The 53,625-nt window shown below is 64.1% G+C and carries 57 protein-coding genes (1 of these 57 only partly in view); 25 read left to right on the top strand and 32 right to left on the bottom strand.

Annotation, left to right across the window (positions count from 1 at the left end; all coding sequences use genetic code 11):
* Together secG and RA25_RS00550 are read left to right on the top strand one after the other, a co-directional pair.
* A protein-coding gene (gene secG / locus RA25_RS00555; RefSeq protein WP_039169424.1) for a preprotein translocase subunit SecG crosses the window boundary here: on the top strand, positions 1-72 show its 3' portion. It extends 294 nt beyond the left edge of the window; only the last 72 of its 366 coding nucleotides appear in the window; its start codon lies beyond the left edge, outside the window; it ends in the stop codon at positions 70-72.
* A 172-nt stretch (positions 73-244) separates the two neighbouring features.
* Positions 245-1,888 (top strand): CTP synthase, encoded by a 1,644-nt coding sequence (locus RA25_RS00550; RefSeq protein WP_039151310.1) that lies wholly within the window; start codon positions 245-247, stop codon positions 1,886-1,888.
* Between the two features lie 156 nt (positions 1,889-2,044).
* Here RA25_RS00550 and RA25_RS00545 read toward each other — a convergent pair whose 3' ends face one another.
* The gene (locus RA25_RS00545; RefSeq protein WP_019296139.1) at positions 2,045-2,425 is read right to left on the bottom strand and encodes a DUF983 domain-containing protein; all 381 of its coding nucleotides are present in this window, start codon (positions 2,423-2,425) and stop codon (positions 2,045-2,047) included.
* A gap of 145 nt (positions 2,426-2,570) precedes the next feature.
* On the opposite strand from RA25_RS00545, the gene RA25_RS00540 reads away from it, so the two are divergent.
* The 3 genes from RA25_RS00540 to RA25_RS00530 all read left to right on the top strand — a co-directional run bounded on the left by RA25_RS00540 (position 2,571) and on the right by RA25_RS00530 (position 5,298).
* Positions 2,571-3,941 carry an aminotransferase-like domain-containing protein gene (locus tag RA25_RS00540; protein WP_039169421.1) on the top strand — a complete coding sequence of 457 codons (1,371 nt, stop codon included), beginning with the start codon at positions 2,571-2,573 and terminating at the stop codon, positions 3,939-3,941.
* 41 nt (positions 3,942-3,982) lie between these two features.
* Positions 3,983-4,315 (top strand): DnaJ family domain-containing protein, encoded by a 333-nt coding sequence (locus RA25_RS00535; RefSeq protein ID WP_039169419.1) that lies wholly within the window; start codon positions 3,983-3,985, stop codon positions 4,313-4,315.
* 80 nt (positions 4,316-4,395) lie between these two features.
* The gene (locus RA25_RS00530) at positions 4,396-5,298 is read left to right on the top strand and encodes a fructose bisphosphate aldolase (protein ID WP_039169417.1); all 903 of its coding nucleotides are present in this window, start codon (positions 4,396-4,398) and stop codon (positions 5,296-5,298) included.
* Positions 5,299-5,380: 82 nt separating this feature from the next.
* On the opposite strand, the gene RA25_RS00525 is transcribed toward RA25_RS00530, so the two are convergent.
* From RA25_RS00525 to RA25_RS00510, 4 genes are all read right to left on the bottom strand, one after another.
* Positions 5,381-5,599, bottom strand: coding sequence for a hypothetical protein (locus RA25_RS00525; RefSeq protein ID WP_019296135.1), 219 nt, complete (start codon positions 5,597-5,599; stop codon positions 5,381-5,383).
* A gap of 56 nt (positions 5,600-5,655) precedes the next feature.
* Entirely contained in the window at positions 5,656-5,853 is a 198-nt protein-coding gene (locus RA25_RS00520) for a hypothetical protein (RefSeq protein ID WP_019296134.1), read from the bottom strand.
* A gap of 424 nt (positions 5,854-6,277) precedes the next feature.
* Positions 6,278-7,063 (bottom strand): crotonase/enoyl-CoA hydratase family protein, encoded by a 786-nt coding sequence (locus RA25_RS00515; RefSeq protein ID WP_039151320.1) that lies wholly within the window; start codon positions 7,061-7,063, stop codon positions 6,278-6,280.
* Between the two features lie 74 nt (positions 7,064-7,137).
* The gene (locus RA25_RS00510) at positions 7,138-8,202 is read right to left on the bottom strand and encodes an SMP-30/gluconolactonase/LRE family protein (RefSeq protein WP_039169415.1); all 1,065 of its coding nucleotides are present in this window, start codon (positions 8,200-8,202) and stop codon (positions 7,138-7,140) included.
* Between the two features lie 94 nt (positions 8,203-8,296).
* Here RA25_RS00510 and RA25_RS00505 point away from each other — a divergent pair, with 94 nt between their 5' ends.
* Both RA25_RS00505 and RA25_RS00500 read left to right on the top strand, forming a co-directional pair.
* On the top strand, positions 8,297-9,406 hold the full coding sequence (locus RA25_RS00505; RefSeq protein WP_039169413.1) for a pyridoxal phosphate-dependent aminotransferase: 1,110 nt from the start codon (positions 8,297-8,299) through the stop codon (positions 9,404-9,406).
* A gap of 89 nt (positions 9,407-9,495) precedes the next feature.
* Positions 9,496-9,690 (top strand): hypothetical protein, encoded by a 195-nt coding sequence (locus RA25_RS00500; protein ID WP_039151328.1) that lies wholly within the window; start codon positions 9,496-9,498, stop codon positions 9,688-9,690.
* 32 nt (positions 9,691-9,722) lie between these two features.
* Here the strand turns inward: RA25_RS00500 and RA25_RS00495 are convergent, their stop codons facing one another.
* A complete protein-coding gene (locus RA25_RS00495) occupies positions 9,723-10,931 on the bottom strand; it encodes a pyridoxal-phosphate-dependent aminotransferase family protein (protein WP_082023011.1) in 1,209 nt (402 codons plus the stop codon).
* A 206-nt stretch (positions 10,932-11,137) separates the two neighbouring features.
* On the opposite strand from RA25_RS00495, the gene RA25_RS00490 reads away from it, so the two are divergent.
* Positions 11,138-13,000 carry an ABC transporter ATP-binding protein gene (locus tag RA25_RS00490; protein WP_039169409.1) on the top strand — a complete coding sequence of 621 codons (1,863 nt, stop codon included), beginning with the start codon at positions 11,138-11,140 and terminating at the stop codon, positions 12,998-13,000.
* A gap of 69 nt (positions 13,001-13,069) precedes the next feature.
* On the opposite strand, the gene RA25_RS00485 is transcribed toward RA25_RS00490, so the two are convergent.
* Positions 13,070-13,750: a TIGR04283 family arsenosugar biosynthesis glycosyltransferase gene (locus RA25_RS00485; protein ID WP_039169406.1), complete on the bottom strand. Its 681-nt coding sequence runs from the start codon at positions 13,748-13,750 to the stop codon at positions 13,070-13,072.
* Between the two features lie 99 nt (positions 13,751-13,849).
* On the opposite strand from RA25_RS00485, the gene ygfZ reads away from it, so the two are divergent.
* The 3 genes from ygfZ to RA25_RS00470 are packed head-to-tail and all read left to right on the top strand — an operon-like array spanning position 13,850 to position 15,990.
* Positions 13,850-14,584 (top strand): CAF17-like 4Fe-4S cluster assembly/insertion protein YgfZ, encoded by a 735-nt coding sequence (gene ygfZ / locus RA25_RS00480; protein ID WP_039169401.1) that lies wholly within the window; start codon positions 13,850-13,852, stop codon positions 14,582-14,584.
* Positions 14,581-15,384, top strand: coding sequence for a fructosamine kinase family protein (locus RA25_RS00475; RefSeq protein WP_039169396.1), 804 nt, complete (start codon positions 14,581-14,583; stop codon positions 15,382-15,384). Before ygfZ ends, RA25_RS00475 begins: the two co-directional genes overlap by 4 nt.
* A gap of 60 nt (positions 15,385-15,444) precedes the next feature.
* Complete coding sequence (locus RA25_RS00470; RefSeq protein ID WP_039169393.1) at positions 15,445-15,990, top strand: hypothetical protein; 546 nt, start codon at positions 15,445-15,447, stop codon at positions 15,988-15,990.
* A gap of 137 nt (positions 15,991-16,127) precedes the next feature.
* Here RA25_RS00470 and efp read toward each other — a convergent pair whose 3' ends face one another.
* A complete protein-coding gene (efp, locus tag RA25_RS00465; protein ID WP_019296123.1) occupies positions 16,128-16,691 on the bottom strand; it encodes an elongation factor P in 564 nt (187 codons plus the stop codon).
* Between the two features lie 219 nt (positions 16,692-16,910).
* Here efp and RA25_RS00460 point away from each other — a divergent pair, with 219 nt between their 5' ends.
* Together RA25_RS00460 and RA25_RS00455 are read left to right on the top strand one after the other, a co-directional pair.
* Positions 16,911-17,228 carry a DUF6280 family protein gene (locus RA25_RS00460; RefSeq protein ID WP_008556013.1) on the top strand — a complete coding sequence of 106 codons (318 nt, stop codon included), beginning with the start codon at positions 16,911-16,913 and terminating at the stop codon, positions 17,226-17,228.
* Between the two features lie 192 nt (positions 17,229-17,420).
* Positions 17,421-18,875, top strand: coding sequence for a cobyric acid synthase (locus tag RA25_RS00455; RefSeq protein WP_193747952.1), 1,455 nt, complete (start codon positions 17,421-17,423; stop codon positions 18,873-18,875).
* A gap of 252 nt (positions 18,876-19,127) precedes the next feature.
* Here RA25_RS00455 and RA25_RS22040 read toward each other — a convergent pair whose 3' ends face one another.
* The 5 genes from RA25_RS22040 to RA25_RS00430 all read right to left on the bottom strand — a co-directional run bounded on the left by RA25_RS22040 (position 19,128) and on the right by RA25_RS00430 (position 23,627).
* The gene (locus tag RA25_RS22040; protein WP_052254124.1) at positions 19,128-20,282 is read right to left on the bottom strand and encodes a hypothetical protein; all 1,155 of its coding nucleotides are present in this window, start codon (positions 20,280-20,282) and stop codon (positions 19,128-19,130) included.
* Between the two features lie 76 nt (positions 20,283-20,358).
* Complete coding sequence (locus RA25_RS00445; protein WP_039169390.1) at positions 20,359-21,783, bottom strand: TolC family outer membrane protein; 1,425 nt, start codon at positions 21,781-21,783, stop codon at positions 20,359-20,361.
* A 129-nt stretch (positions 21,784-21,912) separates the two neighbouring features.
* A complete protein-coding gene (locus RA25_RS00440) occupies positions 21,913-22,566 on the bottom strand; it encodes a protein-L-isoaspartate O-methyltransferase family protein (RefSeq protein ID WP_039151347.1) in 654 nt (217 codons plus the stop codon).
* 266 nt (positions 22,567-22,832) lie between these two features.
* The gene (locus RA25_RS00435; protein WP_019296118.1) at positions 22,833-23,147 is read right to left on the bottom strand and encodes a TraR/DksA family transcriptional regulator; all 315 of its coding nucleotides are present in this window, start codon (positions 23,145-23,147) and stop codon (positions 22,833-22,835) included.
* A gap of 153 nt (positions 23,148-23,300) precedes the next feature.
* On the bottom strand, positions 23,301-23,627 hold the full coding sequence (locus RA25_RS00430) for a TraR/DksA family transcriptional regulator (RefSeq protein ID WP_019296117.1): 327 nt from the start codon (positions 23,625-23,627) through the stop codon (positions 23,301-23,303).
* A gap of 155 nt (positions 23,628-23,782) precedes the next feature.
* Here RA25_RS00430 and RA25_RS22275 point away from each other — a divergent pair, with 155 nt between their 5' ends.
* Positions 23,783-23,920: an entericidin A/B family lipoprotein gene (locus RA25_RS22275; protein WP_019296116.1), complete on the top strand. Its 138-nt coding sequence runs from the start codon at positions 23,783-23,785 to the stop codon at positions 23,918-23,920.
* Positions 23,921-23,996: 76 nt separating this feature from the next.
* Here RA25_RS22275 and RA25_RS00425 read toward each other — a convergent pair whose 3' ends face one another.
* From RA25_RS00425 to lepA, 3 genes are all read right to left on the bottom strand, one after another.
* Positions 23,997-24,236: a hypothetical protein gene (locus tag RA25_RS00425; protein WP_019296115.1), complete on the bottom strand. Its 240-nt coding sequence runs from the start codon at positions 24,234-24,236 to the stop codon at positions 23,997-23,999.
* A gap of 385 nt (positions 24,237-24,621) precedes the next feature.
* The gene (locus RA25_RS22555) at positions 24,622-25,422 is read right to left on the bottom strand and encodes a DUF2971 domain-containing protein (RefSeq protein ID WP_152612141.1); all 801 of its coding nucleotides are present in this window, start codon (positions 25,420-25,422) and stop codon (positions 24,622-24,624) included.
* Between the two features lie 377 nt (positions 25,423-25,799).
* On the bottom strand, positions 25,800-27,614 hold the full coding sequence (gene lepA / locus RA25_RS00420) for a translation elongation factor 4 (protein ID WP_039169385.1): 1,815 nt from the start codon (positions 27,612-27,614) through the stop codon (positions 25,800-25,802).
* 254 nt (positions 27,615-27,868) lie between these two features.
* On the opposite strand from lepA, the gene RA25_RS00415 reads away from it, so the two are divergent.
* The 4 genes from RA25_RS00415 (at position 27,869) to RA25_RS00400 (ending at position 30,919) form a co-directional block, all read left to right on the top strand.
* The gene (locus RA25_RS00415; RefSeq protein ID WP_039169380.1) at positions 27,869-28,882 is read left to right on the top strand and encodes a hypothetical protein; all 1,014 of its coding nucleotides are present in this window, start codon (positions 27,869-27,871) and stop codon (positions 28,880-28,882) included.
* 261 nt (positions 28,883-29,143) lie between these two features.
* Positions 29,144-29,326 (top strand): hypothetical protein, encoded by a 183-nt coding sequence (locus RA25_RS00410; RefSeq protein ID WP_039169377.1) that lies wholly within the window; start codon positions 29,144-29,146, stop codon positions 29,324-29,326.
* Between the two features lie 149 nt (positions 29,327-29,475).
* Complete coding sequence (locus RA25_RS00405; RefSeq protein WP_019296110.1) at positions 29,476-29,787, top strand: hypothetical protein; 312 nt, start codon at positions 29,476-29,478, stop codon at positions 29,785-29,787.
* A gap of 166 nt (positions 29,788-29,953) precedes the next feature.
* Positions 29,954-30,919, top strand: coding sequence for a LysR family transcriptional regulator (locus tag RA25_RS00400; RefSeq protein WP_019296109.1), 966 nt, complete (start codon positions 29,954-29,956; stop codon positions 30,917-30,919).
* 1 nt (position 30,920) lies between these two features.
* Here RA25_RS00400 and RA25_RS00395 read toward each other — a convergent pair whose 3' ends face one another.
* On the bottom strand, positions 30,921-31,358 hold the full coding sequence (locus RA25_RS00395) for a low molecular weight protein-tyrosine-phosphatase (protein WP_019296108.1): 438 nt from the start codon (positions 31,356-31,358) through the stop codon (positions 30,921-30,923).
* 49 nt (positions 31,359-31,407) lie between these two features.
* On the opposite strand from RA25_RS00395, the gene RA25_RS00390 reads away from it, so the two are divergent.
* Positions 31,408-32,106 carry an NAD-dependent deacylase gene (locus tag RA25_RS00390; RefSeq protein ID WP_039169372.1) on the top strand — a complete coding sequence of 233 codons (699 nt, stop codon included), beginning with the start codon at positions 31,408-31,410 and terminating at the stop codon, positions 32,104-32,106.
* Between the two features lie 96 nt (positions 32,107-32,202).
* Here the strand turns inward: RA25_RS00390 and RA25_RS00385 are convergent, their stop codons facing one another.
* From RA25_RS00385 to meaB, 5 genes are all read right to left on the bottom strand, one after another.
* Entirely contained in the window at positions 32,203-32,676 is a 474-nt protein-coding gene (locus RA25_RS00385; RefSeq protein WP_039169368.1) for a copper chaperone PCu(A)C, read from the bottom strand.
* A 56-nt stretch (positions 32,677-32,732) separates the two neighbouring features.
* On the bottom strand, positions 32,733-33,083 hold the full coding sequence (locus RA25_RS00380; protein ID WP_039169365.1) for a hypothetical protein: 351 nt from the start codon (positions 33,081-33,083) through the stop codon (positions 32,733-32,735).
* Between the two features lie 138 nt (positions 33,084-33,221).
* A complete protein-coding gene (gene rpmB / locus RA25_RS00375; RefSeq protein WP_019296104.1) occupies positions 33,222-33,512 on the bottom strand; it encodes a 50S ribosomal protein L28 in 291 nt (96 codons plus the stop codon).
* 149 nt (positions 33,513-33,661) lie between these two features.
* Positions 33,662-34,465, bottom strand: coding sequence for a hypothetical protein (locus tag RA25_RS00370; RefSeq protein WP_039169361.1), 804 nt, complete (start codon positions 34,463-34,465; stop codon positions 33,662-33,664).
* A 9-nt stretch (positions 34,466-34,474) separates the two neighbouring features.
* Positions 34,475-35,452, bottom strand: a complete 978-nt coding sequence (meaB, locus tag RA25_RS00365) for a methylmalonyl Co-A mutase-associated GTPase MeaB (protein WP_052254123.1) — start codon at positions 35,450-35,452, stop codon at positions 34,475-34,477.
* Positions 35,453-35,649: 197 nt separating this feature from the next.
* On the opposite strand from meaB, the gene hrpB reads away from it, so the two are divergent.
* From hrpB to RA25_RS00350, 3 genes are all read left to right on the top strand, one after another.
* Positions 35,650-38,097, top strand: coding sequence for an ATP-dependent helicase HrpB (gene hrpB / locus RA25_RS00360; protein ID WP_039169358.1), 2,448 nt, complete (start codon positions 35,650-35,652; stop codon positions 38,095-38,097).
* 214 nt (positions 38,098-38,311) lie between these two features.
* Positions 38,312-38,770: an NUDIX hydrolase gene (locus RA25_RS00355; RefSeq protein WP_039151387.1), complete on the top strand. Its 459-nt coding sequence runs from the start codon at positions 38,312-38,314 to the stop codon at positions 38,768-38,770.
* A gap of 90 nt (positions 38,771-38,860) precedes the next feature.
* Complete coding sequence (locus RA25_RS00350) at positions 38,861-40,342, top strand: inorganic phosphate transporter (protein ID WP_039170222.1); 1,482 nt, start codon at positions 38,861-38,863, stop codon at positions 40,340-40,342.
* Positions 40,343-40,415: 73 nt separating this feature from the next.
* Here the strand turns inward: RA25_RS00350 and RA25_RS00345 are convergent, their stop codons facing one another.
* From RA25_RS00345 to RA25_RS00330, 4 genes are all read right to left on the bottom strand, one after another.
* Positions 40,416-41,135: an SDR family NAD(P)-dependent oxidoreductase gene (locus tag RA25_RS00345; protein WP_039169356.1), complete on the bottom strand. Its 720-nt coding sequence runs from the start codon at positions 41,133-41,135 to the stop codon at positions 40,416-40,418.
* Between the two features lie 91 nt (positions 41,136-41,226).
* On the bottom strand, positions 41,227-41,802 hold the full coding sequence (locus RA25_RS00340) for an isochorismatase family protein (protein WP_039169353.1): 576 nt from the start codon (positions 41,800-41,802) through the stop codon (positions 41,227-41,229).
* 163 nt (positions 41,803-41,965) lie between these two features.
* Positions 41,966-42,892: an ornithine carbamoyltransferase gene (gene argF, locus RA25_RS00335; protein ID WP_019296096.1), complete on the bottom strand. Its 927-nt coding sequence runs from the start codon at positions 42,890-42,892 to the stop codon at positions 41,966-41,968.
* A 79-nt stretch (positions 42,893-42,971) separates the two neighbouring features.
* Complete coding sequence (locus RA25_RS00330; protein ID WP_039151490.1) at positions 42,972-44,147, bottom strand: aspartate aminotransferase family protein; 1,176 nt, start codon at positions 44,145-44,147, stop codon at positions 42,972-42,974.
* A gap of 418 nt (positions 44,148-44,565) precedes the next feature.
* Between RA25_RS00330 and RA25_RS00325 the strand changes: the two genes are divergently transcribed.
* A complete protein-coding gene (locus RA25_RS00325; protein WP_039169349.1) occupies positions 44,566-45,477 on the top strand; it encodes a DMT family transporter in 912 nt (303 codons plus the stop codon).
* Positions 45,478-45,608: 131 nt separating this feature from the next.
* Positions 45,609-46,847: an MFS transporter gene (locus tag RA25_RS00320; protein WP_039169345.1), complete on the top strand. Its 1,239-nt coding sequence runs from the start codon at positions 45,609-45,611 to the stop codon at positions 46,845-46,847.
* A gap of 5 nt (positions 46,848-46,852) precedes the next feature.
* Here RA25_RS00320 and RA25_RS00315 read toward each other — a convergent pair whose 3' ends face one another.
* On the bottom strand, positions 46,853-47,665 hold the full coding sequence (locus RA25_RS00315; protein WP_039169342.1) for an ABC transporter permease: 813 nt from the start codon (positions 47,663-47,665) through the stop codon (positions 46,853-46,855).
* Between the two features lie 159 nt (positions 47,666-47,824).
* Here RA25_RS00315 and RA25_RS00310 point away from each other — a divergent pair, with 159 nt between their 5' ends.
* Entirely contained in the window at positions 47,825-48,421 is a 597-nt protein-coding gene (locus RA25_RS00310; protein WP_019296091.1) for a GcrA family cell cycle regulator, read from the top strand.
* 507 nt (positions 48,422-48,928) lie between these two features.
* Here the strand turns inward: RA25_RS00310 and RA25_RS00305 are convergent.
* The 5 genes from RA25_RS00305 to ald form a co-directional block, all read right to left on the bottom strand.
* Positions 48,929-49,339, bottom strand: coding sequence for a universal stress protein (locus RA25_RS00305; RefSeq protein ID WP_019296090.1), 411 nt, complete (start codon positions 49,337-49,339; stop codon positions 48,929-48,931).
* A gap of 114 nt (positions 49,340-49,453) precedes the next feature.
* Entirely contained in the window at positions 49,454-50,746 is a 1,293-nt protein-coding gene (locus RA25_RS00300; RefSeq protein WP_039169339.1) for a TRAP transporter large permease, read from the bottom strand.
* Positions 50,743-51,234 (bottom strand): TRAP transporter small permease subunit, encoded by a 492-nt coding sequence (locus RA25_RS00295; RefSeq protein WP_237754578.1) that lies wholly within the window; start codon positions 51,232-51,234, stop codon positions 50,743-50,745. The genes RA25_RS00300 and RA25_RS00295 overlap by 4 nt, the downstream gene beginning before the upstream one ends.
* Before the next feature lie 191 nt (positions 51,235-51,425).
* Entirely contained in the window at positions 51,426-52,433 is a 1,008-nt protein-coding gene (gene dctP / locus RA25_RS00290; RefSeq protein WP_039169336.1) for a TRAP transporter substrate-binding protein DctP, read from the bottom strand.
* Between the two features lie 69 nt (positions 52,434-52,502).
* Positions 52,503-53,618 carry an alanine dehydrogenase gene (gene ald / locus RA25_RS00285; RefSeq protein WP_039151405.1) on the bottom strand — a complete coding sequence of 372 codons (1,116 nt, stop codon included), beginning with the start codon at positions 53,616-53,618 and terminating at the stop codon, positions 52,503-52,505.
* Positions 53,619-53,625 lie beyond the last annotated feature (7 nt).

The raw sequence follows: 53,625 nt of genomic DNA, 5'->3' as shown, positions 1-53,625 counted from the left end.
CCGGCGCTCGGCAGCGATCTCCTGCCGCCTTCCGAAGGCGACAACGCTCCGCTGGTTCCCAGCGCAGACTGATCCACTACACCTTGAGAGGGTTTTAGGAACCGCAACAGCATCTTGCGGTTCCCTTGCGCATTTCGTGCGAATCCTTTATATATGAAGTCCCGTGATGCAGCGGTTTTTGGACTGATTCCAATCACCGCCGGGCAGCTGAAATCTGACTTCTCACGGGGGCAGCCGAACACATATGGCGCGTTTTATCTTCATCACCGGCGGTGTTGTTTCATCCCTGGGCAAAGGCCTGGCTTCGGCGGCGCTCGGCGCCCTTCTGCAGGCGCGGGGCTACTCGGTCCGGCTGCGCAAGCTGGACCCCTACCTGAACGTCGATCCGGGCACCATGAGCCCGTTTGAGCACGGCGAGGTGTTCGTGACCGACGACGGCGCCGAGACCGACCTGGACCTCGGCCATTACGAACGCTTCACCGGGGTTCCGGCGCGCAAGACCGACTCGATCTCGTCGGGCCGCATCTACACCAACGTGCTGGAGAAGGAGCGCCGCGGCGACTACCTCGGCAAAACCATCCAGGTCATTCCGCACGTCACCAACGAAATCAAGGACTTCATCTCCATCGGCGAGGATGAGGTCGACTTCATGCTCTGCGAGATCGGCGGCACCGTCGGCGACATCGAGGGCCTGCCCTTCTTCGAGGCGATCCGCCAGTTCGCCCAGGACAAGCCGCGCGGCGAGTGCATCTTCATGCACCTGACCCTGCTCCCGTACATCAAGGCCTCCGGCGAGCTGAAGACCAAGCCGACCCAGCACTCGGTGAAGGAGCTGCGCTCCATCGGCCTCGCGCCCGACATTCTGGTCTGCCGCTCTGAGGGGCCGATTCCGGTCAAGGAACGCGAAAAGCTGGCGCTGTTCTGCAACGTGCGCGCCGACTCTGTGATTGCCGCGCAGGACCTGAAGTCGATCTATGAGGCGCCGCTGGCCTATCACCGCGAAGGCCTCGACCAGGCGGTGCTGGATGCCTTCGGCATCGCCCCTGCCCCGAAACCCAACCTGGAGCGCTGGGAAGATGTGGCCGACCGCATCTACAACCCCGAGGGCGAAGTGAAGGTGGCCATTGTCGGCAAATACACCCAGCTGGAAGACGCCTATAAATCCATCGCCGAGGCGCTGACCCATGGCGGCATGTCGAACCGGGTCAAGGTCTCGATCGAATGGGTCGATGCGGAGCTCTTTGACAAGGAAGACGCCGCTCCCTACCTGCAGGGCTACCACGCGATCCTGGTGCCAGGCGGCTTTGGCGAGCGCGGCACCGAGGGCAAGATCAAGGCAGCGCAGTATGCACGCGAGAACAAGGTGCCGTATCTCGGCATCTGCCTCGGCATGCAGATGGCGGTGATCGAGGCCGCGCGCAACGTGGCGGGCATTTCCGAGGCGGGCTCCGAGGAGTTCGACCACGAGGCCGGCAAGAAGCGCTTTGAGCCGGTTGTCTACCACCTGAAGGAATGGGTGCAGGGCAACATGACCGTCGAGCGTAAAGTCGGCGACGACAAGGGCGGCACCATGCGCCTTGGCGCCTATGACGCGGCGCTGGAGGAAGGCTCCAAAGTGGCGGAAGTTTATGGCAGCACCCATATCGAGGAGCGCCACCGCCACCGCTATGAGGTCGACACCAAGTATCAGGAACAGCTGGAAAAATGCGGCCTCAGCTTCTCCGGCATGTCGCCGGACGGCCGCCTGCCGGAGATCGTGGAGTGGAAAGACCACCCGTGGTTCATCGGCGTGCAGTTCCACCCGGAGCTGAAATCCAAACCCTTTGCGCCGCACCCGCTGTTCGACGATTTCGTCCGCGCGGCCAAGGAAGCCTCGCGGCTGGTGTAATCCCCGGCAGGCGGGGTTCTCCCGCCCGCTGCTTTGCTCATGACACATGAGCAGCATCCGTTGAGCCGGGCGCCGCCAAGGCGGCGCAGGGAAAATACAAGAAAAGGCGGGCCGCTGGCCCGCCTTTTTCATTTTAGTTGAATGGTTTTGCCCGGCTCAGAAGCCGTGCATCCGCTTGGCCCACTGATAGGCCACCACCAGCCCCTTCATCCGCGGCAGCAGGTACAGCGAGGCCCCCACCGTGATCACCGACATGATGATCGCCAGCGTCCAGGGGTCCGGGCGCAGCTGGGTGTAGACGATGTGCAGCGCAAAGCCGAGGATGTGGCCCACCACCAGGATGGTCAGATAGGCCGGCCCGTCATCAGCGCGCTGATGATGCAGCTCCTGGCCGCACTCGGTGCAGCTGTCGTTCACCTTGAGATAGCTGTGCAGCAGCTTGCCGCCGCCGCAGTTCGGGCAGCGCAGCCGCAGCCCCTTCAGCAAAGCTGGTTTCAGCTCCCGCTGGTTCTCTTCCAGAACGTCCGCTTGGGTCATCGCGCGTCTCCTTGGGTTCCGCCGCCTGATAGCGTGATTCCCGAAATGAATGCAATCAATATGCAAACATTGATATTGCATTTATTGCCGCACTCCTGCATTGAACCAATCAATCACGAAACAAAGCCTTCGCGGAGACCCGGCGATGAAACAATGGACCCCTGCCCGTCTGGACGGCGCCCGGCCCCGCTATATCGAGCTGGCCGAGGCGATCGGCGCCGACATCGACGCCGGCGTGCTGGCGCCCGGCGACCGGCTGCCGCCGCAGCGGCGGGTGGCGCAGGAGCTGGGGGTGGATTTCTCCACCGTGTCGCGGGGCTACGCGGAGGCGGTGCGGCGCGGCTACATCGAGAGCTTTGTCGGCCGCGGCACCTTTGTGCGCAGCCGGGAGGCGCTGCCGGAACGGCCAGATCCGCGCCGGGCGCTGGAAGAAGACCCGATGATGAACATGCCGCCGGAACCGGATGACCCAGGCTTGCTGGCACGGATGCAAAAGGGGCTGGAGCATGTCTCGGCCAACCTGCAGCCGCTGTTGCGCTACCAGTCGGTGACCGGCAGCCCGCAGGACCGGGCGCTGGCGGCAGAGTGGATGCAGGCAAACGGCCTGCCCTGCGCGCCGGACCGGCTGGTGATCACGCCGGGGGCGCACGCCAGCCTCTATGCGATCCTGACGGTGCTGTGCGAGCCGGGGTCCACCATCCTGTGCGAGGAGGTGACCTATCCCGGGCTGCGCTCCATCGCGGCGCGGCTGGGGATCCGGCTGATCGGACTGCCGGGGGACAAGGACGGCATTCAGCCGGACGCGCTGGAAAAGGCCATCACCAGCGACTGGCCCGCGGCGCTGTATCTGAACCCGACGCTGCAGAACCCCTCCACTCGGACCATCACCGCCAAACGGCGGCGGGAGATTGCCGCAGTGCTGCAAAAGCATGACCTGCCGCTGATCGAAGATGATGCCTATTGCTTTGTCGATAATGGCGCGCCGGCCCCCATCAGCAGCCTGATCCCCGATCTGGGCTGGCATATTGCGGGGCTTTCCAAATGCTTCGGCGCCGGGCTGCGGCTGGCCTATACTTTGGTGCCGAAACGCGCCGTTCTGGGGCAGTTCAGCCAAGCGCTCCGGTCGATGCATGTGATGGTGTCGCCCCTCAATCTGGCGCTGCTGGGACGCTGGATCGAGGACGGCACCGCGGCAGAGATCCAGCGTTTCATCCGCAAGGCTGCGGCAGAGCGGCAGGCGCTGGCAACGGAGGTGCTGCAGGCCTGTTTCATCGACAGCGATCCGCTGGCCTTTAACCTGTGGCTGACCTTGCCGCGGGGCACCAGCCGGGCCGAGGTGATGGGCCGCATGGCGGGTCGCCAGATCGGCATCATGCCCAGCGATGCCTTCACCGTCTCCGGCCTGCCGCAGGAAGCGGTGCGGGTCTGCCTGGGCGGGCCGATCACACTGGAGGACCTGCGCGAGGACCTGCTGGCGCTGAACGATGCCGTCACCCGCAAGGACTGGCTGGGCTGAGCGGCGGCTGATATGGTTCCCCCGCAACCACAGGAGCCCGCATGATCCGCGCCTTCCGCAACCTGATTGAACGGCAGCTGGCCAAGGCGCAGGCCGAGGGCCAGCTGCAGGGGCTGGAAGGCGAAGGCAAGCCCCTGCCCGACCGCAGCAGCGAGGCGCATGTGGACGCTGGCCTGGCGGCGGGCATGCGGATCATGGCGCAGGCGGGCGTGGTGCCGGAGGAGTTCGGGCTGAAGCAGCAGCTGGCTGAGGCACGCCGCGAATACGCCGGATTGACGGATCCGGAAGAGCGCAAGGCGGCGATGGCGCGGATCTCCGATCTGGAGATGCGCTACAACATGGCGCGGGATGCGCGGAAATCCTTCTTCCGTTAGCGCAACACCCCGTTGTTTCCCACCGGATTCGCGGTATAGACAGCGCCAAGACCGACCATTCCAAAGAAGAGTGACGCATTATGGCCAATGACGCTTCCACACGGCAGGAACAACTCGACCGTATCGCAACCGGCAAGGGCTTTATTGCCGCGCTGGACCAGTCCGGCGGCTCGACCCCGAAGGCGCTGGCGCTTTACGGCGTGAACGAGGACGCCTATTCGAACGACGACGAGATGTTCGCCGAGATCCACAAGATGCGCACCCGCATCATCACCTCGCCGAGCTTCGGCAAGGAGCGCATCTTGGGCGCGATCCTGTTCGAGAAGACCATGGACGGCGAGATTGACGGCAAGCCGACCGCGGACTTCCTGTGGGGCAACTGCGGCGTGGTGCCGTTCCTGAAAGTGGACAAGGGCCTGGCCGATGAGGCCAACGGCGTGCAGATGATGAAGCCGATGCCGGAGCTGGACGCGCTGCTGGCGCGGGCGGGCGCCAAGGGCATCTTTGGCACCAAGATGCGCTCTGTCGTCAAGGAAGCAAATGCGACAGGCATCAAGGCGGTTGTCGCGCAGCAGTTCGAAGTGGGCCAGCAGATTGTTGCGGCCGGCCTGGTGCCGATCATCGAGCCGGAAGTGGACATCAACTCTGCCACCAAGGCTGAGGCCGAAGAGCTGCTGAAAGCAGAGATCAAGGCGCAGCTGGATGCCCTGCCCGCGGACAGCAAAGTGGCGCTGAAGCTGACCATCCCGTCCCAGGCGGGCCTCTATGATGATCTGGCCGATCACGCCAATGTGGTGCGGGTTGTGGCGCTGTCGGGCGGCTACACCACCGACGACGCCTGCGCGCGCCTGTCGCAGAACACCAAGATGATCGCCTCCTTCAGCCGCGCGCTGACCGAGGGGCTGAACGTGTCTATGTCCGACGCGGAATACGATGCGGCGCTGGGTGCCAACATTGGCAAGATCTACGACGCCTCGCTGTAAGAGCTGTCAGAGCTGACATTGAGAAGGCCGCGCCTGCACCCGGGCGCGGCCTTCTCTGTTGGGCTTATTGTGCTGGGCCGTGTCAGTAGCCGTTGTTGCGCCCGGCGCAGCAGACCGCCAGCACCAGCCCCGCACCGCTGAGAAAAGGCAGCCAGAAGAAGCGCAGCGCGGTGAGGGTGAACCATCCCGGCTGGTCCTCCGGCGCCTGGCCCGCACCGCCGAGCCAGGCCCAGAAGATCAGCGCCGAGGCCGAGATCAGCACGCCGGACAGCGCCAGCAGCCAGCGCGCCGACCTAGGCATCCTCCCCTCGCTTGCGGCAAGCCGTTCCGCCGTGCGGCTGGCGGCAAGCCACCCGCTCACGCCGCTTGGGTCAGCGAGGGGCGCAGCCCCGTATAGCTGACCTTGTTCTCGTTCACTGCCAGGTAGCGCTGCGCCTCCTCGCGGTCTCCGAAGCTCAGCGCTTCGTCGTAGAAATAGGTAATCCGGTCCCCGGTCCGGGACAGCAGGCCGCCGCTTTCAAACAGAATAAACCATTTCTTCTGAACCAGTTGCATCAGCCTCACTCCTTTCTGAAGTCCGGCTGCGGGCCCTGACCGCCGCCGGTTCTATTGCAGTTTCCCAGGGTGCAAGCGGCCACCCGGCACCCCCGCCGGGCTGCCGGTCAGCAGATCTCCAGATGCTGGATTGGCCGTCTTCGCGCCCTGCTGAAGGCAGAATTCGCCCCCAGGTGTTGCCAAAACGTTAACGGGAATTGGCGCTGGTTTTACGCGGCATTTTCCCGCCGGCGGGCGGCGGTTTCCCGCTTGTCCGGACGCGGTTCCGTACAATTTGGCGAAATTCCGCTGTTGCAGAATCCAAAGAGGTTACCGGAGCGTAAACGCCTTTTCCCGCGGCAGGCCCGCACCCCGGCGGCGGCACCGCTTGGCGGGGGCCGGGGTATGGGTATTTGTGACCAGAAAGAAGCCGGGCTGGAGCGGTTCAGCTGAACTCCGGCGGGCGTTTTTGCAGCTGGGCGGCGACCGCCTCGATCTGGTCGGGCTTGCCGATAAGATCCAGCTGTTCGGCACTTTCGCGCAGCAGCACTTCGGCCTGGGAGGCACCGGACTCAGCATAGGCAATAAGGCGTTTGGCGGCGCGCACGGCGGAGGGGCTTTTGCCGGCGATTTCCTTGGCCAGTTCATTGGCGCGGCTGAGCGGGCTGCCGGCCAGTTCGGTGACCAGCCCCCAGTCCAGCGCCTGCGGGCCCTCCACCTTTTCCGCCGTCCAGGTGAGGCGGCGCAGCACGTCGGAGCGCAGCAGCCGCGGCAAGAGCGCCATACCGCCCATGTCGGGAATCAGGCCCCATTTCATCTCCATCACCGACAGCTGCGCCTCCGGGTGGGCGATGCGGATGTCGGCGCCCAGCGCGATCTGCAGGCCGCCGCCGAAACAGGCGCCGTGGATCGCGGCGATCACTGGCACCGGCACCCGGCGCCAGACCATCGCCACCTCCTGAAAGGCGTTGGCGTCCTCATGGGTGCGCTCCATGATCAGGCTGCTGAGGTCGCGCTGCGCAAAGCTGGCCAGCGCCGCCATGTCGAGGCCTGCGCAGAAGCTCTTGCCCGCACCCGAAAGCACCACCGCGCGGGCGTCCGATTGTGCCACCTCCTGGCCTGCGGCGATGATCAAGTCGATCATCTCCTCATCCAGCGCGTTGTGCTTGTCCGCGCGGGCAAGCGTGACATAGGCGATGTGGTCCTTGTAGCCTGTGGTGACTTTTTTCATGGCTGCTCCCCCCTGGTATCCGGTTTGCCTGCAGCCTGCCCCGGAACCGGCGGACATGCCAGCCCTACCTGAGGTCAGGGCTGCAGCGGCATCCGGGCGAAGAACGGCGAGTCGAGGGTCATGACGTAGAGCTGACCGCCCACCACCCTGCCGCCGGTGGTGACGCCGAGGCGGCCGTCCGGGTCCTGCAGGCTGCGCAGCACGTTGCCCTGGCCGTCCAGCTGCACCAGCATGCCGCGGTGGATCGGCGCCGGGCGCACCAGCGGGCCGAGGCGCCAGATCACCTTGCGCAGGAAGGGGTACGGCATCAGTTTCTCTGACGGCACCCGCGGGCTGGCGAAGGCGAGCCAATAGGTGCCGTCGCCCTGCGCCTCCAGATTGTCGGGGTAGCCGGGGAGGTTGTCGAGGAACACCTCCTGCTCGCCTGCGCGCGGTCCTTTGAGCCAGAGCCGGTGGACACGGGCGCGGCCGGTTTCGTTGATCAGGAGGAAGTCTTCGTCCGGCGAAAGGGCGATGCCATTGGTGTAGACGAAGCCGGTGGCGATCTTCTCAGCACTGCCATCGGGGTTGATGCGGGCCACATAGCCGGTGTTTGACTGCTCCCAGATCGTCAGGATCGAGGTCGGCTTGGTGCCGCCCATTGTTTCGGGGTCGAAGCGGTCCGAGGAGTTGGAGAAATAGATGGTGCCGTCCTGCGCCACGTCGAGCTGGTTAGCATAGATGATCGGGGCGCCATCGACGCTGTCCGCCACAACCTCCAGCGTGCCGGGGCCGGACCAGCGCAGGATGCCGCGGAAACTGTCGGCGATGTAGAGCGCGCCGTCGGGGCCGGCCTTGAGGCCCAGCGGGCGGCCGCCGAGTTTGTCCGCCAGCACCGGTTCCGCGCCGTCGATGCGGTAGAGGTTGCCCGCGAGGCTGGTTGTGTAGATAGCGCCGTCGGGGGTTTGGGCGATGTCCTCCGGCCCCAATTCGCCATCTGGCAGCTGGATCAGCGCGGCTGCGTCCAGCGCATTGTTTCCGGCGTAATCGCCGGTGAAGCCCGGCGTTGCGGGCGGGTCATAGGCGATGGGATCGACCGGCACCGGCCAGAACAGGAGGTAGCCGAGGGCGGCGGCCAGCAGGGCCAGGGCAATGCGCATGAAAGAATCCCTTTGAAATCCGCGGGCAGACTGCGCCGGGCGGGATGGTGACGCAAGCCTTGCCCGGGGACCATGCTTGCGCTTATCTGCGCCCATGACTGGTCCCCGATACACCCCGCTTGCGCTCTCCCTGCCCGCCACCGTGCCCTTTGTCGGGCCTGAAACACATGAACGCGAGCGCGGCGCGCCGTTTGCCGCGCGGCTGGGGGCGAATGAGAATATCTTTGGCCCCTCGCCCCGGGCGGTGGAGGCGATGGCGCAGGCCGCGGCGGAGATCTGGAAATACGGCGATGCAGAGAACTTTGATCTGCGCCGCGCCTTGGCGGCGCATCACGGGGTGAGCCCGGCACATATTATCGTCGGCGAAGGCATTGACGGGCTGCTGGGTTATCTGGTGCGGCTGCTGGTGGGCGCAGGCGATGCGGTGGTGACCTCGCTGGGGGCCTATCCGACCTTCAACTACCATGTCGCGGGCTTTGGCGGGGTGATCCACACGGTGCCCTACAGGGACGACCGCGAGGATTTTGAGGCGCTGTTTGCCAAGGCGGCGGAGGTGGATGCCAAGATCGTCTATCTGGCCAATCCGGACAACCCGATGGGCAGCTGGCACAAGGGCGCTGATATTGCGGCGGCGCTGGACCATCTGCCCGCAGGCTGCCTGCTGCTGCTGGACGAGGCCTATGTGGAATGCGCGCCGGAGGGCACCGCGGCGCCAGTGAGCGCCGATGATGTGCGGGTGATCCGGATGCGGACATTTTCCAAGGCCTATGCGATGGCAGGCGCGCGGGTGGGTTATGCGATTGGCCACCCGGATTTGATCGCCGCCTTCAACAAGGTGCGCAATCATTTCGGCATGAACCGGGCGGCGCAGGCTGGGGCGCTGGCGGCGCTGCAGGATCAGGACTGGCTGGCTGAGGTGCTGGCGCAGGTTGAAGCTGCGCGGGTGCGGATTGCAGAGATCGCGGCAGAGAACGGGCTGGCCGCCCTGCCCTCCGCCACCAATTTCGTGGCCATCGACTGCGGCCAGGACGGGGCGTTTGCAAAGGCGGTGCTGGACGGGCTGGTGGATCAGGGGATCTTTGTGCGGATGCCCTTTGCCGAACCGCAGAACCGCTGCATAAGGGTGAGCTGCGGGCCGGAGGCGGAGCTGGAGGCCTTTGCCGCAGCGTTGCCTAGCGCGCTGGCCGCCGCGCGGGGTGGCTGATTCCTGCCGGCAGCTCGCTGATCGCGGCAGTTTTACCGGACATTCATCCCTGCCGGGCTACCATAACAGGTATAACCGGGAGAATTGTCATGCGTGACCCTGAACTGCCGGACTCCATGCCGGATTTCTTTACCGCCGCAATCATGTTTGCCGGCATCAACCTGATGTGGATCTTCTTTGTGGTCTGGGTGATGTACGGTCTGGTGCCGGTGCTGGTGCTGGCCGTGCTTATCAACCATTTCATCACAAGGCTGGACATCAGGCTGAATTCACAGCGGGCTTAGACCCCGCCCCGCCAGCTGCGGATGCCGGGCCGTCAGCGGCCCGCCAGTACCCGTGAAGCTGCCTCCAGCGCGCCTGTTCCGTGCGGGATATCCAGCGCGGTGAGGCCGGTTTGAATGCCGCCCAGAAGACCCATCACCATCTGTCCGTTCACATGCCCCATGTGGCCAAGCCGGAAAAACCCGTGCCATTCCGGGCTTTTGGGCGCGGCCATGCCAAGGCCGATGCCCAGGGTCAGCCCCAGGTTCTGCTCCACCCAGTCGCGCAGGCGGGTGCCGTCCGGCGCGCCGATGTGCAGCGCGGTGACCGCATGGGAGCGCAAGGCGCGGTCCGCCACATTCATCCGCAGCGGGCCCACTGCGCCCCAGGCCTCACAGGCGGCCCAGATGGTTTGGGCCAGATGAGCATGGCGTTTCCACACATTATCAAGCCCTTCGCCGTGGATCATGTCCAGCGCAGCGCGCAGGCCGTAGAGGTGATGGGTGGGCGCGGTGCCGCCGAAGTACTGGTAGAACTCCTCCGGGTTGGCACGCGGCGCCCAGTCCCAGTAGCGGCTGATCCGCGGCAGCGCCGCCCGCGCCGCGGCAGCTTTGTCGTTGAAGAACACGAAGCTGATACCTGGCGGCATCATCAGCCCCTTCTGGCTGGCGGTGACCATGACGTCGACGCCCCAGGCGTCCATCTCGAACCGCTCGCACCCCAGTGAGGCGATGCAGTCGGCCATCAGGAGCGCCGGATGGCCTGCCTCATCCAGCAGTTGGCGCAGGCCCGGTATGTCGTTGCGGATGGAGCTCGAGGTGTCCACATGCACGCCCAGCACCGCCTTGATCCGGTGGTCCGTGTCAGCAGCCAGCACCTCACCAATGCGGGCCATGTCCCAGGGGGCACGGGTGCCGAAATCGAGCACCTGGGTTTCGATCCCCAAACTGTCCGCCATTTCCGACCAGCCGACGGCAAAGCGGCCCGAGGAGGGCACCAGCACCAGATCGCCCGGCTGCAGGGTGTTCTGCAGGGCCGCCTCCCAGGCGCCGTGGCCGTTGGCGATATAGATGGCGGCGTGATGCTGGGTGCGCGCGACCCGGCGCAGGTCCGGGATCAGGCCAGCGGTCATCTCCACCAGTTCGCCCGCGTAGATGTTGGGCGAGGCGCGGTGCATCGCCTGCAGCACCTGGTCCGGCACCACCGAAGGCCCCGGAATGGCCCGGTACTGCCGCCCTGCCGATACGTTCACTGGTCCGCTCATCCCTGATGTTCCCTGACAGCGCGCGCCCCGGGGGCCGCCGCGGTTGATCCATGCCGGCACAGTAGCCGGACCGCTGCCGGCGTCAATTGCCGCGGACGCAGGGTCACGGCGAAGTGCTTGCGCCCTGCTTCCCACCTGCTTAAATGGCGCAGGAACGACAGGGAAAGGCCCGCAATGACACGAATTTCCCGCCGGGAAGCGCTGACATGAGCCGGAAACCGCATAAATCCTCCAAGGAGCTGTTCGGCTGGCTGTGGCGCGGATACCTGCGCCATTACATCGGTCTTCTGGGCATCGCGGTGATTTTCATGCTGATCGAGGGCGCCACCATGGGCGCGCTTGGCTACATGATGCAGCCGATGTTCGACCTGGTGTTCGTGGCTGGCAACTCCACCGCGCTGGTCTGGGTCAGCCTGGCGTTTCTGGCGATCTTCACCCTGCGCGGGATCTCCAGCGTCACCCAGAAGGTGCTGCTGAGCAAGGTGTCGCAGACCTCTGCCGCGCATCTGCGCAAGGACATGCTGGCGCGGCTGATCCGCCAGGACCCGGCGTTTCACCAGCAGCACCCGCCGGGGCTGCTGCTGCAGCGGGTGCAAAGTGACGTGGGCGCGATCAATTCGGTCTGGCAGGCGGTGATCACCGGCGCGGGCCGCGATCTTGTGGCGCTGGTGGCGGTGCTGGGCGTGGCCTTCAGCATCGACTGGCGCTGGACGCTGATCCTGCTGATCGGGGTGCCGGTGCTGTTGCTGCCGATTTCCACCATCCAGCGCTATGTGCGCAAGAAGGCGTCGCGCGCCCGCGATCTGGGCGCCGATCTGGCGACAAGGCTGGACGAGATTTTCCACGGCATCGTGCCGGTCAAGCTGAACCGGCTGGAGGAGTATCAGACCCGCCGCTTTGGCGAGCGGCAGGATGAATTTGTCCGCTCGGAGGTGAAGGCGGCCTTTGGCACCTCCTCGATTTCGGGGATGACCGACATCATGGCCGGTGTCGGCTTCATGGCGGTGCTGCTTTATGGCGGCAATGAGATTATCGCCGGCGAAAAGACCGTCGGCCAGTTCATGAGCTTCTTCACCTCGATCGGGCTGTCGTTTGAACCGATGCGGCGGCTGGCCAATATCTCCGGCGTCTGGCAGAGCGCGGCCGCAGCCCTGGAGCGGATCAAGGAGCTGCTGGATGCGCCGATCCTGCTGGGCGAGCCTGCAAGCCCGAAGCCGGCGCCGGAAGGGCTGCCCGGGATCAAGCTGGAGGCGGTGGACCTGAGCTATGGCGAAGCGAATATCCTGCACGGGCTGAACCTGGAGGCCGAGGCCGGCAGGACCACGGCACTGGTGGGTGCCTCGGGTGCCGGCAAATCGACGATCTTCAACCTGCTCACCCGGATGGTGGACCCGCAGGCGGGCTCTGTCGCCGTGGGCGGGGTTGAGGTCACCGATCTGAACACTGCCGATCTGCGCGGGCTGTTTTCGGTCGTCACCCAGGATGCGATGCTGTTTGACGAGACCCTGCGCGAGAACATCGTGCTGGGCCGCACGGACGTCAGCGATGAGGAATTGCAGGCGGCGCTGGAGGCTTCGCATGTGGCGGATTTCCTGCCCAAGCTGGAGCATGGGCTGGAGACACGGGTCGGCCCGCGCGGCTCAGCCCTGTCGGGCGGCCAGCGGCAGCGGGTGGTGATTGCGCGCGCCCTGCTGCGCAACACGCCGGTGCTCTTGCTGGACGAGGCGACCTCGGCGCTGGATGCGCAGTCTGAGAAGGTTGTGCAGAAGGCGCTGGACAAGCTGTCGGGCGGGCGCACCACGCTGGTGATCGCGCACCGTCTGTCGACCATCCGCAATGCCGACAAGATCGTGGTGATGGACCGCGGCCGGGTGGTGGACCAGGGCAGCCATGACGAGCTGCTGGCCCGCGGCGGCATCTATGCCGACCTCTACCGCCTTCAGTTTCAGGACGGCAAGACGGTGGTGGACACCGCAGGCATTGCCGCCCAGGCAGAGCAGGTTCCCGGCGGCGCCCGGCGCGGCCGGGAACGCTGGTTCCGGCGCTTTGCCAAGAAGGTGTTTGGCTGAGGCCAGCGCGCGCCTTCCCGGACGATGGTCAGGCGCGGCCCGGCCTGATGGCCGCGCGGACCGTGCAGTCTATTTGCTGTAGGACCGTGCCAACCTTTCCGGCTTTACACCAAAAAAATACCGTGCCAGCGTCCACAGGTTGCGCGCGCCGCGCCGCAGCCAGCCTGCACGCTGGTAGCGCACGGCGCTGGTGAGCGCCGCGCTTGGCAGGACAGTGATCCCTTTGAGACGGCGCGCCAGCGCCACGTCCTCCATCAGCACCTGATCCGGGTAGCCGCCCGCAGACTCGTAATCCGTGCGGGCAATCAGCAGCCCCTGATCACCGTAAGGCAGCCCGAACAGGCGCGTGCGCAGATTGGCCCAGCCGGCGACCCAGGCGGGCATTGCCCCGCGCGCCCGGAACCGCAGGCGGAAACAGGCGGGGCGGCCCTGCCCCTCTGCCAGGTGCTGCGCCACCGATGCGGCCCAGCCGGCTTCCAGATGGGTGTCGGCGTGCAGCACCAAGAGCCACTCCCCCTGTGCAGCCGCGCAGCCGCGCCGCAGCTGGCCGCCGCGGGAGGACGTGCCGGTGATCCATTCGGCTCCGGACGCTTCGGCAATGGCGCGGGTCGCATCCGTTGAACCGCCATCGCTGACCACCAGCTCCCGGATAAGCCCGGCCGCCAGCCCCTCCATCAGATGCTCCAGCGCGGCGGGCAGCTCTCCTTCAGCGTTCAAAGTGGGAATGACGATGCTAACCGGCGCGGGCATGGGTACTCCTTGAAGCGGATTTGCTGTTTTCTTCCGCCCTGCTTCCTATATCACTGGGCCAAGCAGTGAAACGCCGTTGGCAGCAACCCGGAGACACAAATGAGCGACCGCCGCATCCTGCGCCTGACTGGCGCTGACGCCAAGAGCTTCTTGCAGGGGCTGGTGACCAATAATGTGGACCATCTGGACAGCGGGCTGGTCTATGCCGCGCTGCTGACGCCGCAGGGAAAATACCTGGCGGATTTCTTTCTGGCCGCAGACGGCGATGCGGTGCTGCTGGACGTGGAGGCCTCGCTGACCGAGGGGCTGATGAAGCGGCTGAACATGTACCGGCTGCGCGCCGATGTGCAGGTGGAGATGACCGGCTTGCAGGTGAAGCGCGGCACTGGCGCGGCCCCCGAAGGCGCGCTGATGGACCCGCGCCACGCGGATCTGGGCTGGCGGCTGTATGGCGCTGAAGGCGGCGACGATGGCAGCGACTGGGACGCGATCCGGGTGGCGCATTGCATTCCCGAAAGCGGCGTGGAGCTGGGGCCGGAGAGCTATATCCTGGAGGCGGGTTTTGAGGCGCTGAAGGGCGTTGATTTCCGCAAGGGCTGCTATGTCGGCCAGGAGGTGACGGCGCGGATGAAGCACAAGACCGAGCTGCGCAAGGGGTTGCGCAGGGTCGAAGTCGCGGGCGCGGCCCCAGTAGGGACAGAGATCACCGCGGACGGCAAACCGGTAGGCACGCTGTTCACCCAGTCGGGCGGCAAGGGCATTGCCTATCTGCGGTTCGACCGCGCCAAGGGGGAGATGCAGGCGGGGGACGCCCGCGTCACCTGGCAGGCGTGAGCGGGCTGAACGATACGGTTCTCTCCCTGCTGGGCGCGGAGGTTTTGCGCGCCCGCCCGCTGCATGGCGGCGATTTGTCGGAAGTGCAGCTTCTGGAGCTGTCAGATGGCCGCCGTGTGGTGGCCAAGACCGGGCCTTTGGTGGCGGCGGAGGCGGCGATGCTGCGCGCGATCCGGGACGCGGGCGCGCCTGCGCCGGAGGTGCTGGGCGTTGCCGGTCAAGCGCTGCTGATGGAAGCGCTGGAGGAAACCGGGGCCACTTCAAATGGCTGGCAGGCGTTGGGGCAATCCCTGCGGCAGCTGCATTCTGCAACCGGGCCGCGCTACGGCTGGGCGGAAGACTATGCCTTTGGTCCGGTGGCGATTCCGAACGCGCCGCTGGCGGACTGGGTGGAGTTCTGGACCAGCCGCCGCTTGCTGGCTGCCCCGGACGCCCTGCCCCGTGACCTGCGGCCACGCATTGAAGCGCTGTGTGCCCGGCTGCCGGAGCTGCTGCCCGACACGCCGCCTGCCGCGCTGCTGCATGGCGATCTGTGGAGCGGCAATGTACTGTTCAGCGCCCCCCAGGCCTATCTGATCGACCCGGCGTGCTATTACGGCGATGCTGAGGTGGATCTGGCGATGCTAAATCTGTTCGGCGCGCCGCCTGCAGTTTTTCACGACGCTTATGGCGCACTGGAACCGGGATTTGAGGCCCGCCGTGCCATCTATCAGCTGTGGCCTGCGCTGGTGCATCTGCGGCTGTTCGGCAGCGGCTACCGAAACATGGTCGAGGCTCGGCTGGAGGCACTGAGTTTCTGAAAAGCCTCTGTTCATCTGATTGCGTTAGGGTCGCCGCAGGATTTGCTGAAAGGGTAATTGATGCGTCTGATGTTTGCAGCCTGCGCCGCCGTGCTGGCGGCCTCCCCTGCTTGGGCGGACTACTGGAGTTACAAGGACTGGCATGTCGCCACGGAACCGCATGAGACGGAGCAGGATAGCTATCTGACCTGCCGCGCCTGGACCGGCGGCGATGGCGATCCGCTGCTGGCGCTGGAGGTGTTTTCCGGCGATGCGGGCCCGCCGGATGTCTACCCGATGGCCAAGGTGCAGGAATACGCGCCGCGTCATTACCCGACGCTGATGCAGCAGGGCGGCACGGTGGATTTCCTCTTTGACTTCGACCGCAGTTTCTCCCTCTCTGCCGGGATCAATTCCTGGATCAATGAGGAAGGCCTGGCCGAAGCCGAAAGCGCGCTGCGGTTCCAGGACCATCTGGTGATGCTGCAAGCCATGAAACAGGGCAGCTGGGTGGAGATCTGGGCCGGCAACGACATGTTCTACGAGGCCTCGCTCAGCGGGTTCACCGCGGCCTATGGCAAAATGATGGATGAATGCGGCTTCAGCCTGGCGCTGCCTGCGGGGTGATCCGCCCGGCGGCTGGTGCAAAAGTTTTTGAAAACTTTTGCCAAGACTTTTCAGAAAAGTCTTGGGCGCTGCGCAGACACAGAAAAAGCCGCCCCCGAGGGAGGGCGGCTTTTCCGTTTTTCCGAAGGCGTCCCGGTTCAGGCGCGCTCGGAATATTCCATGGTCTCTGTGTTCACCACGATCATCTCATCCTGGCCGACAAACGGCGGCACCATGACTTTGACGCCATTGTCCAGGATCGCGGGCTTGAAGGAGTTTGCCGCGGTCTGGCCTTTGACGACCGGCTCAGTCTCGACGATCTTGCAGGTGACTTTCTGCGGCACGGTCGCGTTCAGCGCCTCGGCTTCGTAGAATTCCACCACAATGGTCATGCCATCCTGCAGGAATGGGCGGCGGTCGCCCAGCAGCTCCGCAGGCAGTTCGATCTGCTCATAGGTTTCGGCGTCCATGAACACCAGCATGCCGTCGCTCTCATAGAGGAACTGCTGGTCTTTCTGCTCCAGGCGGACACGCTCCACTTTGTCCGCGGAACGGAAACGTTCGTTCAGCTTGGAGCCGTTGCGCAGGTTGCGCATCTCGACCTGGGCAAAAGCGCCGCCCTTGCCGGGTTTGACGTGGTCGACCTTCACCGCTGCCCAAAGGCCGCCATTATGTTCCAGCACATTGCCGGGACGGATTTCGTTGCCGTTGATCTTGGGCATGGGAAAATGCCTTTCAGATGGTTGATGATAATTTGCAAGACCCTATATCTGGCGGGCTGATCGCTGGCAAGACAAGGATATGGTATGGAAGATCTGTGAATAAGATATGCGCAAATTGCATGAAAGCTATGCATCTGCGCTCTATCCGAATCGTCACACTTCCGTCATAAGCAGCGCTACGCCGAAAATTGCAATAGCAAGAACAACAAGGGATACGAGATGCGAGATTTCGTAGACGGCACCGCTTATAATAACGAGCAAGGCAACCGCGCCCGCAAACTGTTTGCAGCCGTTGTCCTGGCCGCACTGGATGATGCCATCGCCGACGACAAGAAATACGGCAATGGCCCGGAACAGATCGCCCGCTGGGCGCGCTCGCGCGATGGCCGCGAAGTGCTGTCCTGCGCCGGCATCGACCCGAACGAACGGGTTGTGGAAGGCCTGATGGACTTCGTGGGCCGCGGTGTGCGGACCTCGGTTGCTTTGTCGCGTGAAGAAAGCGAACGCCGCAACGCTGCGCAGGCTGAAGCCGCTTAAGGCTTCCCCTGCGCATTGCTGAAAAGCGCGCCCTTAGGGGCGCGTTTTTCTTTTTGCATGCCGGGGTTTCCGCAGGGTCACCCTGTCGCGCGGCAGCCGCCGCGGGACGCTTGCGGCACAGCCCCCATGGACGGGGGCGTCTAACCTGCTATGCAGGCCCCTGAACAACGGGGTGCAGGCAGGGAGCGGCTGATGGCACGCGCAATCATGATCCAGGGCACCGGCAGCAATGTCGGCAAGTCACTGCTGGTGGCGGGACTGGCGCGCGCTTATGTGCGGCGCGGGCTGAAGGTGGCGCCGTTCAAGCCGCAGAACATGTCGAACAACGCCGCGGTGACACCTGAGGGCGGCGAGATCGGCCGCGCCCAGGCGCTGCAGGCGCGGGCCGCCAAACGCCCGCCCCATACCGATATGAATCCGGTGCTGTTGAAGCCGGAGACCGATACCGGTGCGCAGGTGATTGTGCAGGGCAAGCGCCGCGGCACCCAAGGAGCCGGATCGTTCATGCGCGACAAATCCGGCCTGCTGGAAGCGGCACTGGAGAGCTTTCACCGGCTGGCGGCGGATGCCGATCTGGTGCTGATCGAGGGCGCAGGCTCCCCGGCCGAGACCAACCTGCGCAAGAACGACATTGCCAATATGGGCTTCGCCTGCGCCGCCGGGGTGCCGGTGGTGATTGCCGGCGACATTCACCGCGGCGGGGTGATTGCGCAAATTGTTGGCACCCATGCGGTGCTGGAGCCTCAGGACCTCGAGCGGGTCGTGGGTTTCATGGTGAACCGCTTCCGCGGCGACCTGAGCCTGTTTGACGGCGGCCGCGACGACATTGCCGCGCGCACCGGCTGGCCGTCCTTGGGCGTGGTGCCGTGGTTCTGGGATGCCTGGAAACTGCCCGCCGAGGACATGATGGACATCGCTTCGCGCCAGGGCGGCGCCTGCAAGGTGGTGGTGCCGCAGCTGGAGCGGATGGCGAATTTCGACGACCTGGACCCGCTGGCGGCGGAGCCGGAGGTGACGGTGGAGATCGTGCCGCCGGGCCGCGCCCTGCCCGGCGATGCGGACCTGGTGATCCTGCCCGGCAGCAAATCGACCATCGGCGATCTCAACTATTTACGGGCGCAGGGCTGGGACATCGACATCCTGGCGCATCACCGGCGCGGCGGCCATGTACTGGGGCTGTGCGGCGGCTACCAGATGCTGGGTAAGACCATCGACGATCCCGAAGGAGTTGACGGGCGGCCCGGCAAGGTAGACGGTCTGGGCCTCCTGGACGTGCACACGGTGATGGCGGGGGAAAAGCGCGTAACGCTGACCGAAGCTGTCACCCGCGACGGCAACCTGCCTGTGAGCGGTTATGAGATTCACATGGGCCGCACCACCGGCGCCGACTGCGCCCGCGCCTGGCTCAGCATTGATGGGCGGGCCGAGGGCGCGGCCTCTGCCGACGGGCGCGTCAAGGGCTCCTACCTGCATGGGCTGTTTTCCGAGGACGCCTTCCGCGCCAGCGTGCTGGCTTCGCTGGGGCATGCAAGCCAGGCGGGATATGAGGACGGTGTGGAGGAGGTGCTGGACGCGCTGGCCGATCACCTGGAGCGCTACATGGATCTGGATCAGCTGATGGAGCTGGCGCAGGAGGTACGGGCCTGACCGCAGCCGCCGGGCTGGCTGCCGTCCCCTTTCTCCGTCGCCTTCGCTGATGCCGGGAAATGGCGGTCAGGGTTCTGCGTCAAGGACTTGCCAGCTTGCTGGCGCGCAGCGTCCTTGATGCAGGTTCCGGTGCGCCATAGGCATCTGCCTGCGAAGGCGATGGGGAAAGGGGACGGCCCCCGTTTTCTCTTGAGCCGGAAGCGGGCCCTTTCATCCCTCCCCCGAAACAAACCTATCCAGAAACGGACCGGATCAGAGCAGGTCGTGGGCGGCCAATGCGCGGTGGATTTCGCGGCGGACCAGTTTACGCACGTTGCGGGTTATGCGCTCACCCAGCGGGCCCTGCAGTTCCTCGCGGACGATGGAGGCCACCAGGTCGCGCAGGGCGTCTTCGTCGAGGTAGCTGTCGCTGCCCTCCTCCGCCAGCGTGTCCATTGCCGCGCCGGTGACTGCGTCTTCCACCGCCGCCTCCAGCGTGTCCGCAGCCGCTTCCGGATCCAGCGCTGCTTCGGCGCTGGCCGGGTCATCGGCAGTGTCCGGTGCGATATCCTCTGCAGCGGCATCCGGGATGCCGTTGTCCGCGCGGCGGGTGCGGCGGTGCGGCAGCGGCTCATCCCGCCATTCGATGGTGTCGGGACCGGCGCCGGCAAAGGGCGCCTCGGTCTGGCTGTCCGGCTCCCAGTGCTGCCGGGCGCGGTCCTGTGCGGCTGTGCTGCGCGCCTCCAGCTCCGCAATCTTGCGGACTACGGATGCGGCGCGGGCGCCGGCGGTGGTGCTGGCGAGGCTTTCCTCCGTCAGCAGGACTGGCGCGGCCTTTTGGGCGTCCGCCTCCCCTTCAGCGTGTGTACCTTCGTCCCCGGCTTCATCGTCAGCGTGCTGCCCGGCTCCGGCAGCGGCGGCAAACAGGGTGGTTTCGGGGTTGCCCCAGGGCGCATCTGTTTCGGCAGGATCCGCAGCGGCGGCAGACGGGGCCTGATCTTCGGCCGTCTCCTGCGGTGCATCCGCGTTCGTTCGGCCAATGTCCCGGTCCCTGTGGTGGCGGAAGGCCAGCGGCGGTTCCGGTGCCAGGCTGGCGGCGAGGTCTTCCGCAGCTGCGGTATCCGCGATGGCGGCGGTGCCACCGCCCTGTTCTTGTGCTTCGAAACCAGTCTGCTGCAGGTCTTCCGCTGCCTGCTCGGCCGGTTCCGCGACAGCCTCAGCAGCCTCTGTGTCCTGCTCTGCCTCTGGTTCTGCGGCGGGCGGGCCGCTGACGGGGGCGTCGGACTCCTGCACCCGCAGGGCGGGTGTCAGCACCAGCCGCGCCGCCGGTTCCGGCGCCGCGGGCTGTTGCCGTGTGTCTTCGCTCACCAACCGGCGGATCGAGGACAATACATCTTCAATCTCAGCGTGGGTAACTGGGTCGGACATTATCTAAAACCACTCTTGCCTCTTGAGTCAGAGTGTAGCGGCCTTCCCCTTCCCGCACAACTGATAGGATGAATTGTCAGTTACGTCCCAAGGCCTTGAGCACCCGGTCCAGATCCTTGCCGCGCTTGCTGTGATGGGCCGGAGCGTCCTTGACCAGGTTGTAATAGAGGGTGGGATCGTAGATCTCGACCGCCAGGCCGATATGCTCTGCGGTCAGCAGCCCCTGCGACTGCAGCAGCTGATAGGCCGCCAGGGCCTGGTTCGCACGGGCATTGACCTGTTCGGTCTGCGCGTCGAGATATTCCTGCTCAGCCTGCAGCACATCCAGCGTGGTGCGGGCACCCAGGGTGGCTTCCTCGCGAATGCCGTCAAAAGCCACTTTGGAGGCGCGCACCCGTTCGCCGGAGGAGACCAGGGTTGCGCGGGCGGTTTCGACGTTGAAATAGGCGGCGCTGACCGATTGCAGGATCGTGCGCTGAACGTTGATCAGAGTGCCGCGTTCGGCATCGGCGGTGGCAATGGCCCGGCGCCGGGTCGCGGCGTTGAGACCGCCAGTGTAGAGCTGCTGGTTGAGCGACAGCGAGGCGGTGAAATCCGAGGAGGTGCCGGTTCCGTCATTGATGTTTTCGCCAAGGCCTGCACGGGCGGTGAAGTTCACGCTCGGCCCCAGCGCCTTGGTGGTGGCCTGCACCAGCAGGTCGGACGCCTTGACCGAGAACTGCTGTGCCAGAAGGTCGGGCTGGTTGCGCAGGGCAATCGACTGCGCCTGATCAAGCGAGGCGCTGCGCGCCGGCAGCCGCGGCTGGCCTGCGATGCTGCCCGGCTGATGGCCGACCACCTGCAGATAAGTGGCGCGGGCAGTCCGCAGCGTGCCTTCGGAATCAGTCAGGTTGGCGCGGGCGGCCGCCACCCGGCTTTCGGCAAGCGCCACGTCGGTGCGGGTGACCTCGCCGACCTCGAACCGGTCCTGGGCCGCTTTCAGTTCCTCCTGCAGCAGACGCAGGTTGTTGCGGCGCAGCGACACGTTTTCCTGCCCCTGCAGCACGCCGACATAGGCCTGAACCGCCGAGAACAGCACCTGCTGCTCAATGCTGATCAGCCGTTGGCGGGTGGCCAGCACCAGTTCCTGCGCGGCCTGTTTGCGCAGCCGCGTTTCACCGCCGTCAAAAACAAGCTGGGTCAGCTGCAGCTGGGTGCGGATTTCATTGTCGGTGAATTCATTGAAGTTGCCGAACTGGCTGGTGCCGCGGGTGTAGGTATGGGTGGCAGAGGTGGTCCATTCGATCACCGGGCGCAGGCGGGCAACGCCTGCGGCGACATCTTCGTCCGCGGCGCGCAGCAGCGCCCGGTTCTGTTCCAAAAGTCCGCTGGTCTTATATGCGCCAATCATCGCGTCGGACAGGTTGTCCGCCGCCGCCTTCAGCGGCATCAGCGCCGTCGCCGCCACGCCGCCGGCAAATACAAAAGCCTTGAACACACTCGCCGGAAATTTCATTCGCATCGGTTGCCTTATCTTTTGCCGCGCCGCCAGCCGCGGTTTGTTGGTTCCTGCTCCGGGCACCCAATGATCGGCGCCCGGCCCCTCCTCATATCTTGCAGCGGGTCCCGCCGCAGCGCCAGCCCCTCAGGCTCAGAGCGCGAATTCCTTTGCCGCGGCAAAGCCCGGCAGCACCGGGGCGCTGGCGTTGAATTCAAACCGCCAGGAGATCCGGCCGCCGGTCTTGTAGCCGATCTTAACCTCGCCCAGGTTGCCAGTCATCATCAGCGCGGCGACGCGGCCGCCGTCCTTGAGCTGGTCCAGCAGCGCTGCGGGCAGCTCCTCGGCGCCGCCCTGCACCAGGATCACGTCATAGGCGCCGTGTTCGGCAGCACCTTCGGCCAGCGGGCCAATGTGCACGATGGCGTTGTCGGCGCCGGTCTCGCTCAGCAGCTCCTGCGCGTCCGCGGCCATGGCCTCGTCTTCCTCGACACCAATCACCATCTGCGCGATGCGCGCAGCCACCGCAGTGGAGTAGCCAAAGCCGCAGGCCACATCGAGCACCAGTTCGTCGTTCTGCAGATCCACTGCATCCAGCATCTTGGCCAGGGTGCGCGGCTCCATCAGCACTCGGCCGCCGCCCAGGCGCACGTTCTGGTCGGCATAAGCCGCCTCGCGCTGCGCGTCCGGCACGAATTTCTCCCGCGGGACCGCCAGCATGGCCTCGATGATCGGGTATTTGGTGACATCCGAGGGACGGATCTGGGTATCCACCATCATGCGGCGGCGCTCAGTGAATTCTGGCATCTGCTAAACTCATTTGTTCAGTCGGTCAGGCCGGTTGTGGCACATCCCGGCAAGCACGGCAACGGGGCCTTTGCGCGCGAAGGGCTAAAGTAGTGCGGCGCTGCCACCGGGCAACGGCCCCGGTGCGCCCGTGGCAAAAAACCTGTGCGCCCCCGGCAAAAAAAGTGCGCCCCCAGCAAAATACCTGCAGGCAAAAAAAGCCAGCGGCCCGAAAGGCCGCTGGCACTGGAGGAAATCATTGCTGAGCCGCAGCGCGGGCGGCGCGGCTACAAAGCGCAGGATTTGCAAAAGGGCGAGGCCGGGCGCTGGTCCAGAAAGTCGTCGCCGATGTCGTCGCCACAGATCCGGCAATAGCCGTAGGAGCCGTCGCGCAGACGGGCCAGCGCGGCCTCGATCCGGCGCAGCTCCTCGTGGCTGGCGTAGGGCAGCACCTCGATCGCGCAACCCGCGCCGCGTTCAGAGCGCGGCTGGCGGTGAGAGCCCATCCGGGGTGCTGCAGGGGCCTGCCCGGTACGGCACAGCAGCCCGGCCAGGCGCTGCCGCCGCGCCTCAAGCAATTCTCTTCTGGCGGAAAAGTCCATCGTCCATGCCCTCCAGTTCAGGTTTCGCGCAACGTGCCCCCGGGTCAGTTCTATCTCCTTGATCCAGGTCAAGATACTCGCGATTTACGGGGATTGCACTATCTTATAAGTTGCAAATTTCTGGTAAATCCCCATTGAACCGGAGGCCGCGCCCTACCCCGCTGCCGCTCCGGCGCAGGTTTTGCACAGCGGCGCAGCGGGCAAGAGATCCAGCCGCGCGTCGGAAATCAGGCCGCCGCAGCCGGCGCAGATGCCGTAGGTGCCGGCGCGGATCCGGCCCAGCGCGGCGTCGATCCGGCGCAGTTCGTCCAGCTCTGCGTTGCCGAGGCTTTCCAGAACCTCGTCGCCCTGCCGCTCGGAGGCGCGGTCCTCCCAGTCCTGCGGCATCGGCGCGTCCAGCGTGTGCTCCACCTTGCTCAGATGGCCGGTCAGTTCGGCGCGGCGCGCCTCCAGCGCCTGTTTGCGGGTTGATAGGTCCATGGCTCTGCCTCCTCGTGACTGTTCGCCCGAAGCCTAGCCCGGCGTGGCCCCCGCGGCCTTGACCTCGCTCAACCGCATCAAAGGCTCTGGCTTGCGCTCCAATGGCTTGCTAGACATTTTGCCAACAGAGAGAGCAGATTTGAGGAGTGACCGGAATGATGCGGATTTTTGCCTGCGCGCTGATGCTGCTGGGGCTGGCGGCCTGCGAGACCGCCAAGGGCGCGGGGCGCGATATTTCCAAGGCCGGCAACGCAATCAGCGGCGCCGCGCAGGACGTGCAGGACGCGCTGTAAGCGGACTAGCTTTCGCGAGGAGACGCAAAAACGCCCGGTATGCCGCCGGGCGTTTTTCTGTTTCTGCTGAGGTGTGTCAGATTCCCAGCATCGCCTTGGCTTCTGCCAGGGTCGCAACCGAGTTGGCATGATCGCCGCTGTCATGCAGTGCCTGCCCCTCGTCGCGCAGTTCCTGGACGGTTGCCAGGTCTTCCTCCGACAGTTCGGTGCCCGCGGCCAGTGCGGCGTCGATGGCGGCAATATCGGCGGGGCATTGCCCGGCCAGAAGCGGCGACGCCAGGAGGGTGATCGCGGCAGCCAAAGTCAGGTGTTTCATGGTGTTATCCTCCCCAGATGAACGGGGTGGAGGATAGCATGGAACGGGTGCGTTTTCAGCGGGTTGGTGCGCAGAGGCCGCGGATGGGCGGAGAGTGGCGCATGGGGGCGGCGGTAGACGGTGGGCAGGATTGCCCGCCCTACGGATATACAGGCGGATGGAGCTTATGGAGCGGCCTTACCCCGGCACCCGGGTTTCAAAAGGCTTGATTAGAACGCGGAGGGCAGCGCCCGGCCCGGCGGGGTGGGAAGCGAAGCGCCCGCCCCGTGGGGGGCGGGACGGGCGCTGCCCGGTCTGACGACCGGGCGAAAGAGGGTGATTGCAAGCCATTGTTTAGGTGTTCTATGAGCCGCTGGACTCTGAAGCAGGAGCACTACTTCGAACTTTACCCATAAACCAAACTCTCCCCTAAAGACCCTCGCACAGCATTTTTCAATTTATCCTGTGTGTTTTTTCCAAATGTCACACCGGTCAGTACGTAGTTGGGAACTGGGAAATACCCGTCTTCTTCCAGAGAGTATTTGACCAAGCGTACCTCCCCCTCGGGAGACCACATAGTTGTTTTACATGCTGAGAATGCTTGAAGTACCCCTACCCACTGCTTCGGATTGATATCAAACACTGGAACTCCATTTAGCTGAAATTCAGCCGCCAACAGTTCAGCCTCCGAAACACGCTTTCTATCCAGCTTATCGCCATAGAAAACTCTTGACCAGAAGGGCGCATCACTTTCCATGAAATCGTTCGCTAGGGAATAGTGGAGCTTGTACCCCCGACCCTCACAGGCGTACTTCTCCCACATGTGTTCTTCGTCATGCTTCTCTGGAATTGAAAAGCAAGATATTCGAATGCGCTGGGGAGCATTTTGCGTAAACTTCTTCTGCCAGGAACGCCTCCTGCCCAAAAAAGCTCGAAACTCTTTAACCGACCGATACTTCTGGCAAAATTCATGGCCTGGGGCCAAGTGCTGTAAAGCCGAAATGCGAAGGTTTTTATAGATACTCCGCAACCGCTCCTCAGATGACCTCACAATCGGAACGACGCCCTCAGCGCAGTCGTTCTGCCCACCAAGATGCCGAAACCAGACTTTTCCCCTTGCTAGGTTTTCAAGCTCAGATGCTTGATACTCGCCGCTAACAGGGCGGTAACGAACAAGCGATTGAGGAAGTACCAATAAACTGTCCATCTGTTGCCAAATTAGAGAAAGTGAATGCTAATCTTGCGACAGTCAAACACAGGCCACATACGTCCTCAAGAACGAAATTTTCAAGTGAAAGCGTGCTTTTACGCTGCAGCCTAGTTCGCAATGGAATGTGCAATCCGTCTTCATTCACCGTTTCCCCCAACCTAAAGAGCAGCGCCCGCCCGTGGGGGCGGATCGGGCGCTGCCCGGCCTCTCGGCCGGGCGGGACTCTGGCAATCGCAGACATAAAAAAACGGGGCCAAAGCCCCGTCTTGCAAGCGTTTTAAGAGGGTGCGTTTCCGGCGCAGAACAGGACCGGGCGGGCACGCAATTGGCTGCGCCAACCGCTTTCGCCCGCGCGTCCTCGAAAATGGACAGCCTTAGCTGTCCATTTTGAGGGCGGAAATAAACGCCTCTTGGGGAATATCCACCTTGCCGAACTGTCGCATCTTCTTCTTGCCCGCTTTCTGCTTGTCCAAGAGTTTCCGCTTCCGGGTGGCGTCGCCGCCGTAGCATTTGGCGGTCACGTCCTTGCGCAGGGCGGAGAGGGTCTCGCGGGCGATCACCTTGCCGCCGATGGCGGCCTGGATCGGGATCTTGAACATGTGGCGCGGGATCAGCTCCTTGAGCTTCTCGCACATCGCGCGGCCGCGCATCTCGGCCCGGTCGCGGTGGACCATGGTGGAGAGCGCATCGACCGGCTCGTCATTCACCAGCACCGACATCTTGACCAGATTGTCCTGGCGGTAGCCGGTCATCTGGTAGTCGAAGGACGCATAGCCCTTGGTCACCGATTTCAGGCGGTCGTAGAAGTCGAACACCACCTCGTTCAGCGGCAGGTCATAGACCACCATGGCGCGGGAGCCGGCGTAGGACAGGTCCATCTGGATGCCACGGCGGTCCTGGCAGAGCTTCAGCACGTCGCCCAGGTATTCGTCGGGCACCAGGATGGTCGCCTTGATGCGCGGCTCCTGGATGTGGTCGACCTTGGAGGGGTCGGGCATGTCGGCGGGGTTGTGCAGCTCGATCATCTCGCCGGGCTCGTTATCCTTGCCCTTCATGTAGACGTGGTAGATCACGCTTGGTGCGGTGGTGATCAGCTCGATGTTGTATTCGCGTTCGATCCGGTCGCGGATCACCTCCAGGTGCAGCAGGCCCAGGAAGCCGCAGCGGAAGCCGAAGCCGAGGGCGGCGGAGGTTTCCATTTCAAAGCTGAAGGAGGCGTCGTTCAGCGCCAGCTTGTCAATGGCGTCGCGCAGGTCCTCGAATTCGGCCGAATCCACCGGGAATAGACCGCAGAACACCACCGGCTGGGCCGGTTTGAAGCCCGGCAGGGCCTTCTCGGTGCCGTTGCGGTCGTTGGTGATGGTGTCGCCGACGCGGGTGTCGCGCACCTGCTTGATCGAGGCGGTGAGAAAGCCGATCTCGCCCGGCCCCAGCTCATCCACCACCTGCATGGCGGGGCGGAACACGCCGATGCGGTCGACATGGTGCAGGGTGTTGTTCGACATGAACTTGACCCGCATGCCCTTCTTCAGGACGCCGTCCATGATGCGGACCAGAACGATCACTCCGAGGTAGCTGTCGTACCAGCTGTCCACCAGCATCGCCTTCAGCGGCGCGTCGCGGGTACCCTGCGGTGCCGGCAGGTGCTGGACAATGCTTTCCAGCGTTTCGCGGATGCCCTGGCCGGTCTTGGCAGAGACCTGGATGGCGCCGGTGGCGTCGATGCCGATCACATCTTCGATCTGTTCCGCCACCCGGTCGCAGTCGGAGGCCGGCAGGTCGATCTTGTTCAGGACGGGGACGATCTCATGATCCGCGTCGATGGCCTGATAGACGTTGGCCAGCGTCTGCGCCTCCACCCCTTGGGTCGAGTCGACGACCAGCAGCGAGCCCTCAACCGCGCGCATGGAGCGGGAGACCTCATAGGCAAAGTCGACGTGGCCGGGGGTGTCAATCAGGTTCAGCACATAGGTCTCGCCGTTCTGCGCCATGTAGTCGATGCGCACGGTGTTGGCCTTGATGGTGATCCCGCGCTCGCGCTCGATGTCCATGGCGTCGAGCAGCTGTTCCTTCATATCGCGGTCCTTCACCGTTCCGGTCTCCTGGATGAGCCGGTCAGCGAGGGTGGATTTGCCATGGTCGATATGGGCGACGATGGAGAAATTGCGGATGTGAGCGAGGTCAGTCATGCTGAGGCATATGATTTGGATTCGGGGTTTGGTCAAGGTGGGATAGCCCCTTACAGGAGCAACCGTTGAACGTTGTAAACACATTTACAGGCTGGGTAAGTGATAATGCCCCAAGTAGCGTCCAAAGAGCGCTCGCTGTTCGCCATGCCCTAAGGTGCCTACCATTAGTGCATGTAGCGGGCGACGAAACCGCTTCACTAAAGGCCATGAGGGCAGCATTTACTGCCAATGTATGCTTGCAGCCATGGAAAGGAATGAATGACATAGACTTTCCTGCTGTCACCTCTGGGTTCACAGAACTCATTGCACCAGCGAACAACGCCAAGTTCGCAATAATTGGCGCGCTGAAGTCCGTTACAACAGTGGAGAAGCAGAAAAACAGCAAGCTGACAGAACTTACCATCAAAGACGGGATGGACGCGTTGCGAGATTCCGTACAAGTCTCCTATGAACACTCAAAGAAACCTCACTCTCACAAACGGCAAGCCACCGAGACTGACGAGCTTCAAGAAAAGCTAATTCGTCAAATGCAAATCGAGTATGATGAGCTTGCAAAGTACGATCTTAACTTTCTTCGTACGCAACCCCTGTGGCGACAAGCTCACTTCAATTCCCAAAACTTGAACCACTGCTTCCAAGTCGGTGCGGCGCAACTAACATCTTGGGGGAACCAAGAAACTTCCCCTTGGTCATTTTGGAAAGATTGGTACCAGCGAACCCTCGACGGCGAGCCTTTGGCTTGGGAGCTGCAGCAGCGCATTGCTCAGATTGATGAAACAATCTGGAAGGCAGGAGTGGAGCCCACGGCAAAGGAAATTAAGCGAACACTCCATCTCTACCAGTTGGAACAAGAGATAACTAAGCTTAAAAGAACTCTGACTACCCAGACAGGTGATACAACCACCTACAATTTAGGTGACAACGGTGGACCTCCGCTCGACGATGAAGCGGAACGAGCCATTCAAACTGACCTCGCGCTGATCTGGATGCATGTTGATGAACTTGAAGCAGAAGCAGCGAAACCAGAGCCATCAAGGGACACGCTAGAAAAGCTTGCCAAGTGGTTTCAGGACCTCCTAGCTAAGGCTACTGCTTATTTTGGCAGCAAGGCGGACATCGTGTTGACCAAATCCGCTGAAGTGACCGGCACCGTTGGTACAACGGCAACCATCGCTTATCTGACCGCATCCTCAGCCGCTCAGAACGAAGGACTCAAGGGGCTGGTTGAAGCAATCTGGAATTTCGCCAAGACACTGCCCCCCGGTTGAGTTCAGCCTCCCGCCCGGCGGCACCGCCGGGCAGCGCCCGATCCGCTCCCACGGGCGGGCGCTTCGCTTCCCGCCCTCGGACCGGACGCTGCCCTCCGTTTTACGACGCGGCCTTTGCCCCCTGCCCTCCGCGCCTTGCCGCCAAAACCCCGCAAATTCGCGCCGTTCCCTGCATGGCTCGCCAAAATGCGCTATACTGCTCCCGTACCGCGAGACGCGCGCCCCTGAGATGCGAGTGACAAGCAAAGGAGGACGATCCGCATGGATGCAATCAAAGCCGCTGAATACGCCCGCGCGCTCTACAGCGCGCATGGCGACAAGGCCGAGGCTGAGGCCGCGCAGAAGATGCGCGCCTGCGAAGAGGCCGGCAAGGACGATGAGGCGGCAGACTGGAAAGCCGTGCGCCAGGCCGTCCGCGCCCTGCGCGGGCCGAACCAGACCTGAGCGAAACCAGCGCTGGAGGGCCGTCGACCGTGGCGCTCCAGCCGCCTTCATTCCCCGTTTACCACGATTGAAACGCAGCCCCGCATTTGCCATACTGCGGCCAGAACTGCGGGCATCAGACCCGCTTGCCAAACACGGGGCATGAGCAGATGAAAACTTTCCTGACAACCGCGCTCTGCGCCGGCTTTCTGGCCGCGCTGGCGCCTGCGGGCGCTGAGGCCGGCGCCATTGAACGCGCCTGCCGCCAGTCGGACCGCACCGCGGCCTCGCCCAGCCTTTGCAACTGCATCCAGAAGGTCGCCAACCGCAGCCTGACAGCGTCGGAGCGCAAGAAAGTCTCCAAGTGGTTTGCCGATCCGCACCAGGCCCAGGTGGTGCGCCAGTCCTCCAACCGCAGCGACGAGCGGCTGTGGCTGCGCTACAAGGCCTTTGGCGACCACGCGGCACGCAGCTGCGGCTGAGGCGGCGGCACATTCACGATTGCTGGGGGCGCCCTTCGGGGCGCCTTTTCTATTGATGCATCCGCGCTGCGGCATTTTCGCAAGGGGGAAAGACTGCGGCATTGCCACCCTTGACCCGCGCAGCCTCAAACCGCAAAGAACGGCCTAAGGTATTGGAGCAGTTGATATGTTGATCAAGGGCGTTTCCTTGCGCGGGCTGGAAGTGTTTGAGGCTTTGGCCAAGACCGGATCCGTGGCGCAAGCCGCCGAGATGACCGGGCTGAGCCAGCCAGCGGTCAGCCAGCAGATGCGCAACCTGGAAAAGGCGCTGGACAGCGAACTGATCGACCATGGCCGCCGCCCGATGGTGCTGACTGCCGCAGGGCGCAGTTTTCTGGCCCGGACAGAGGCGGTGCTGGGCGAGCTGCGGCTGGCCCAGAGCGAGCTGACGGTGATGGACCTCACCCACCTGCAGGCGCTGTCGATCGGGCTGATCGACGACTTCGACAATGACCTGACGCCTCGGCTGGCCACCATCCTGGCCGACAGCCTCACCCAGTGCCGGTTCAAGATGATCACCGCCTCCAGCCACGACGTGGTGCGGGCGATGGAAGCGCGGGAACTGCATATCGCCATTGCCGCCACTGCCGGCGGCCTGCACGAGGGGCTGGTGGAATACCCGCTGGTGCGCGATCCCTTCATCCTGGTGGCGCCGCGCGGCGCGGTCTCGGATGCGGCGCAGGCGGCAGAGCAGCTGAGCGGCCTGCCCTTCCTGCGCTATGCCCGCGAACAGCTGATTTCACAGCAGATCGAGGGGCTCCTAGGGCGCCAGAAGCTGGAGTTCGAGAACCGGTTTGAGGTCGGCTCGCATCTGGCGCTGATGGCAATGGTGGCACGACGGATCGGCTGGGCCATCACCACGCCGCTAGGGTATATGCGCGCGGGCCGGTTCCACGACCAGATCGACGCCTTCCCGCTGCCGTTCGGGGAAATGTCGCGGACAATCTCACTGTTCACCGCCGCCGACTGGGCCGACCGGGTGCCGCGCGATGTGGCCGAGACCGTGCGCCGACTGGTGCAGACCCAGATGATCGATCCGGCGGTGCAGCAGCTGCCGTTCCTGGCAGGCGGTTTCCGGGTGATTGCGGAGTAATTTACAGCGCCGCCCTAAGGCCCTTGGCGGCCTGTTCGATCAGGTCGAGGCAGCCGTCGAAGTCGCGGGTGTAATAGGGATCCGGCACGTGGCCGGCACCGGTCTCCGGCGCATAGTCCGTGAACAGGCGCACCGGGGTTTCGCTGCCAGCCGGGCGCAGGGCTTCGATGTTTTTCAGGTTACTGTCATCCATGGCGATGATCAGGTCGAAGCTCTCGAAATCGCCGCGCCGGAACTGCCGGGCGCGCAGGTCGGAGATATCCAGCCCCCGCGCCCGCGCAGCCGCCTGCATCGGGCCGTAGGGCGGCTCGCCTGCGTGGTAGGACGCGGTGCCGGCGCTGTCGGTCTCAGCCTCCGGGCAAAGCGCGCGGAACACGCCCTCCGCCGCCGGGGAGCGGCAGATGTTTCCTAGGCAGACAAACAGAATACGGGTAGGCATGGGCAAATGGCTCCTTTGAACGGGAGTAGTGATAGGAGGTTCTGCAGCGATGGAAAAGAGCGCGAAGATCGTGATCCTAACCGGCGCCGGGATTTCCGCCGAGAGCGGGCTGGGCACCTTCCGCGATGAGGGCGGTCTCTGGGCGCAGCACCGGATCGAGGATGTGGCAACGCCCGAAGGCTTTGCGCGCAATCCGGACCTGGTTCATGGCTTCTACAATGCGCGGCGCAGGCAGGCGGCGGAAGCAGCGCCCAACCCGGGCCATCAGGCGCTGGCGCGGCTGCAGCGGGAGCATCCGGGAGAAGTGGTGATTGTGACCCAGAACGTCGACGGGCTGCATGAGGCCGGCGGCGCAGACGGGGTGCTGCATATGCATGGCACGCTGGCAGGCGCGCTGTGTGCGGCCTGCAGCCACCGTTGGCCTGCACCAATGGAGATGCAGACCGGCCAGCCCTGCCCTGCCTGCGCGGCGCCTGCCGGGCGACCCGATGTGGTCTGGTTCGGTGAAATGCCGTATTTCATGGAGGAGATCTATGCCCATCTGGCCGGGGCGGATCTGTTTGCCGCCATCGGCACATCGGGCGAGGTTTACCCAGCCGCGGCCTTTGTCGATGAGGCGTATCTGGCAGGCGCCCATACGGTGGAACTGAACCTGGAGCCGTCGGCCACCGCTTCCCGCTTTGCAGAGCGCCGCTTTGGCCCGGCCAGCGGGATTGTTCCGGACTGGGTGGCTGAGCTGCTTACCTAGCACCAGATGGCAAAAAGCCCGCCAAAGGGCGGGCTTTGGGCGCGAAGGAGGGCTGCAGCGCGGCCTGACGCCGCGCCCGCCCTGCTAGTCACGGGATCAGTTGGAGTGGCCGCCGTGGCCTTCGGCCTTGCGCTCCAGATCCACCGGCACCTCGATCTCGACCTCGCCGGCCTTTTCGAACACCAGCGTAACCTTGACCACGTCACCGTGGTTCAGCGCCTGCTTCAGGCCCATGAACATGATGTGGTCGCCGCCGCGCATCAGCATATGGGTTTCACCGGCCGGCACGGCAAAGCCTTCCTCCACATGCATCATCTTCATGACGCCGTCATCGCCTTCCTTGTGGGTGTGCAGCTGCACCTTGGCGGCCACGTCGGAACGCACGTCGATCAGCTGATCGTCGGCCTCACCCTTGTTCATGATCTCCATGAAGGCGGCACCGGCCTTGGCTGTCGGGGAAGATACCCGCGCGTATTGGTCGTGCACCATGATCATGGCATCGCCTGCAAAGGCGGAGGTGGCAAAGGCAGCAGCAGCCGCGGCTGCAAAAACAACAGACTTCAGGGACATGTTCTGTCTCCTCATTAGTTGGGTTTTCAAATTTCAGATGGGAAAGGGGGGCGCAGTCAGGCAGCCGCTGGCGGCGCACGGGCGCTGGCTTGCAGGATATGCTGCACCGAGGCCAGTGCGGCGTGCTGATCGCCTGTCACGGTGCCGCAGATCTCTACCGGCAGCACCAGCCCCGCAGGCTGCGCCACCGCGTCCAGCACATGCATCACGCAGTCGGGGCAATTGTGCGGCGGTTTGGCCGGCTGGCCGTCGCTGTCCACATAGATGGTGACCGGACCGGTGCCGGTGCAGATCACCATCTGGCCCGCAGCGTCACGCTCCCCCTGCCGGGCGGCAGCGCTGTGCGCGGTCAGGGCAACCGTCAGGGCCAGGAACAGGCCAAGGAATATGCGCAAGGCGGGTATCATCACAGGCAGGTATGCCCCCAAGGAGCACGGCCTGCAAGGCCCGGCTCTGCGGCAGATTGCGCAAACGCAAACACCGCGCAGGGCTGCCCCTGCGCGGTGTCTCTTAATCCGATCCGGTGAAGGGATCAGGCCAGGGAATTAAGCCTGTGCAGCTTGTGCCTTGGCGATCTCTTTCTTCACTTTCAGCGCGTTTGCCGACAGCTCTTCGTCTTTGGCTTTGGCCAGGAACGCGTCCAGGCCGCCGCGGTGGTCGACAGAGCGCAGGGCAGCTGCGGAGATGCGCAGCTTGACGCCACGGCCCAGAACTTCGGACTGCAGGGTCACGTCGTTCAGGTTGGGCAGAAAGCGGCGCTTGGTTTTGTTGTTGGCGTGGCTGACATTGTTGCCAGTCATCGGGCCTTTTCCGGTCAGTTCGCAACGGCGCGACATATCTTCATCCTTCGTTTTTTGGAGGCTCCGGCAGTCCGGCGCCAAATCACAAGGGGCGCGGCCATTGGCTGCGCCCGAAAACTGGTCCGCTGCTCTTACGCTCAACCGGCAACAGCGTCAAGTGATTCAACTCAGCTTTCTTGCCGCGCTTACTGCACCTTTTCCTGCGCCGCTTCAAGCCTCTCCAGACCGGCTTCTGCAGCGGCCCCGAGCCCCGGCCGGCCGCGCTGCCGGGCCACCCGTGCCAGCTTTTGCCAATAGGTCCGCGACAGCCTGCGCCGGCTGCGGTGCAGCTCCAGTACCCGCGCCGCGTTCAGCGGGCCGTCGCGCAGCAGCGATTGCAGGTCCCAGAAGCTGCCGCCCTCGCGGATCACCTGGCTGGCCGGATGGCCGCCGCAGGACAGCCGGCACAGTTGCAGGTCCTGAAACACCGCCTGGATGAACAGCGCGTGGCTCAGGTCCATCTTGCGGAACGGATCAAACAGCACCACGCCCTGCAGGTCATGGCGGCCATAGCGCACCAGATCGCCGAGCGCCGCATCAAAGGCCTCTGCTTCCTTGCGGCGCCGGTCATGCGGCACCACGCCCGGCGCAATTGTGTATTGCGGCGAGACGGCGATCAGGCGGTTCAGGCGCAACGCCCCGGAGAACCGCAGCGCCCCGTAGCCGCCCATGGAAAACCCCATGGCAGAGACGTCGCCATAGCCCTTGGACAGTTCCTTCAGGCTGCGCGACAGCGCCTTGGTCTCGCTGTTGATGTACCAGTCGTTGTGGCGGGGCTGGATGTGCAGATGGGCATAGCCGTGCCTGGTCATGTTCCTGACCGGGCCGCGGTCCTCGAACTCCCCGGCCACGGCAACCCGCTGGCGGAAGGTCACGAACAGCCGTTCTGCGCCTGCGTTGAACAGCGAGGCGCGCAGGCATTCGCCGTCGAAGACCCGGGTTTCCTGCATCTGCGCGGCTCAGCCCTTCAGGTGGTCCTGCAGCATCTGCTGCGCCGCCGCCGCCGGGGTCAGCGCGCCCTCGGCCACCTGCCCCGACAGCTTTGCCATCGCCGCCTGGGCGCTGGCGGTGTGCAGCCGCGCCAAGAGCGCCTGGCGCACCTCCTGGTCGAACCAGTAGCAGGACTGATCGGCGCGGCGGCGGCCCCAGTGGCCGTTTTCGCGGCGCCAGGCGGTGAGCGTCTGCATCTCTTCCCAGGCCTTGTCCAGCCCGTGCTCCTCCACCGCGGAGACCATCAGCGCCTTGGGGAAACCTTCGGGGTCCTGCGGCCGCTTGCGCAACAGGCGCAGGGCGCCGGCGTAATCGGCGCAGGTGCGGGTCGCCACTGGCTTCAAGGGTCCATCGGCCTTGTTCACCAGGATGAGGTCGGCCATTTCCATAATGCCGCGCTTCACCCCCTGCAACTCATCGCCGCCGGCAGGCGCCAGCAGCAGCAGGAACAGGTCGGACATTTCTGCCACCACGGTTTCCGACTGGCCGACGCCGACGGTTTCGATCAGCACCACGTCGAACCCTGCTGCCTCGCACAGGGCGACAGCTTCGCGGGAGCGGCGGGCGACGCCGCCCAGGTGGCTTTGGCTGGGGGACGGGCGGATGAAAGCGTTCTTCTCGCGGCTGAGCCGTTCCATCCGGGTCTTGTCGCCCAGGATCGACCCGCCGGACCGGGCGGAGCTGGGATCAACCGCCAGAACCGCCACCCGCAGGCCGAGCCCGGTCAGCATCATGCCGAAGCTTTCGATGAAGGTGGATTTGCCGACACCGGGCGTGCCCGACAGGCCGATGCGCAGCGACTGGCGTTTGTGCTTGGCCAGCTCCGACAGCAGCTCGCCCGCCCTGGCGCGGTGATCCTCGCGGCCGCTTTCCACCAGGGTGATGGCACGGGCCAGCGCCCGGCGGTCGCCATCGAGGATCTTTTGTGTGAGCTGTTCGGTGTCCATGCGTGCCTTCCTGTCTTGATGGGCGGGACCTTGGCGCAAGCCGCGCCGCAAAGTCCAGCCCCTGCCGTCTGGCGCGCACCCTACAGCAGAGGGCGGCGCAGGAAAGGCGGCAAATCCGCCGCGCCTGAGGCGGTTTGCGGATTGCCGGGCGCTGCAAGGCCGCTGGACCTCCCCCGCCCCTTTGGCGATAAGGCGGAATGACCAGATTGCCGATCGAAGACGCCCTCCCCGACCTCCTGGACGCGCTGCGCGCCCGCGGCCGTGCCGTGCTGCAGGCGCCGCCCGGTGCGGGCAAGACCACCCGGGTGCCGCTGGCGATGCTGGAGGCCGGGCTGACGAAGGGCCGCATCGTGATGCTGGAACCCCGCCGCCTCGCCGCCCGCGCCGCTGCCGAGCGGATGGCGGAAACGCTGGGCGAGAAGCCCGGCCAGACCGTCGGCTACAGGGTGCGCGGCGACGCCAAGGTTTCGACATCCACCCGCATCGAGGTGGTGACCGAGGGCATCCTGACCCGGATGCTGCAATCGGACCCTGACCTGCCCGGCATCGGCGCGGTGATCTTTGACGAATTCCACGAACGCTCCCTGAACGCCGATCTGGGGCTGGCCTTGTGCCTGGAGGTCGCGGGCGCACTGCGCGATGACCTGATCCTGCTGGCAATGTCGGCAACATTGGACGCCGGGCCGGTGGCGGCGCTGATGGATGCGCCGATGGTGACGTCTGAGGGCCGCAGCTATCCGGTGGAAACCCGCTGGCTGGAGCGCCCCCTGCCCGCGCAGGCGCGCCGCGTCGATGCGCTGGCGGATCTGGTGGTTCAGGCTGAAAGGGAAACAAAGGCCACCGGCGGCGGCATCCTGGTATTCCTGCCCGGCGAGGGCGAGATCCGCCGCGCCGCCGGCGCGCTGGAGAAGCGCCTGCCCGGCCACTGCCATATCCGGCCGCTGTTTGGCGCCCTGCCCTTTGCCGAGCAGCGCGCGGCGATCCAGCCCGAGGCACAGGGGCGCAAGGTGGTGCTGGCGACCTCGATCGCCGAAACCTCGCTGACCATTCAGGATATCCGCGTGGTGGTCGATATGGGACAGGCGCGCCGCGCGCGGTTTGATCCCGGCTCCGGCATGTCGCGGCTGGTGACAGAGAAAGTGACCCGCGCCGAGGCGACCCAGCGGCAGGGCCGTGCGGGCCGGGTGGCGGAGGGCCTCTGCTACCGGCTGTGGACCAAGGGCGAAGAAGGCGCGCTGATGGCGTTTCCGCCCGCCGAGATCGAAAGCGCCGACCTTACAGCACTGGCGCTGGAGCTGGCGCTGTGGGGCGCGGCGCCGGAGGATCTGATGTTCCTGACCCAGCCGCCTGCGGGCGCGCTGGCAGAGGCGCAGGCGCTGCTTGCGATGCTGGGCGCCCTGGATGCCCAGGGGCGGATCACCGAGCACGGCAAGGCGCTGGCCGCCCTGCCCTTGCATCCGCGGCTTGGGCATATGCTGCTGCAGGCAGGCCCCGAAGCCGCACCGCTGGCGGCCCTTCTGGGTGAGCGCGATCCGCTGCGCGGCGCGCCTGCGGATCTGTCCTTGCGGCTGAAGGCATTGCGGGATCCCAAAGGGTTTATGCGCAGCCATCCCTACCAGCTGAACCGCCCCGTCGTGGAGCGGATCAAGAGCGAGGCGCGGCGGCTGGAGAAACAGGCAGGCCACCGGGATGCGGGCCTGTCTGCCGCGATGATGGCCGCCCTCGCCTATCCGGACCGCGTCGGCCAGCGCCGCAAGGGCGACAATCCACGGTTCGTGCTGTCCGGAGGCAAGGGCGCCATATTGGATGGCGGCGATACGCTGGCGGGGGCACCGTTCATCGTGGCGCTGGATACCGACGGTAACCCGCGCGAGGCGAAGATCCGGATGGCGGCGCAAATGTCGCTGGCCGAGATCCGCGAGCTGTTTGCGGATCAGATCACTTGGGAGGACACATGCGAGTGGTCCAAGCGCGACCGGCGGGTGGTGGCGCGCCAGCAGGAGCGGTTCGGCGCCATGGTTCTCGATGACCGGATCTGGAAGGACGTGCCGCCGGACGCGGTGGCGCGGGCGATGCTGGACGGCGTGCGCGACCTCGGCCTGCGGCTCACCGGGGCTGCCGCGCGGCTGGCGGCGCGGGTGGAACTGGTCAGGGCGGAAGGCCATGACTTGCCGGATTTCTCACTGCACGGTCTGACGGAGAACCTGGAAGACTGGCTGCTGCCGATGCTGGACGGGGTGAAATCGGCCGAGGACTGGAAACGCTTCGATCTGCTGCCCGCGCTCAAGGCGGCGCTCAGCTGGGAACAGACGCAGATGCTGGACCGCGAGGCGCCGGGCAGTTTCACAACCCCGCTTGGGCGCAAGATTCCGATCAGCTATGACGGCGAGATCCCGGAAATCTCGGTCCGCCTGCAGGAGATGTTCGGCGTCACCCGGCACCCTTCGGTGGGCGGCGTGCCGTTGAAGGTCTCGCTGCTGTCGCCCGCCCAGCGCCCGATCCAGATCACCCGCGACCTGCCGGGCTTCTGGGCCGGCTCCTATGCAGATGTGAGAAAAGACATGCGCGCCCAGTACCCCAAGCACCCCTGGCCCGAAGACCCGACCCAAGAAGACCCGACTCTCAGGGCGAAACGGCGCAAGTAGCGAAACGCAGCGCGGCTGAGCCGCGCTGCCCGGCCCAACGGCTGGCGGTGCATCTGTGATGCGCGGATCAGCGGGCCGGAGCCCCGCCTGAGGCCTGCGGTCTGCTGCACGGCAAACCCGCGCATCATCTTGCAACCCCGGTCAATCAGGCGTAGATTCCTGCAGTTACACACACGACACGGGATATTCCCCAACAACAAAAGGCTGAGCACAAATGACAAGCCCCCTGACCCGCGCCTGGAACGAGATCATCAAACCGATGCTGCAGCGCCCTGCCCGCGTGCAGGTCGCCGCCCTGTGCTACCGCATGGATGCGGACGGCAAGGAAGTGCTGATGATCACCAGCCGCGGCACCGGGCGCTGGATCCTGCCCAAGGGCTGGCCGGTTGAGGGCAAGGATGGCCCCGACTCCGCCCTGCAGGAAGCCTGGGAGGAAGCCGGCGTCAAACCGGCCCGCATCACCCCGCAGCCGATCGGCGAATACCATTTCACCAAGCGCCACGACAACGGCACCGAAGAGCCCGTCACAACGCTGATCTTCGAGGTCGAAGTGGAGCAGCTGGAGGATGATTACCCGGAATCCAGCGAGCGCACCCGCCAGTGGATGAAGCCCGCAGAGGCTGCCGGGCTGGTGGATGAGCCGGAACTGCGGGACATTCTGCACCGTTTGTAAAAGTTATGTGACATTTTTATGTCAAACGCTTGAACCGTGTCCTGAGCGGGGGTAGGCGCGTGCCCAGACCCCGGAATCAGGAATGCGATGATGAGCCACGAAGATCAGCGTCCGCAATGGAACACGCTGGATAAGGATCTGAACAGGATCTCCCAGCTGGAGCTGGCCACAACCTATGCCTCCCGCCCGCTGGTGGCGCCGGGCATCGCGCTGGCCTTTATCGTGCTGGCGGGCCTTGCCGCCGGCGTTTTCTTCGGCGGCTCCGCCATGAGCATGGTGGTGATCGCGGCGGCGGCCTTTGGCGCCTACATGGCGATCAACATCGGCGCCAATGACGTCGCCAACAACATGGGGCCGGCGGTCGGTGCCAATGCGCTGACCATGGGCGGCGCCATCGTGATTGCCGCCATCTGTGAAAGCGCAGGCGCCCTGCTGGCAGGCGGCGATGTGGTCTCGACCATTTCCAAGGGCATTATCGATCCGGCTGCGGTTTCCAGCAGCAGCATCTTCATCTGGGCGATGATGGCAGCACTGATCTCCTCGGCGCTGTGGGTGAACCTGGCGACCTGGGTCGGCGCACCTGTCTCCACCACCCATTCGGTTGTGGGCGGCGTGCTGGGGGCCGGCGTCGCCGCCGCAGGCACCGCCGCGGTGAACTGGCCCACCATGGGCAAGATCGCCGCAAGCTGGGTCATTTCGCCGGTGCTGGGTGGCATCATCGCCGCGCTGTTCCTTGCCTTCATCAAGGCCAAGATCATCTATCAGGACGACAAAATCGCCGCCGCACGGCGCTGGGTGCCGGTTCTGGTCGCCGTCATGGCCGCCGCCTTTGGTGCCTATCTGGCTCTGAAGGGCCTCAAGAAGATCGTCAAGATCGACCTGCAGACCGCGCTGCTGATCGGTGCCGGTATCGGGGCGGTCTCCTATGTCATCACCGCGCCGCTGATCAAGCGCCAGTCCGAGGGCATGGAGAACCGCAACAAGTCGCTGAAGGCGCTGTTCGGCCTGCCGCTGGTGATTTCCGCGGGCCTGTTGTCCTTTGCCCACGGCGCCAATGACGTCGCCAACGCGGTCGGCCCGCTGGCCGCCATCGTGCACGCCACCGAATTCGGCGACTTTGCCGCCAAGGTCGCAATCCCGACCTGGGTGATGGTAATCGGCGCCTTCGGCATCTCCTTTGGCCTGTTCCTGTTCGGCCCCAAGCTGATCCGCATGGTCGGCAGCCAGATCACCAAGCTGAACCCAATGCGCGCCTACTGCGTGTCGCTGTCCGCCGCCATCACCGTGATCGTGGCCAGCTGGCTGGGCCTGCCGGTCTCCTCCACCCATATCGCGGTGGGCGCGGTGTTCGGCGTCGGTTTCTTCCGCGAGTGGCACATGGAGCGCCGCCTGAAGAAATCCGCCGCAGGCCGCCCGGCAGAGAAACGCATCGCGCCGGAGGAACGCCGCCGCCGCAAGCTGGTGCGCCGCAGCCACTTCATGACAATTGTGGCCGCTTGGGTGATCACCGTCCCTGCCGCAGCACTTCTGTCCGCGGTGATCTACCTGCTGCTCAATACCTTCGTCAGCTGAGCCGCACCACATTCACATTAGGAACCCCCGCACCATCCGGCTGCGGGGGTTTTCTTTGCCTTGGTTTCAGCCCCTAGAACCGCTCCACCCAAGGCCGCAGCACCAGCTCGTCGCTCCAGGCGGAGCGGTGCTGGTTAATCAGATGCATGTACTCCGCGGCAATGGCATCGGGGTCCAGCATGCTGTCGGGGTTATCCGCGGCCTCTGTCCGCTCTGGCCGGGCGGCATTGCGGATGCCGCCGTCGATATTGACCCAGGCGACATGGATGCCCTTTGGGTGCAGCTCCCGCGCCATCGATTGCGCCAGGCCGCGCTGCGCAAACTTGCCCATCGCAAAGGGCGCGGACTGGGCAAAGCCCTTCACCCCGGCGGAGGCGCCGGTGAACAGGATGGTGCCGCGCCGCCCGTCCAAGGCCTGCTGCATCAGCATCCTCTTGGCCGCCGCCTGCCCCAGCACAAAGGCGCCATAGGCAGTGATCTCCACTGCCTTGCGCACCGCTTCCGGCTCCAGTTCTGCAACAGGACCGCGCAGCCGGGCCGAGGGGTTGTAGCAGGCCACCCGCAGTTCCCCGGGCAAACCGTCGATCAGTGCCGAGGTCCCGTTGGTGTCGGTGCCATCGAGCACGTGCAGCACGGCCCCGGACTCTGCTGCCAGCGTCTCCAGCTTGTCCGTATTGCGGGCAGCCAGATGCACCGCATAGCCCGCAGCAGAGAGCTGCCGGGCGAAAGCCGCCGACAGACCGGTCCCGGCCCCGACGATCAGCGCCTGCGGTTTGGATGATGTGCCTGCCATTGCCAGCCCTCCCCTGCCCTTGAGTGAAATGCTGACGGCAATCCACTCATGACACAAGGTTTATCGGGCAGCGCCTTGGCCGAAGGCTGCATCAGGTCTCTGCCGCGGCAGGCAGCTGCACCAGAACATCTTCCGCAGTCACCACCTTGCCAAAACCTGCGTGCAAGGCTGATAGCGTAACCTCCAGAACAATCCCGGCATCCAGCATGCCGCCCTTGCGTGCGGGCATATCAAAGGCGATCAGCGCATCCTCCGCCACCTCAATCTCAAACCCTAGGTTGGCGGCAGAACGGGCAGTGGAGTTGACACAGAAGGCCGCCACCCCGCCAACGATCACCAGCCGGGTGATTCCGGCGTCCCGCAGATGGCGCTCCAGCCCGGTGCCGCAGAAGCCGGATGAGCCGGTTTTCCAGAACACCTTCTCGCCCTCCTGCGGCACCGCGCAGGGCAACGGCTGGCCGCTGGGCAGATCGCGGCGGAACTTGCTCTCGGGCCGCGGATCGTCATGCATTACATGCACCACCGGCAGATCCGCGGTGCGGAAGGCTGCGGCCAGCTCGGCCACCGTCTCCTCCGCATCCGGATTAGCCTGCGGGCGGCCAGAGGCGGCCACGTTGGCCATCTCCTGCTGCATGTCGACGATCAACAGGGCTGTGCTGCGGTCCATGGGAAATCCTCGCGGTGAAATTCTTGGCAGGAGGTTTGCCGAAACCGTGCCCAGCGGCCAGTGCAAACTCCCATGCCCCTGCGTCATGGGCGCATAGCGCACGAAAAAGGCGCGCAGCAGCCCCGGCTGCGCGCGCCCTTCCAAATCAAATGTCGCCTGCGGTTCAGCCGCCCAGGCACCAGCGCATGATTGCCTTCTGTGCGTGCAGGCGGTTTTCGGCTTCGTCAAAGATCACCGACTGCGGGCCGTCCATGACGGCGGAGGTCACCTCTTCCTCGCGGTGGGCCGGCAGGCAGTGCATGAACAGCGCATCGGGCTTGGCATGCGCCATCAGCGCGTCGTTCACCTGATAGGGGCGCAGCATGTTGTGGCGGCGCTCCTTGGAAGACTGGCTGTCATGCATCGACACCCAGGTGTCTGCGACCACCAGATCGGCGCCCTCCACCGCCTTCACGGCGTCGCGCTCGACCACGATCTTCGATCCAGCCTTGCGCGCCAGTCCCATGAACTCCTCTTCCGGGTCCAGCTGCGAGGGGCCGGTGAAGGTCAGGTCGAAGCCGAACTGCCCGGCCGCATGGATGAAGGAGGCGCAGACGTTGTTGCCATCGCCGCACCACACCACTTTCTTGCCCTTGATGGAGCCGCGGTGCTCCTCGTAGGTCTGCACGTCCGCCATGATCTGGCAGGGATGAGTGCGGTCGGTCAGGCCGTTGATCACCGGCACATCGGAGTACTCCGCCATCTCGGTCAGCACGGTCTCATCGAAGGTGCGGATCATGATCATGTCGACATAGCGGCTGAGCACGCGGGCGGTGTCGGCGATGGTCTCGCCATGGCCCAGCTGCATGTCCTTGCCCGACAGAACCATGGTCTGGCCGCCCATCTGGCGCACGCCGACATCAAAGGACACCCGGGTCCGGGTTGAGGGTTTCTCAAATATCAGCGCCACCATCCGGTCCTTCAGCGGCAGCTCATCATCCAGCGCCGCCTTGGGGCGGCCGAGGCGCGCCTGCTTGGTGGCTTTAGCCTGGTCGATGATGGCGCGCAGGTCGGCAGGGTCGGTTTTGTGGATGTCGAGGAAATGGTTCATAGTCGTATCGCTTTGTTCTGGCGAAGGCCGGGGGCTGCCTGCCCCCGGACCCCCGGGAGTATTTCTGCAAAGGTGAAGATCAGGAGGCTGCGACCTGGGCGGCAGTTTTATCAAGGCGGCTGACGGCCTCGGCGATGTCCTCATCACTCAGGGTCAGCGGCGGCAGCAGGCGGATCACGTTGTCGGCAGCCGGGACGGTGATCAGCTCGTTGGCGTAGCCCGCGTTGACCACATCTATGTTGGCTGCCGTGCACTTGAGGCCCAGCATCAGGCCGGCGCCGCGCACTTCCTCGAAGACTTCTGGATGGTCGGCCACCAGCCCCTCCAGCTTCTGCCGCAAGAGACCCGCCTTGCGGTTCACCTCTGCCAGGAAGTCCGGGTCAGCCACATGATCCATCACCGCGCAGCCCACTGCGCAGCCCAGCGGGTTGCCGCCGTATGTGGAGCCGTGGGTGCCTGCGGTCATGCCGCTGGCGGCATCCTCGGTGGCCAGCACTGCGCCCAGCGGGAAGCCGCCGCCAATGCCCTTGGCCACCATCATGATATCCGGAGCGATGCCCGCCCATTCATGGGCAAACAGCTTGCCGGTCCGCCCGACGCCGCATTGCACCTCATCCAGGATCAGCAACAGGCCGTTGTCGTCGCAGATCTGGCGCAGCGCCTTCAGCTCTGCATCCGGGACCGGGCGGATGCCGCCCTCGCCCTGCACCGGCTCGATCATGATGGCGGCAGTGCTGTCCGAGATGGCATTGGTGACGCCGTCCAGATCGCCAAAGGTCAGATGCACGAAACCGGGCAGCAGCGGGCCGAAGCCCTTGACCATCTTCTCGGAGCCTGCCGCAGCGATGCCTGCAGAGGACCGGCCATGGAAGGAGCCGTCGAAGGTGATGATCTCCACCCGCTCCGGCTGGCCTTTGTCATAGAAATACTTGCGCGCCATCTTCACCGCCAGCTCGCAGGCCTCGGTGCCGGAGTTGGTGAAGAACACGGTGTCGGCAAAGGTATGCTCCACCAGCTTGTCCGCCAGCGCTTGCTGCTGGGGAATGTGGTAGAGGTTGGACACATGCCACAAGGCTTGCGCCTGGGTGGTCAGTGCCTCCACCAGCGCCGGATGGGCATGGCCCAGCGCATTGACCGCGATGCCCGATCCCAGATCCAGAAAGCGTCGCCCGTCCGCCGTGGTCAGCCAGGCGCCTTCGCCTTTGACGAACTCAAGCGGGGCACGGTTGTAGGTCGGCAGAACGGACGGGATCATCGGGATCATCCTTTTCAAAGGTGGAAGCCAAAGCTGTGACGTAAGCTTGGCCTTGGGTCAACGGTGGATCATTGGATTTCGAATGGGGGATGTGCTGCACGGCAGGCACAGGGGATCAGGGGCCGGTTACACCAGGCGGCGTCGGCGTCGCGAGATGGTGGTATATGCGCGTTTGATCATGGATGGGTTCCATAGTGGAGGTTTTGGCGAAAGAAAACCCCTTTTGTGCAGCCCTCCCCGCCAAAGCGCCGCCCGGCCCTTTCACCTTTGGCGAAATACTCCGGGGTGAATTGGCCGCAGGCCAAGAGGGGCGGCGCCCCTCGCTTTCCCAAGCCTGCGCAGCCGCGCCCGCAGAATACGTCAGGGACCGAAACCTTTCCCCTTGCATCCCGCGGCGGCTTGCCGCACCGCTGGTGCCATGACGCGCAACACCCCGCAGAACCCCGCCCTGGCCGCTGCCCTGATCCTGGCGGCCACCACCTTCATTGCGGGCACCACTCTGCTGGCCAAGTCATTGGGGACAGATGTGCTGGGTGCACCGCTGCATCCGCTGCAGATCAGCCACGGGCGCTTCCTGTTTGCCTTCATCGGCATTTCAACCGCCGTGCTGATCCTGCGCCCGCGCTTCATCCGCCCGCATTGGGGCTATCACATCGGACGCACCTCCTTCGGCTGGGCCGGGGTCACGCTAATGTTTGCCTCGGTTGCCTATATCCCGCTGGCCGATGCCACCGCGATCACCTTCCTGAACCCGGTTTTCGGCATGCTGCTGGCGATCCCGCTCTTGGGGGAACGGGTCGGACCCTGGCGCTGGGGCGCGGCGCTGGTTGCGATGATCGGCGCGATGATTCTGTTGCGCCCCACGCCCGCCAGCTTCCAGCCCGCGGCGCTGCTGGCCCTGGGCGCGGCGGCGGTGATGGGGCTGGAGCTGATTTTCATCAAGAAGCTCGCTGGCCGCGAGGGACCGTTGCAAGTGCTGTGGTTCAACAACCTCTTGGGCATGATGATTGCCAGCTGCGCGGTGCTGCCGGTCTGGCAAATGCCGAGCACCGGGCAATGGGGCGCATTGGCGGCGCTGGGGCTGCTGATGGCCTGCGCGCAGGCCTGTTTCATCAACGGGATGGCGCGGGCCGATGCGTCCTTTGTGGCGCCGTTCAGCTATGCCACGCTGGTGTTTGCTGCGCTTTACGATTTCCTCGGCTTTGGCGTGGTGCCGGATGCCATCTCCTTCCTTGGCGCCTGCATCATCCTGGCGGGGGCCGCCATTCTGGCCTGGCGCGAGGGCCGGGTGCGCCCGCCTGCAGGCCGCGCAGCGGCGGCCGGGAAATAACCCGCACCGGAACCGGCCTCACAAAAAGTTTTTTCCATTCACTGGCCCTGTGACGACGCCGAGGTCGAAAACCGGCAATTTCCGCCTGCCCGGCACGGCACCCTGCTCTGTAACAGGACAGGAGAATACCCATGCACGAGCGGCGAATCCCAGAATGGCTGCGCCACGCGCCGGTGCCCTCGGTCCGGGATTTCGGCATCCTGGCGGGGCTGGAGGCGGTGGTGCGCGGCACGCTGATCTCAGTCTTTCCGCTGATCATGTACCTGGCGCTGGGGGATGCCGGGCTGGTCTCGGCCTCCTATTTCGCGGTGGGTATCCTTTCGCTGCTCGCGGGGCTGATGGTGCCCGCACTGGTGCGGCTGGTGCCGCGCCGCTGGGCCTATTCCCTGGGCGCGGCGATGTTCGTGGCCTCGGCAGCGCTGGCGATCGAAGGCAGCCCGGGTTCGGTGCTGGCGGCGCTGGCGCTCAACACCGTGGCGGCGGTCACCACCTTCATCTGCTTCAACGCCTATGTACTCGACTACATTTCCCGGGTCGAACTGGGCAAATGCGAGACCTCACGGATGTTCTATTCAGCCCTGGGCTGGACCGCCGGGCCAATGGCGGGGGTGCTGCTGCTGGATTGGTGGCCGCCTGCCCCGTTCCTGATTTCCGGTGCTGCGGCGCTCCTGATGCTGGCCGCCTTCTGGTGGATGCGGATGGGCAACGGCAAGCAGATCGCCCGCGCCCGCGGCCCGGCCTCCAGCCCGCTGAAGTACCTGCCGCGCTTTCTGGAGCAGCCGCGGCTGATCACCGGCTTTCTGTTTGCGGTGATCCGGTCGGCCGGCTGGTGGATCTACGTGGTCTACCTGCCGATCTTTGCCATTGAAAAAGGGCTGGGGCAGGAACTGGGCGGCATCCTCTTGTCCGTGACCAACGCCTGCCTGTTCGGCGCGCCGCTGCTGCAGCGCTGGGTGCAGCAGCATTCGATCCGGCTGGCGGTGCGCACCGGTTTTCTGATCGTCGCCCTGTGTTTCGGCGGTGCCGCAGCGTTGCAGGGCTGGCCAGATGTTGCGGTCGGCCTGCTGATGGCGGGGTCCGCCGCGCTGATCCTGCTGGACATCTGCGGCGGGCTGCCGTTCCTGATGGCGGTGAAACCCTCCGAACGGACCGAGATGTCGGCGGTCTACTCCAGCTACCGGGATATCTCTGGCATCCTGACGCCGGGGGCGGCCTGGCTGGTGCTGATGGTGTCGCCGCTGGCCGGGATCTTTGCCGCTGGCGCCGCAGCTGCGGCTTATGCCGCGCTGTTGGCGGGAAAGCTGCATCCGCGGCTGGGACGCACGAAGGCGTCAGCCCCGTCAGCGGAAGACCCGTTGCCCGCGGAATAACAGCGTCAGGGCTTCAGCCGGTAGCCGGTGCGCAGCATCACCCAGGCCAGCAGACAGACCGCAAAGGTGGCGCCGCTGCACACCGCCAGACCAAGCAAGGGCGGGCTGTCGGAGGTGCCGATCACCCCGAATCGCACCCCGTCGATCAGGTAGAACACCGGGTTCAGATGCGAGATGACTTTCAGCACCGGCGGCAGCGCCTCGACCGAATAAAAGGTGCCCGAGAGGAACGCCAAGGGCGTCACGATGAAATTGGTAATCGCCGCCATCTGGTCGAACTTGTCCGCGAACACGCCGGCGACGATGCCTAAGCCCCCCAGGAACGCCGCCCCCAGCACGATGAACACCAGTGCCACCAGCGGGTGCGCGGGCACGATCTGCAGCACCGCCATCAGCCCCAGCCCGATGCCCAGCGCCACCAGCGTGCCGCGCGCCACCGCGCCTGCCAGATAGCCCAGCAGGATCTCTAGCCCCGACAAGGGCGGCATCAGGGTGTCGACGATATTGCCCTGCACCTTGGCAATTACGATGGAGGATGAGGTATTTGCAAAGGCGTTCTGGATCACCGTCATCATCATGATGCCCGGTGCCAGGAAGGTCAGGAAGGGCACCCCCATCACATCGCCGCGCTTCGGACCGATCGCGATGTTGAAGATCATCAGGAACAGCGCCGCGGTCACCAGCGGCGCCAGCAGGGTCTGGGTCCAGACCGCCAGGAACCGCTTCACCTCGCGCCATGCCAGCGCCTTGAGCCCCAGCCAGTTCACCCGCCCGAACCGGCGCGCGCCCAATTCCACCTGATAGCCCTGCTCTGCCATGCTGCCCCCTGCATTTCCTTGCCCGACTGCATAACGGCTGGGCCAATGGGCGCAAGATGCCTTGTAACTCCGCCCGCAGTGATTAGAATAGGGGATCACACGGAATATGATGGCGGCCGCAGAACCCCTGGGGCCGCTATTAGCTTGGAAAGGCAACAGATGTCCTGGACAGACGAGCGCGTCGAACTGCTCAAGAAAATGTGGGGCGAGGGCCAATCGGCCAGCCAGATCGCCAAGGAACTGGGCGGCGTCACCCGCAACGCCGTCATTGGCAAGGTGCACCGCCTCGGCCTGTCCAACCGCAACAGCGGCGGATCCAAGGCGGCGGAGCCGAAGGAAAAGCCGGCAGCCGCCCCTGCAGCCGCCGCGCCGAAACCTGCGGCTGCCGCCAAGCCCAAGCCGCAGCCCAAGACCGAACCGGCCCGCCCGGCCGCGGCCCAGCCCTCCGCGGACGCCAAGCCCGCAACCCCGGCCCGCCGCCAGATCATCCCGGCCGGCCAGCCGCTGCCGCCGCAGCCCTCCGCCAATGAAATCAGCCCCGAGGCGCTGGCCAAGGTCAACGAGATCGAGAAGAAGGCCAAAAAGCTGGGCCTGATGGAGCTGACCGAGCGCACCTGCAAATGGCCGGTGGGCGACCCGGCGACCGAGGACTTCTGGTTCTGCGGCCTGCCCGCGCAGCAAGGCAAGCCCTACTGCGAGGCGCATGTGGGCGTGGCCTTCCAGCCGATGTCCTCGCGCCGCGACCGCCGCCGCTGAGGCTTGGCCGCTTTAGTGAATTTGGCCCCGGCATTGCGTCCGGGGCTTTTCTTTTTGAGGCCCGCCTTTTGGCAATTAGTGCTACGTGGCAAAAGGCGTTCAGCTGTCGCAAGAGCATCTAGCGGCAGATATCCCCCACGCAACCCAAACATCAGCCAAACATCGGGCTGTGTCCGCGTTGCTTAGAGAGCAGGCATGTCAATTCATCGGGTTGGATAACACTTATGCGGCGCGGAGGCTGAATTCGCTGCTCATACGCTTATGGCCGGATCAGGTGCTCTCATTACGGCCAATCCTTAAAGAATGGGCAGAACATTGCGAACCCGCCATGCAAGGGTTCCGGAATGCGCGCTGGAGGGCGTCGCAAACACGCCCTCTATCTAGCTGTCCCAAGTCAGGTGGCAGCCAATTAGTCCAATCGGCATAATTAAGAAATGCTCCAACCCTGCTTTGACTGCAAACCATTTGCACAGGGCTGGCTGTTCGATCAGCGGCCGTTATAAGCCGTTACAGGCGGAGGACATGAACCGAACAATGAGCGTGGCGGACGACCAGCGCGGCGGTCGAGCCCAAAAAGAACTCCTTCATCCCCGGTTTGTGCGAGGCAAGGACGATACAGTCGATTTTGTGTTTGTTGGCATATTCCGTTATCGCTCGGCCCGCTGACTGGCTTTCCAGAATGACGGAGTTCACACCCGCTTCACCCTGCAACCGGTCAGCCAGGCTTGCCTGGGCTTTCTGGTAGGATTTTTCGACAACATTTTGCTCCATGTAATACATGATCTGCTTGTTCGGCGGCTCGTGAATATGGGCTGCGGTGATCTTTCCACCCTCGGACAGGAGGGCACGTGCTGTGGAGAGTGCCTGTTCGCTGATGCCATGTTCCAGGGACAGCGCTACGAGTATGTTGCTATACATGGTGTTCCTCTTGTGTTCAGTTTCTGGGGCTGAAGGTTCGCGGCTGCCTGTCCGGCATCCGCCGCCGGCAGGGGAACGCCCCCGGTCCGGGGGGCGCAGGAATAGGTGGCCCCCTTATTTGCTGAGCAGGAGGTCGGGCAGGAAGAGCGCCAGTTCCGGGACAAAGGTCGTCAGCATCAGCGTCGGCAGCCAGGCGAAGATGATAAAGATCAGCGTCGGCCACAGCATGCGCGAGACCGGTTCGTCACAGACCTGGGCACCAAGATAGAGAAGCGGCGCCGTGGGTGGTGTGATGTTCGCCATGCCCAGGTTCACGCCGATCACGGCAGCAAAATGGATCGGGTCCATTCCGGTGCTCTGCGCGATGGGCAACAGGATCGGGGTCGCCAGAAGCAGGCCAGAGATATCATCCATCAGCATCCCGATCAGGATCATCACGATGTTGATCATCAGCAGGATCACAATCGGGTTGTCAGATACGGAATAAACAAGATCTTTGGCCAGTTGCGGTGCGCCCTGCGAGATCAGGTTGTCCGACACGATCAGAACCATGAAGATCATGACCATCACCACGCCGATTGTGACGCCGGAATTCTGGATGGTCTGGGCCAGCGTTTTCCAGGTCAGGCCGCGGTAGAAGTAGATCGCAATCGGGATCGAATAGACCACGGCGATGCCGGCGGCTTCGGTCGGGGTCATGATACCGCCGTAGATCCCTCCCAGAATGATCAGCGGCATCATCAGCGCAGGTCCCGCCAGGCGCGCCTGGCGGCCAAAGGTGGGCAGAAAGGGCTTGGGGCGTTCTGTCAGGTTGATGCCATCGTATTTACGCAGCATGAACTGGTTCACGACAATCAGCAGTGTGATCAGGATGAACGCGGGGATCACGGTGGACAGAAAACATTTCAGCACGTGCTGCTGTGCCACCCAGCCATACAGGATGTGCGACGAGCTTGGCGGGATTAGAAGGCCCAGAGGGCTTGCCGCCACGATCAGAGCGGCGGACTGCCCGCCGGGATAGTTGGCCTTTTTCAGGTGCGGCATCATGATGCCGCCGATGCAGGTCAGGGTGGCGTTGGCGCTGCCGGAAATCGAGCCAAAGACCCCGCAGGCCAGGACGCCCGCAGCGCTCAGCCCGCCCTTGATATGGCCAATGAACATTTCGGCGAGTGAAACCAGAGGCGCCGCGATCCGCCCTTTTTCCATGATGCCACCCGCAATCATGAAGAGCGGGATGGCCAGCAGAACCAGTGACCGGATTCCCGTGGACCCCGTCGGCAAGTACCCTGTGATCGATTGATCACCGACCATGGCAATGAAAATCAGGACGGCCCCGAAGGCCACAAAAACGCTGACCCCAAGAAGCAGCATGGCGCAGACGATAAGAAGACTACCGGTGATGATCATTTTGCAGCCTCCTTGGCAGCAGCTGATTTGAGCGGGAGACCGAGACCCTGACGGATATGCACGTAGAGATAGGCAGTGGTGAACATCGCCATGAAGCCAAAGGCGATCATGATTCCGATCCGCCAGGTGACAAAGGGGATGCGCAGCACAGGGGTTGCGCGCAGCCGCGGGAACGAGAAGTCGTCAAGCAGCGAGACATAGCACGCGTACATGAGAAACAGGATCACCAGCAGCTCGACCGTCAGCACGATGAACCCGCGCCACCAGATCATCCGCGGGTTTTGGATGACGATGCCCAGAATATCCGCGTTGATATGCAGATTGCGCGCAGAGGCCAGAACAGCGCCTGCAAAGAAGCCCACGATGCTAATGCCCAACAGCCATTCTTCGTAGGCGAAAAGATCGCCGCCAAAGCCGTATCTGATGACAACAACCGCGCCAAAGGTGAATGCCATCAGGAACCCTGACACCATTACAATCTGTCTCATGAGAAATGCGATCGCCTTCATCGGGTAGCCAATGATGGCCGGCAATTCGTCGGTTATTTTGTTCCGAATGCCGTGAACTTCGTTCCCGGCGGCTGGTGGTTGTTCGCTTACCGAAACGGACATCTTTCTCCCTCCCATTGTTTTGCTCAAGAACAAAAAAGGGCCAGCTGGTCTGCCGGCCCTTTTCCTGATCAGTTGTTCTTGGCTGCCAGCAGGCGGTCGATGATGTCCTGACCAACGCTTTTTGCCATCTGCGGCCAGACCGTTTCCTGAACATGTGCGGCCATCGCAGCCTGTTCTTCATCGCTCAGGCGAAGGATGGTGTAGCCCTTTTCAAGCAGTTTCTGACCGAAAACCTCGTCATTCTCTCGGTTGTAGCTAAAGAAATCATTCGACGCTTTGGTCAGGGCCGCCTGCAACGCTTCACGCTGTGCGTCGTTCAGCTTGTCCAGCGTCCGCTGCGATGCATAGAACGTTGTCAGTTCGGAGATCGAGTTGTACTCGACGAAGTGGGTACCGACATCCGACTTGGCGAAGATGGAGTAGGTCGCGGTTTTGGTGCAGCAGATCGCACCATCGACGATACCGGCTTGAAGCGCCGGGAAGATGTCCCCCCATGCCATGGTTGTTGCCTGGTAGCCCAGTTCTTCAACCATCGACTTCACAACGCTGGACGACCAGACACGAATGTTCATGCCTTTGTCTTCAAAGCTGCTCCAGTTCTGGGGCTCTTGCGAAGCAACGATGCCGATGAACCCTTCAGGGTTCTGAGCCATCACCCGGACGCCGTATTCGTCGGTGATCTCCTGCAGGATGGTGTTGAACTCGGAATCCATGTTGAGCAGCGTATTTTCCATGTCATCCCATCCTCCAAGCAGGAACGGCATGGACAGGAACTCAAGGCGCGGATCGGTGTCGGCGTAGATAAAAGCCGAAGCCAGATCGATGTTGCCGCGGGCGACATCTTCGAACAAGGCTTCACCGGAACCGAGCTGGTTTGCAGGGAACACGTCGATCTTCAGGCCAACATCGGCTGCTGCAACATCTGCGGCAACCTGTTCCATCATTTTTGTGCCCTGGTGGTCGATCGGGAACACGCCTGCGAAACGCAGGGTCATGTCTTCGGCGAAAGCCGCGGTCGACATCAGAGTGCTCAGCGCGCCAGCGGCCAGACCTTTGGTAATCTTGTTGAAACTCATCGGGTAGTTCTCCTCCTGTTTGACGAATAACGCCCGCACAGCGGCATGCTGTTGCGGGCGCGGATTTGCTTAAGTCAGCAAATTTCTGGGATCCTCGAAGCCGTATCCGAGGTCATCGGCCACAGCCTTGCAGGTCACCTCGCCGTAGGCCACGTTCAGGCCGTTCAGCAGGTGATGGTTGTCGGCCAGCGCTTGCTGCCAGCCCTTGTTCGCAATGGCGATGGCATGCGGCAGGGTCACGTTGTTCAGCGCATAGGTCGAAGTCCGGGCCACCGCGCCGGGCATATTGGCGACGCAGTAATGCACAACATCATCAACGACATAGGTCGGGTCTGCGTGTGTCGTTGCCTTGGAGGTCGCAAAGCATCCGCCCTGGTCAATGGCAACATCCACGACCACTGCACCGGGTTTCATTTTCGCAATCAGATCACGCGAAACAAGCTTGGGTGCGGCGGCGCCGGGGATCAGAACCGCCCCGATCACGAGGTCGGCATTGGAAACCTCTTCCTCCAGCGCGGCCTGGGTTGAGTAAACCACCTTGGCGGATGCCTCAAAGTGGTTTTCGAGCTTTTCCAGAACGGCCGGGTTACGGTCCAGAATGGTGACGTCAGCGTGCAGGCCAACGGCCATCTGCGCCGCGTTGAAACCGACAACACCGCCGCCGATGACAACAACCTTGCCGGGCTTTACCCCAGGCACACCGCCCAGGAGAACCCCGCGCCCGCCCTGGGCCTTTTCCAGGGCACCAGCACCGGCCTGGATCGACATCCGGCCTGCAACCTGGCTCATCGGCTTCAGGAGCGGCAGACCGCCGCTATCGTCCGTTACCGTTTCATAAGCGATGCAGACCGCGCCAGAGTTCACCAGATCTTTGGTCTGGTCCGGATCTGGCGCCAGATGCAGATAGGTATAAAGGATCTGCCCCTCGCGCAGCATCGCACGCTCCGCTGCTTGCGGCTCCTTCACCTTCACGATCATTTCGGCGTGGGCAAACACCTCGGCTGCGTTTGTTGCGATCTCCGCACCAGCAGCACGATAAGCATCGTCATCCGCGCCAATGCCCAGGCCCGCACCGGTTTCGACCAGCACCGCATGACCGTTCGTGATCAGCTCAGCCACGCTCTCGGGCGTCAGCCCGACGCGGTATTCGTGGTTTTTGATTTCCTTGGGTACACCGATGTACATTGTCTTC

Source organism: Leisingera sp. ANG-S5, from assembly GCF_000813925.1.
Taxonomy (GTDB): domain Bacteria; phylum Pseudomonadota; class Alphaproteobacteria; order Rhodobacterales; family Rhodobacteraceae; genus Leisingera.
The sequence above is the reverse complement of the archived record's forward strand: the minus strand, read 5'-3'. Positions and strand labels throughout refer to the sequence as shown.

Excerpts from the sequence above, each read along its gene's own strand:
- RA25_RS00370 (WP_039169361.1), bottom strand. The coding sequence starts at position 34,465 with ATGCAGGAAACCCGGGTCTTCGACGGCGAATGCCTGCGCGCCTCGCTG.
- RA25_RS00425 (WP_019296115.1), bottom strand. The coding sequence starts at position 24,236 with ATGAAACACCTGACTTTGGCTGCCGCGATCACCCTCCTGGCGTCGCCG.
- RA25_RS00525 (WP_019296135.1), bottom strand. The coding sequence starts at position 5,599 with ATGCCTAGGTCGGCGCGCTGGCTGCTGGCGCTGTCCGGCGTGCTGATC.
- RA25_RS00320 (WP_039169345.1), top strand. The coding sequence starts at position 45,609 with ATGCACGAGCGGCGAATCCCAGAATGGCTGCGCCACGCGCCGGTGCCC.
- dctP (WP_039169336.1), bottom strand. The coding sequence starts at position 52,433 with ATGAGTTTCAACAAGATTACCAAAGGTCTGGCCGCTGGCGCGCTGAGC.
- RA25_RS00455 (WP_193747952.1), top strand. The coding sequence starts at position 17,421 with ATGGCACGCGCAATCATGATCCAGGGCACCGGCAGCAATGTCGGCAAG.
- RA25_RS00295 (WP_237754578.1), bottom strand. The coding sequence starts at position 51,234 with ATGAGACAGATTGTAATGGTGTCAGGGTTCCTGATGGCATTCACCTTT.
- RA25_RS00550 (WP_039151310.1), top strand. The coding sequence starts at position 245 with ATGGCGCGTTTTATCTTCATCACCGGCGGTGTTGTTTCATCCCTGGGC.
- RA25_RS00515 (WP_039151320.1), bottom strand. The coding sequence starts at position 7,063 with ATGAAAAAAGTCACCACAGGCTACAAGGACCACATCGCCTATGTCACG.
- RA25_RS00445 (WP_039169390.1), bottom strand. The coding sequence starts at position 21,783 with ATGCGAATGAAATTTCCGGCGAGTGTGTTCAAGGCTTTTGTATTTGCC.
- RA25_RS00460 (WP_008556013.1), top strand. The coding sequence starts at position 16,911 with ATGCGAGATTTCGTAGACGGCACCGCTTATAATAACGAGCAAGGCAAC.
- RA25_RS00415 (WP_039169380.1), top strand. The coding sequence starts at position 27,869 with ATGAATGACATAGACTTTCCTGCTGTCACCTCTGGGTTCACAGAACTC.
- RA25_RS00540 (WP_039169421.1), top strand. The coding sequence starts at position 2,571 with ATGAAACAATGGACCCCTGCCCGTCTGGACGGCGCCCGGCCCCGCTAT.
- rpmB (WP_019296104.1), bottom strand. The coding sequence starts at position 33,512 with ATGTCGCGCCGTTGCGAACTGACCGGAAAAGGCCCGATGACTGGCAAC.
- RA25_RS00380 (WP_039169365.1), bottom strand. The coding sequence starts at position 33,083 with ATGATACCCGCCTTGCGCATATTCCTTGGCCTGTTCCTGGCCCTGACG.
- RA25_RS00395 (WP_019296108.1), bottom strand. The coding sequence starts at position 31,358 with ATGCCTACCCGTATTCTGTTTGTCTGCCTAGGAAACATCTGCCGCTCC.
- RA25_RS00350 (WP_039170222.1), top strand. The coding sequence starts at position 38,861 with ATGAGCCACGAAGATCAGCGTCCGCAATGGAACACGCTGGATAAGGAT.
- RA25_RS22040 (WP_052254124.1), bottom strand. The coding sequence starts at position 20,282 with ATGTCCGACCCAGTTACCCACGCTGAGATTGAAGATGTATTGTCCTCG.
- meaB (WP_052254123.1), bottom strand. The coding sequence starts at position 35,452 with ATGGACACCGAACAGCTCACACAAAAGATCCTCGATGGCGACCGCCGG.
- RA25_RS00325 (WP_039169349.1), top strand. The coding sequence starts at position 44,566 with ATGACGCGCAACACCCCGCAGAACCCCGCCCTGGCCGCTGCCCTGATC.
- RA25_RS00535 (WP_039169419.1), top strand. The coding sequence starts at position 3,983 with ATGATCCGCGCCTTCCGCAACCTGATTGAACGGCAGCTGGCCAAGGCG.
- RA25_RS22275 (WP_019296116.1), top strand. The coding sequence starts at position 23,783 with ATGATGCGGATTTTTGCCTGCGCGCTGATGCTGCTGGGGCTGGCGGCC.
- RA25_RS00305 (WP_019296090.1), bottom strand. The coding sequence starts at position 49,339 with ATGTATAGCAACATACTCGTAGCGCTGTCCCTGGAACATGGCATCAGC.
- RA25_RS00500 (WP_039151328.1), top strand. The coding sequence starts at position 9,496 with ATGCGTGACCCTGAACTGCCGGACTCCATGCCGGATTTCTTTACCGCC.
- lepA (WP_039169385.1), bottom strand. The coding sequence starts at position 27,614 with ATGACTGACCTCGCTCACATCCGCAATTTCTCCATCGTCGCCCATATC.
- RA25_RS00430 (WP_019296117.1), bottom strand. The coding sequence starts at position 23,627 with ATGGACCTATCAACCCGCAAACAGGCGCTGGAGGCGCGCCGCGCCGAA.
- RA25_RS00545 (WP_019296139.1), bottom strand. The coding sequence starts at position 2,425 with ATGACCCAAGCGGACGTTCTGGAAGAGAACCAGCGGGAGCTGAAACCA.
- RA25_RS00505 (WP_039169413.1), top strand. The coding sequence starts at position 8,297 with ATGACTGGTCCCCGATACACCCCGCTTGCGCTCTCCCTGCCCGCCACC.
- RA25_RS00385 (WP_039169368.1), bottom strand. The coding sequence starts at position 32,676 with ATGTCCCTGAAGTCTGTTGTTTTTGCAGCCGCGGCTGCTGCTGCCTTT.
- hrpB (WP_039169358.1), top strand. The coding sequence starts at position 35,650 with ATGACCAGATTGCCGATCGAAGACGCCCTCCCCGACCTCCTGGACGCG.
- argF (WP_019296096.1), bottom strand. The coding sequence starts at position 42,892 with ATGAACCATTTCCTCGACATCCACAAAACCGACCCTGCCGACCTGCGC.
- RA25_RS00495 (WP_082023011.1), bottom strand. The coding sequence starts at position 10,931 with ATGAGCGGACCAGTGAACGTATCGGCAGGGCGGCAGTACCGGGCCATT.
- RA25_RS00400 (WP_019296109.1), top strand. The coding sequence starts at position 29,954 with ATGTTGATCAAGGGCGTTTCCTTGCGCGGGCTGGAAGTGTTTGAGGCT.
- RA25_RS00310 (WP_019296091.1), top strand. The coding sequence starts at position 47,825 with ATGTCCTGGACAGACGAGCGCGTCGAACTGCTCAAGAAAATGTGGGGC.
- RA25_RS00435 (WP_019296118.1), bottom strand. The coding sequence starts at position 23,147 with ATGGACTTTTCCGCCAGAAGAGAATTGCTTGAGGCGCGGCGGCAGCGC.
- RA25_RS00440 (WP_039151347.1), bottom strand. The coding sequence starts at position 22,566 with ATGCCAGAATTCACTGAGCGCCGCCGCATGATGGTGGATACCCAGATC.
- RA25_RS00355 (WP_039151387.1), top strand. The coding sequence starts at position 38,312 with ATGACAAGCCCCCTGACCCGCGCCTGGAACGAGATCATCAAACCGATG.
- RA25_RS22555 (WP_152612141.1), bottom strand. The coding sequence starts at position 25,422 with ATGGACAGTTTATTGGTACTTCCTCAATCGCTTGTTCGTTACCGCCCT.
- RA25_RS00340 (WP_039169353.1), bottom strand. The coding sequence starts at position 41,802 with ATGGACCGCAGCACAGCCCTGTTGATCGTCGACATGCAGCAGGAGATG.
- RA25_RS00300 (WP_039169339.1), bottom strand. The coding sequence starts at position 50,746 with ATGATCATCACCGGTAGTCTTCTTATCGTCTGCGCCATGCTGCTTCTT.
- RA25_RS00520 (WP_019296134.1), bottom strand. The coding sequence starts at position 5,853 with ATGCAACTGGTTCAGAAGAAATGGTTTATTCTGTTTGAAAGCGGCGGC.
- ygfZ (WP_039169401.1), top strand. The coding sequence starts at position 13,850 with ATGAGCGACCGCCGCATCCTGCGCCTGACTGGCGCTGACGCCAAGAGC.
- RA25_RS00530 (WP_039169417.1), top strand. The coding sequence starts at position 4,396 with ATGGCCAATGACGCTTCCACACGGCAGGAACAACTCGACCGTATCGCA.
- RA25_RS00315 (WP_039169342.1), bottom strand. The coding sequence starts at position 47,665 with ATGGCAGAGCAGGGCTATCAGGTGGAATTGGGCGCGCGCCGGTTCGGG.
- RA25_RS00470 (WP_039169393.1), top strand. The coding sequence starts at position 15,445 with ATGCGTCTGATGTTTGCAGCCTGCGCCGCCGTGCTGGCGGCCTCCCCT.
- RA25_RS00510 (WP_039169415.1), bottom strand. The coding sequence starts at position 8,202 with ATGCGCATTGCCCTGGCCCTGCTGGCCGCCGCCCTCGGCTACCTCCTG.
- RA25_RS00410 (WP_039169377.1), top strand. The coding sequence starts at position 29,144 with ATGGATGCAATCAAAGCCGCTGAATACGCCCGCGCGCTCTACAGCGCG.
- RA25_RS00345 (WP_039169356.1), bottom strand. The coding sequence starts at position 41,135 with ATGGCAGGCACATCATCCAAACCGCAGGCGCTGATCGTCGGGGCCGGG.
- ald (WP_039151405.1), bottom strand. The coding sequence starts at position 53,618 with ATGTACATCGGTGTACCCAAGGAAATCAAAAACCACGAATACCGCGTC.
- RA25_RS00485 (WP_039169406.1), bottom strand. The coding sequence starts at position 13,750 with ATGCCCGCGCCGGTTAGCATCGTCATTCCCACTTTGAACGCTGAAGGA.
- RA25_RS00405 (WP_019296110.1), top strand. The coding sequence starts at position 29,476 with ATGAAAACTTTCCTGACAACCGCGCTCTGCGCCGGCTTTCTGGCCGCG.
- RA25_RS00390 (WP_039169372.1), top strand. The coding sequence starts at position 31,408 with ATGGAAAAGAGCGCGAAGATCGTGATCCTAACCGGCGCCGGGATTTCC.
- RA25_RS00490 (WP_039169409.1), top strand. The coding sequence starts at position 11,138 with ATGAGCCGGAAACCGCATAAATCCTCCAAGGAGCTGTTCGGCTGGCTG.
- efp (WP_019296123.1), bottom strand. The coding sequence starts at position 16,691 with ATGCCCAAGATCAACGGCAACGAAATCCGTCCCGGCAATGTGCTGGAA.
- RA25_RS00330 (WP_039151490.1), bottom strand. The coding sequence starts at position 44,147 with ATGATCCCGTCCGTTCTGCCGACCTACAACCGTGCCCCGCTTGAGTTC.